Raw genomic sequence first — 57,671 nt, forward strand, 5'->3', positions numbered from 1 at the left:
TTCACTATAGTTTGGTATTGGGATTCGGTGTGGTTTGTGTAGGATAGGTGGAAGACTGGGAAGCCCTGACGCTAGTTGGGGTGGAGTCGATCGGTGAAATACCACTCTGACCATAGTGGATTCCTTAACTTCGGACCCTGATCGGGTTCAGGGACAGTGCCTGATGGGTAGTTTAACTGGGGCGGTTGCCTCCTAAAGAGTAACGGAGGCGCCCAAAGGTTCCCTCAGCCTGGTTGGCAATCAGGTGTCGAGTGTAAGTGCACAAGGGAGCTTGACTGTGAGACGGACGTGTCGAGCAGGAGCGAAAGCTGGGACTAGTGACCCGGCCATGGCTTGTGGAAGCGTGGTCGCTCAACGGATAAAAGGTACCTCGGGGATAACAGGCTGATCTTGCCCAAGAGTCCATATCGACGGCATGGTTTGGCACCTCGATGTCGGCTCGTCGCATCCTGGGGCTGGAGTCGGTCCCAAGGGTTGGGCTGTTCGCCCATTAAAGCGGTACGCGAGCTGGGTTTAGAACGTCGTGAGACAGTTCGGTCCCTATCCGCTGCGTGCGTAGGAAATTTGTGGAGGTCTGTCCTTAGTACGAGAGGACCGGGACGGACGAACCTCTGGTGTGCCAGTTGTTCCGCCAGGAGCATGGCTGGTTGGCTACGTTCGGGATGGATAACCGCTGAAAGCATCTAAGCGGGAAGCCGGCTCCGAGATGAGATTTCCAACTGACCTTGAGTCAGGGAGGTGTCCTATAGATGATGGGGTTGATAGGCCGGGTATGGAAGCACTGTGAGGTGTGGAGTTGACTGGTACTAATACACCGATCACTCATCAACCATTCCAATGTGGGGTTGGTGTGTGTGAGATTGTTTCGTCTTTTCTGGGATGGCTTGAAGAGTTCACACTTTCGGGTGTGCATGTTGTATAAGTTTTTGGTGTTCGCGTTCGCTGTGCGGTTCTTGGACCACTACCACCCAAACATGGGTTTGGGTGAGCGTGGTTTGTTGGTTTTGCGGTGGTGATAGTGGTGGGGAAACGCCCGGTTAACCGTTCCGATCCCGGTAGCTAAGCCCATTCGCGCTGATGGTACTGCAACTTGGTGGTTGTGGGAGAGTAAGTGACTGCCGCAATATTTTTTAGTGGTGATGGCCTCGTTCAATCCTTTGGGTTGGGCGGGGCCATCACTGTATTCACCGGTTATTGCTACCTGACGGGGCGCAGCTACCTGGCGCCAGGTTGCTGGGCCCCCGTCAGGTAGTAAATGGTCTCGTGCGACTCTCAGTGGGAGTCGTACGAGGCCATTCGTGTATTCTCCGGCTTGTCGCCGGCAACTGAGAGTGGTGTTCTCGCAGACGTGCGGAGATCTTGTGGAGTCCTTCCGGACAGCAGCCGGCCACCGATCCGTCCGAAATCGTCTTTGCCAGTTGAGCTAATGGCGCGTATTCTAGTCGTTAACTGGTCGTACGGTGTTTATTGTACTCATAAGGAGTGGAAATGAGCGTCACTCGCCAAGTGGACCGCCGTCTCACCGAGATCGGATCCTCGATTCGTCGGTGGCGACTCATGCAGTCGCTCAAGGCTGTCGAAGTCGCGGAGCGGGCCGGCATCTCTCGATCGACGCTCCAGAAAGTCGAACGGGGTGATGCAGGGGTATCAATCGGCGCAGTGATGTCGGTTATGCAGGCACTGGGGCAGCTCGACCACGTGTCCGCCTCATTCGATCCTTTGAGCACCGATGTCGGAAGACTGCGTTCTGCTGAAACGCTTCCGGATAGGGTTCGTCGATGAGTGAGCAGATCCGGGTTGAATTGGACCATGGCGGAACGGCGGTATTCGTCGGTACTGCGTATTTCCACATCGCACGGGGGCATATCTCGACGACGTTCAAATACTCCGACGAGTATGTGGGAGCTCGATGGGCCTATTCCGTCGACCCAGAGCTCCCACTGTCGACGGTCCCGTTCAGCGTACCCGGTCTACCGGGAGCATTCGCCGACTGTTCTCCTGACCGATGGGGTCGTAATCTCGTGGCGAAGGAGCATCGGCGGCAGGTCGCCGACGGCTTCGTCCGTGACCGCCGCCTGACGGACATCGACTTCCTGCTCGGAGTCAGTGATCGCACTCGACAGGGAGCTCTGCGGTTTCGTCGTGCTGCCGACGAAGACTTCCTCAGCCCTTCGAGTCGCGTACCGAAGCTCCTTTCGCTGCCCGAACTGCAACGGGCTGCTGATGGGGCCGCAGAAGGGTCGGGCGCAGCTGTGAAGCGCCTTCTTGACGCTGGGACAGGGTCTCTGGGAGGGGCGCGGCCCAAGGCATCTGTGGCGGACGATGAGGGACGGCTGTCAATTGCGAAGTTCTCCCGACCTGGCGACGATCGAGACGTCATCGCGTGGGAGGGCCTGGCACTCGAACTCGCCCGTAGGGCCGGAATCGACACCACTGAATCTCGGTTGCTGAGTATCGACGAGAGATCTGTGCTCCTTCTGCAGAGATTCGATCGCGCGGTTGACCGTCGGATCGGATATATGAGTGCGATGACAGCAACCGGGCATCGAGACGGAGAAGCCGGTGACTATCTCGATATCGTCGAAGCTATCGAAGACCACAGCCGGCGCTGGCGCAGCGACTGTGCGGAACTGTTTCGCCGAGTGGCATTCTCAGTTGCACTGCACAATACGGATGATCATTTGCGTAACCATGGCTTCATACGGGCGGACGCGGGATGGCAGCTGAGCCCGGCGTTCGACATCAACCCGGAACCGGAACCCGCGGTCGAACGGCAGACAGCGATCAATGGCGTCGTGTCCGCGGAGACCGAAGCCGAGGCGCTGCTCGAATTCGCCTCTCTCTGCCATCTGGCGAAGCCGACCGCAGTGTCGGTGCTCAATGAGGTCGTGAGCGCAGTCGAGGGGTGGAGGTCGCGGGCTGTGGAACGGGGGATCCGGCAGACAGAGATCACCGAGGTGGGTGCCGTCATCGACGAGCAGCTAGCACGCCTGCGCAAAGCTGTCCGCCCGGGCAGCTGAATCGCGCGGCATTTGGGCTCGGTTGGTGCAAGGGCTGGGGTGCGGCCGGCCTCTCTGCAAGGGGACATCGTTGAGCACTGCAGGCTGTGTGGTGGGTGTCACGTGGAGAAACTCGGTTTTGGATTTGCACGTCGCCTCTGGAGTGGTCTAGAGTTATATCTCGTTGCCCCGCCGGAAACGAGGTTCTCGTAACACCGTTTCCACCGGGTCTGACCAGGACAAACACGGTTTGATCCACGGGTTCAGACGATCGGGTGGGTGACACAAAATGAAACTGATACCCCCAGTGAACACACTGTTTTTGTGGTGTGGTGATGGGTGTGTGTTTGTGGTTTGAGAATCCAATAGCGTGTTTGTTTGAACAAGTTGTGATGCCAGAACATTTTATTTTCTGGTAAGACAATCATCTGATCGAACATGGTGTCGCCTCGTGTGGGTGGTTCTTCGCCGAACCTCCCGCATCACATGGGTGGCCTTCGTGTTTGGTCAGTGTTTTTTTGGTCAACCTTCTCACCCCGTGAGGGGTTGGCTGTCTTGCTGGGATTCATTCGTAACATAATTTTTTTATGGAGAGTTTGATCCTGGCTCAGGACGAACGCTGGCTGCGTGCTTAACACATGCAAGTCGAACGCTGAAGCCAGAAGCTTGCTTCTGGTGGATGAGTGGCGAACGGGTGAGTAACACGTGAGTAACCTGCCCCTGATTTCGGGATAAGCCTGGGAAACCGGGTCTAATACCGGATACGACCAACCCTCGCATGAGGGTTGGTGGAAAGTTTTTCGATCAGGGATGGGCTCGCGGCCTATCAGCTTGTTGGTGGGGTAATGGCCCACCAAGGCGACGACGGGTAGCCGGCCTGAGAGGGCGACCGGCCACACTGGGACTGAGACACGGCCCAGACTCCTACGGGAGGCAGCAGTGGGGAATATTGCACAATGGGGGAAACCCTGATGCAGCGACGCAGCGTGCGGGATGACGGCCTTCGGGTTGTAAACCGCTTTCAGCAGGGAAGAAGCGAAAGTGACGGTACCTGCAGAAGAAGTACCGGCTAACTACGTGCCAGCAGCCGCGGTAATACGTAGGGTACGAGCGTTGTCCGGAATTATTGGGCGTAAAGAGCTCGTAGGTGGTTGGTCACGTCTGCTGTGGAAACGCAACGCTTAACGTTGCGCGTGCAGTGGGTACGGGCTGACTAGAGTGCAGTAGGGGAGTCTGGAATTCCTGGTGTAGCGGTGAAATGCGCAGATATCAGGAGGAACACCGGTGGCGAAGGCGGGACTCTGGGCTGTAACTGACACTGAGGAGCGAAAGCATGGGGAGCGAACAGGATTAGATACCCTGGTAGTCCATGCCGTAAACGTTGGGCACTAGGTGTGGGGGACATTCCACGTTCTCCGCGCCGTAGCTAACGCATTAAGTGCCCCGCCTGGGGAGTACGGTCGCAAGGCTAAAACTCAAAGGAATTGACGGGGGCCCGCACAAGCGGCGGAGCATGCGGATTAATTCGATGCAACGCGAAGAACCTTACCAAGGCTTGACATACACTGGACCGTTCTGGAAACAGTTCTTCTCTTTGGAGCTGGTGTACAGGTGGTGCATGGTTGTCGTCAGCTCGTGTCGTGAGATGTTGGGTTAAGTCCCGCAACGAGCGCAACCCTCGTTCTATGTTGCCAGCACGTGATGGTGGGAACTCATAGGAGACTGCCGGGGTCAACTCGGAGGAAGGTGGGGATGACGTCAAATCATCATGCCCTTTATGTCTTGGGCTTCACGCATGCTACAATGGCTGGTACAGAGAGAGGCGAACCCGTGAGGGTAAGCGAATCCCTTAAAGCCAGTCTCAGTTCGGATCGTAGTCTGCAATTCGACTACGTGAAGTCGGAGTCGCTAGTAATCGCAGATCAGCAACGCTGCGGTGAATACGTTCCCGGGCCTTGTACACACCGCCCGTCAAGTCACGAAAGTCGGTAACACCCGAAGCCGGTGTCCCAACCCTTGTGGAGGGGGCCGTCTAAGGTGGGACTGGTGATTGGGACTAAGTCGTAACAAGGTAGCCGTACCGGAAGGTGCGGCTGGATCACCTCCTTTCTAAGGAGCACACATAAGAACCCCAACGCAGTGATCGAATGCGTCATCTGGTTGGGAGCTCAAGGGTGGAACATCACAACACTCGCTCGCTCACACAGCCTGGCTGGGGTCAATGCCCCGGGTGCGGATGTGGTTTTTGGGTGGGCTAGGACGAACACGTTATTGGGTCCTGGAATCACAAACCCCAACGGTTGTTGGGTGTGGTTTCAACCAACAGGACCAACCCGGCCACCAAGCAGCAGAGATTTCTGGTGTGTGGTGGTGGGTGTTTGGTAGTGGTTTGAGAATCGTATAGTGGACGCGAGCATCAAACACCGCGAGTAAGTGGTGTTTATGTAATGTGATTTTTCTTGTCATCATCTAGTTAAGGTGAATGAAACAATTTTTCGCACACACGAAGCCGGTCCCTTTGGGGGTTGGGTGAGTGTGTAAGAGCGCATGGTGGATGCCTTGGCATCAGGAGCCGATGAAGGACGTGGAAATCTGCGATAAGCCTCGGGGAGCCGATAAACAGGCGTTGATCCGAGGGTCTCCGAATGGGGAAACCCCGCCACTCGTGAGGGTGGTGACCCGTGTCTGAATATATAGGGCATGTGGAGGGAACGCGGGGAAGTGAAACATCTCAGTACCCGCAGGAAGAGAAAATAACAATGATTCCGGGAGTAGTGGCGAGCGAAACTGGATGAGCCTAAACCTGTGCAGTGTCAAGCGTGCTGGTGTTGCTGCAGGGGTGTTGTGGGGTGTACGTGGTCCGGTCCAGCATGGCCGGTCTGTGAGTGTTGTTGGTGTAGTCGAACCTGGTGGGAAACAGGACCGGAGTGGGTGAGAGTCCCGTAGACGAAACATTGACTGTTCGCAGTGTGTGCATGCCCGAGTAGCACGGAACTCGTGGAATTTCGTGTGAATCTGCCAGGACCACCTGGTAAGGCTAAATACTTCCTGATGACCGATAGCGGATAAGTACCGTGAGGGAATGGTGAAAAGTACCCCGGGAGGGGAGTGAAAGAGTACCTGAAACCATGTGCTTACAATCCGTCAGAGCAGTATCTTGATGACTGTGATGGCGTGCCTTTTGAAGAATGAGCCTGCGAGTTAGCGGTGCGTGGCGAGGTTAACCCGTGTGGGGTAGCCGTAGCGAAAGCGAGTCCGAATAGGGCGAGTCAGTCGCGTGTCCTAGACCCGAAGCGGAGTGATCTAGCCATGGGCAGGGTGAAGCGTGTGTAAGAGCGCGTGGAGGCCCGCACCCACTTCAGTTGAAAATGGAGGGGATGACCTGTGGTTAGGGGTGAAAGGCCAATCAAACTCTGTGATAGCTGGTTCTCCCCGAAATGCATTTAGGTGCAGCGTTGCGTGGTTCTTGCTGGAGGTAGAGCTACTGGATGGCTGATGGGCCCTACCGGGTTACTGACGTCAACTAAACTCCGAATGCCAGTCAAGGTTCAGCGTGGCAGTGAGACAGTGGGGGATAAGCTTCATTGTCGAGAGGGAAACAGCCCAGACCATCAACTAAGGCCCCTAAGCGTGTGCTCAGTGGGAAAGGATGTTCAGTTGCGAAGACAACCAGGAGGTTGGCTTAGAAGCAGCCACCCTTGAAAGAGTGCGTAATAGCTCACTGGTCAAGTGATTGAGCGCCGATAATGTAGCGGGGCTAAGTACACCGCCGAAGTTGTGGCAGCACCACAGTTAAGCCGTAATGGTGTGGTGTTGGGTAGGGGAGCGTCGAGTTGCCGGAGAAGCTGCCGTGTGAACGAGTGGTGGAGGCGATTCGAGTGAGAATGCAGGCATGAGTAGCGAAAGACGGGTGAGAAACCCGTCCACCGGATGACCAAGGGTTCCAGGGCTAGGCTAATCCGCCCTGGGTAAGTCGGGACCTAAGGCGAGGCCGACAGGCGTAGTCGATGGACAACCAGTTGATATTCTGGTACCGACACACAACCGACAGTACCAAAACACACGATACTAACCCCGTGATGATCCCGTCAGGCCTTCGGGCCTGTGGTTGGGTTTGAGTGGGGGACCTGAGTGTGGAGTCGGTAAGCGTGAGGTGTGACGCAGAAAGGTAGCCAGGCCGTGCGATGGTAGTCACGGTCTAAGGTTGTAGCACGTGGGGGTAGGTAAATCCGTCCCCGCATAGAGTGTGAGAGCTGATGGGCGCCCCACATTGGTGGGGTGATCTGGTGATCCTCTGCTGCCGAGAAAAGCATCGACGTGAGGGTGTGTGTTGCCCGTACCCTATAACCGACACAGGTGGTCGAGTAGAGAATACTAAGGTGATCGAGAGAATCGTGGTTAAGGAACTCGGCAAAATGCCCCCGTAACTTCGGGAGAAGGGGGACCATCCCGGTGAACCACACTTGCTGTGGGATGTGCTGGTGGTGGTCGCAGAGGCCAGAGAGAAGCGACTGTTTATTAAAAACACAGGTCCGTGCGAAGATGTAAGTCGATGTATACGGACTGACGCCTGCCCGGTGCTGGAAGGTTAAGAGGACCTGTTAACCCGTAAGGGTGAAGCGGAGAATTTAAGCCCCAGTAAACGGCGGTGGTAACTATAACCATCCTAAGGTAGCGAAATTCCTTGTCGGGTAAGTTCCGACCTGCACGAATGGCGTAACGACTTCTCTGCTGTCTCAACCACGAACTCGGCGAAATTGCATTACGAGTAAAGATGCTCGTTACGCGCAGCAGGACGGAAAGACCCCGAGACCTTCACTATAGTTTGGTATTGGGATTCGGTGTGGTTTGTGTAGGATAGGTGGAAGACTGGGAAGCCCTGACGCTAGTTGGGGTGGAGTCGATCGGTGAAATACCACTCTGACCATAGTGGATTCCTTAACTTCGGACCCTGATCGGGTTCAGGGACAGTGCCTGATGGGTAGTTTAACTGGGGCGGTTGCCTCCTAAAGAGTAACGGAGGCGCCCAAAGGTTCCCTCAGCCTGGTTGGCAATCAGGTGTCGAGTGTAAGTGCACAAGGGAGCTTGACTGTGAGACGGACGTGTCGAGCAGGAGCGAAAGCTGGGACTAGTGACCCGGCCATGGCTTGTGGAAGCGTGGTCGCTCAACGGATAAAAGGTACCTCGGGGATAACAGGCTGATCTTGCCCAAGAGTCCATATCGACGGCATGGTTTGGCACCTCGATGTCGGCTCGTCGCATCCTGGGGCTGGAGTCGGTCCCAAGGGTTGGGCTGTTCGCCCATTAAAGCGGTACGCGAGCTGGGTTTAGAACGTCGTGAGACAGTTCGGTCCCTATCCGCTGCGTGCGTAGGAAATTTGTGGAGGTCTGTCCTTAGTACGAGAGGACCGGGACGGACGAACCTCTGGTGTGCCAGTTGTTCCGCCAGGAGCATGGCTGGTTGGCTACGTTCGGGATGGATAACCGCTGAAAGCATCTAAGCGGGAAGCCGGCTCCGAGATGAGATTTCCAACTGACCTTGAGTCAGGGGAGGTGTCCTATAGATGATGGGGTTGATAGGCCGGGTATGGAAGCACTGTGAGGTGTGGAGTTGACTGGTACTAATACACCGATCACTCATCAACCATTCCAATGTGGGGTTGGTGTGTGTGAGAGATTGTTTCGTCTTTTCTGGGATGGCTTGAAGAGTTCACACTTTCGGGTGTGCATGTTGTATAAGTTTTTGGTGTTCGCGTTCGCTGTGCGGTTCTTGGACCACTACCACCCAAACATGGGTTTGGGTGAGCGTGGTTTGTTGGTTTTGCGGTGGTGATAGTGGTGGGGAAACGCCCGGTTAACCGTTCCGATCCCGGTAGCTAAGCCCATTCGCGCTGATGGTACTGCAACTTGGTGGTTGTGGGAGAGTAAGTGACTGCCGCAATATTTTTTAGTGGTGATGGCCTCGTTCAATCCTTTGGGTTGGGCGGGGCCATCACTGTATTCACCGGTTATTGCTACCTGACGGGGGCGCAGCTACCTGGCGCCAGGTTGCTGGGCCCCCGTCAGGTAGTAAATGGTCTCGTGCGACTCTCAGTGGGAGTCGTACGAGGCCATTCGTGTATTCTCCGGCTTGTCGCCGGCAGCTGAGAGTGGTGTTCTCGCAGACGTGCGGAGATCTTGCAGACATCACTCAGATCGCTTTCGGGCAGATAGGCTCAGGCAAGGGCATGTGAATGAGTGTGCGGTATTCCGACGGAGACTTCCAGGACGGTGTCTACAGCGTCGAAGGCCAGTCGATCACAGCGAAGCTCTATCCCGTCCGCAACGGCGCTCAGACGCTTATTCGCGATCCCTCCGGCACGGTTGAGTTCCGGTACTCGAAGGTCGGAGAGGGGAGTTCTCTCTTCAAGCAGCGGACTCGGAACTGACGCTGCGCAATGATGATGAACGAAGGTTCCTCTTCGATCGAGGCTCTCGCTGGGGACCCGAGACGCCCGTCAACCGCTGAAAGCCGATGAAACATTTGGGGCCGCCGATCGGCGCCCCAAGCATCCGTCAGGGATCCAACAGCTCAGAGGCGCATCAGCGTCCGAACAGCTTGGAGAACAGGCCCTTCTTCTTCGGCTTGGCCTCCTTGCTCGGCCCTTCCTCGATCGGAGTCTCCGTCTCGGCGGGTCCGACAGATCCGTCTCCGAGCGGCCGCTCGGCCTCCGGCCGCCGCTGCCCGCGTACGGCGTCCGAAGCCTCCGCCGCAGGCTCTGCAGCTTCCTCGGCCTGAGCCTCGGCCGCCGGGGCCGCTTCCGCTGCCGGCTTCTCGTCTGGCACGGACTCCATGGGCGCGGCTTCCTCTGTCTCAGCAGGCGTCGGTGTCGCTGGGGTCGAAGCAGGTGGTGCGGCAACATCCTTCGCGGCGGGAGCGGAAGTCGAATCGGTCGCGCGAGAGGCGGCGGCTCCCTCGGCGGGGCTGCCTGTGGGTTCCGCGGCGGCGTACTGCTCGGCGGCCTTGCCCTCCAGTGGTGCATTCAGGTCGCAGTTGGAGATGCGACGCTGATCGTCGAAAGACAGGTCGGCCGAGCCGTCGGCGAACAGCATCCGCAGGCCACCCTCGGGGAGCTCTGCCGTCGGAATGCCGCGTTTGGCGACGTACGCTTCGATGGCCGCGCGGTGGTCGGTCACCGTCGTCTGCGTCAGTCCCTGCATGAGCGCCCTCACAGAGACCTTGACCTGCGGTGCGGGCAGGGCGATCTCGGCGGCATCGACGAGGAGCCAGACAGTGGTCCCGGCGCCGGCGGCGGCAGGATAGTGGGCCCACTTGTCGGTGGCCTCCTTCGATGCCAGGGTCAGCCGCAGTGCGAGCTCCTCATCGAGGGAGAGCTCAGGTGTCGTGAGCTCGCTGACGTCCTCAGCGGCCCCGAACTTGCGCACCTCGTGGGAGAGCCCGACGACGGCATCGGGGAAGTCATTGACGTTCTCCCAACCCCACAGCCACGTCTTCTCCCTGCCTGACTCCGATCCGAGCAGATGCGGTCGGGTGCGCAGGACGGCGCCCTCGGCCGACGTGAACGTCAGGTGCGGGTCGGAGCTGAAGTCGACTTCCCACTCGGCGTCGGCGATGAGCGCACCGAAATGCGTCTGCACCTCCGTCGAATAGAAGACGGCACGATTGACCAGGTCCTGCAGAGTTGAGCTCATGCTTTCAAGCGTATGCGGGAGCGCCCGAGAAGCGAGGAGGCACGCGGTGCGAAGGCCGTGTCAGTGCCTCATGGCGAAGTGGAGGTCGTGGCAGAACGCCCCGATCTGCCGCCGGCTCGTCTATCTCTGAGAGGAGAATCAATGTAAGCTAGTCTGTTGCGCTTCGCAACTCTCACGACTCCATCATCAGCCGCTCTTCTCTCAGGACGTTCAACGTGGCATTACTCCGCCTGTCCCTGAAATACGCCAAAAACTACTGGCCGTTCATCATTCTGGTCGTCATCCTGCAGCTGGCTTCGACCATCGCAGCACTGTACCTGCCCAGCCTCAACGCCCGGATCATCGACGAGGGAGTCGCCAAGGGCGATACCGACTTCATCTGGTCGACGGGCATGACGATGCTGCTCGTCTGCCTCGTGCAGGTCGTCACCGCGATCACCGCGATCTACTTCGGCGCCCGCACGGGAATGGGCGTCGGCCGCGACCTCCGCAGAGCCATCTACCGGCAGGTCGACGACCTGTCGATGCTCGAAGTCGGAAAATTCGGATCCGCCACCCTCATCACCCGCAACACCAACGACGTCCAACAGGTTCAGATGCTCGTGCTCATGACCCTGAACTTCATGGTCTCGACACCGATCATGTGCATCGGCGGCATCATCATGGCCCTGCGGGAAGACGCCGGGCTGTCCTGGCTGGTGTGGGTGTCCGTGCCCGTCCTGTTCATCGTCGTCGCCATCCTCGTCTACCTCCTCATGCCGCTGTTCCGCCGTATGCAGGACCAGGTCGACGACATCAACGGAGTTCTGCGCGAACAGATCACCGGCATCCGTGTCATCCGTGCCTTCGTCCGCGAGCCCTTCGAAACCGACCGCTACGCCGATGCCAACCGTGCCCTGACCGAAACCTCGGTCAAGGTCGGCAACCTGTTCGTGCTCATGTTCCCTGCCATCATGATGATCCTCCATCTCGCGACTGCCGCCGTCCTGTGGTTCGGCGGCCACCGCGTCGACGCCGGACAGATGGAAGTGGGATCGCTGACCGCGTTCCTGCAGTACCTGCTGCAGATCCTCGTGGCCGTGATGATGGGCGTATTCATGATGATGATGATTCCGCGCGCCGTCGTCTGCGCCGAACGCATCGCAGAGATCCTCGACACCCGCAGCACGATGACCATCCCGGCCGGTGTCACGGAGCTGCCGGGTCGCGGTGAGCTCGAATTCCGCAATGTCACCTTCGGATATCCCGGCGCCGAGGTGCCTGTGCTCGAGGGACTGAACTTCACAGCCCAGCCCGGAACGACGACCGCGATCATCGGATCGACCGGTTCCGGCAAGTCGACGATCGTCAACCTCATCCCCAGACTCATCGACCCGCAGGTCGGCGAGATCCTCATCGACGGCACCCCCGTCACCGAGTTCAACCGCCACCAGCTGGCCCAACTCATCGGTCTGGTGCCGCAGAAGCCGTACCTGTTCTCCGGCACAATCGCCTCGAACCTGCGCTTCGGCAATGAGGACGCCACCGATGAAGAGCTGTGGGAGGCCCTGCGCATCGCCCAGGCCGACGACTTCGTGGCCGAGAAAGAAGACAAGCTCTCAGAACGCGTCGCCCAGGGAGGCACGAACTATTCCGGCGGTCAGCGGCAGCGTCTGTGCATCGCCAGAGCCCTGACGGTGAAGCCGCAGATCTACGTCTTCGACGATTCGTTCTCCGCCCTCGACGTCGCCACCGACGCCCGCCTGCGGGCCGCCCTCGACGAATCGACGGGGGAGGCCACCGTCATCGTCGTCGCCCAGCGCGTATCGACGATCCGGGACGCCGACCAGATCATCGTCCTCGAAGCCGGGAAGATCGTCGGCCGCGGCACCCATGAGGAACTCGCCGAGGCGAATCCGACCTACCGCGAGATCATCGAGTCCCAGCTGACCACGGAAGAGGTGAACTGACATGGCCGACAACAACTCAACCGAAACTGTGGTGGCTGGGGAAGACGAATACATCCCCAGCGGCGAGGAACTGGAGATGAGCGGAGGCACGCCTCCGCGCAAGGCCAAGCACTTCTGGCCGTCGGTCAAGCGTCTGTTCGGACTCATGGCCACGGAGAAGAAGGGCATGTTCTACGTCGTCGCCCTCGTCGTGGGCTCCGTCGTGCTCACCGTCATCGCGCCCAAGGTCCTCGGCAAGGCGATGGACGTCGTCTACTCCGGAGTCATCGGCGCTCAGCTGCCCGCTGGTGCGAACATCGACGACATCATCGCCGGGGCCCGCGCCGAGGGCCGAGACGACTTCGCCGATATGCTCTCCACCGCCGAGGTGGTGCCCGGGCAGGGGATCGACTTCACGGCGCTCGGTCAGATCATCATCGCCGTCCTGCTCATGTACCTCGTGGCCTCGATGCTCATGTGGGCGCAGGGGTATATCCTCAACGCCCTGGTCATGCGCGTGGTCTACCGTCTGCGTGAGGACATCGAACGCAAGATCAACCGACTGCCGCTGCGCTACTTCGACACCCGTCAGCGCGGCGATGTGATGTCGCGAGTGACCAACGACGTCGACAACATCCAGCAGGCCCTGCAGCAGGCGTTCTCTCAGCTCGTGCAGTCTGCGCTGACGATCATAGGCATCGGCGTGATGATGTTCATCGTGTCCTGGCAGCTCGCACTGCTGGCTCTCATCGCTCTGCCGCTGTCGGCGATCATCGCCGGCGTCATCGGCACCCGTTCGCAGAAGCTGTTCAAGGCGCAGTGGAAGCACACCGGTGAGGTCAACGGGCACGTGGAAGAGTCATTCTCCGGTCTTGACATCGTCAGGGCCTTCGGTCGTGACGAGGTCATGCTCGAGGAGTTCGACCGTCGCAACGAATCGCTGTACAAGGCTTCGGCAGGAGCACAGTTCGTCTCCGGCATGATCATGCCCTCAATGCAGTTCGTGTCCTACCTCAGCTATGTCCTCATCGCCGTCGCCGGCGGACTCAAGGTGGCGACGGGACAGATGACGCTCGGTGATGCGACCGCGTTCATCCAGTACTCACGCGAGTTCTCGCAGCCGATCTCCGAAATGGCCGGTGTCGCGAATATGCTCCAGTCCGGTGTCGCCTCGGCGGAGCGGACTTTCGAACTGCTCGACGCCGAGGAGGAGGACCCCGACGAGGTGCAGCAAGAACTGCCCCCGCGCACTCCGGGCAAGGTCGAATTCTCCGAAGTGAGCTTCCGGTATGCTCCGGAGACGCCTCTCATCGAGAAGGTGTCCTTCACCGCCGAACCGGGACATACGGTGGCGATCGTCGGCCCGACCGGTGCCGGCAAGACCACCTTGGTCAACCTCGTGATGCGCTTCTACGAGATCACGGGCGGAACCATTTACCTCGACGGCATCGACACCCGCGACCTCAGCCGGGCCGACCTCCGATCACATGTGGGCATGGTGCTCCAGGATGCGTGGCTGTTCGAAGGCACCATCGCCGACAACATCCGCTACGGCCGGTTGGGCGCCACCGATGAGGAAGTCGTCGCAGCCGCGAAGGCGACGATGGTTGATCGGTTCGTGCGCCAGCTGGCCGACGGCTATGACACCGTCATCGATTCCGACGGCGGCAGCGTCTCGGCCGGCGAACGGCAGCTCATCACCATCGCTCGAGCGTTCCTCGCCGACCCCTCACTGCTCATCCTCGACGAGGCGACCTCATCGGTCGACACCCGCACCGAGGTGCTGGTGCAGCAGGCGATGGCAGCGTTGCGAACCGATCGGACGTCGTTCGTCATCGCCCACCGGCTGTCGACGATCCGTGACGCTCACACCATCCTCGTGATGGAAGACGGAGCGATCGTCGAACATGGCAACCACGAGCAGCTGCTCGCGGCAGAAGGCGCCTACCACCGGCTGTACATGTCGCAGTTCCGCGGAGAGGACGCCGAGGAGCAGTTCACCGCCGAGGTGCTCGCCGCAGCCGAGGCCGGTGCGCCGGTCGAGGAAGCTGCGGTCTCCGCCAGCGACAGCGCGGACGGGCCGGATGCCGAAGGCGAAAGCTCCGAGGCGCCGGCAGAGGAAGGCCGCTCTCCGCAAGCCTGATCGTTCCGAGCAGTGGCAGGGTCCCCGAGCTTGAGCTCGGGGACCCTGCATCGCATTCACCGCAGAAATCAGATGGTGAACGGAGAATCCGACATAACGTTTTTCAGGGCGTGAATGCCGAAATCGATCCAAATGTGACACTGCTCTGACCGCTCTGCCGTGCGGCTCACCAGCCCCAAATAGAAGTTGCTGTGCAGGTGAGAGCACAGCCTGGGGGACGAACACGTGGAGCACTATAATCAGGCCGCACGACCAGTATTGCGAAGTGATAAACATTCGGCAAAACACCTCTATCACTTCTGTCATGATCTAAACGACCTAAAGTCGTGCGCTCTTCATTGCCTGCGTATGGTCCAAGCCATAACTGAAGACGGCAACCGACCAGAACTCTGGAAGGAACATCATGAAACGGTTGGCAATGGCGGCAACGTTCGCTCTGGCACTCTCCCTCGGAGGATGGGGTCAGGCAGCCGCACAAGCAGATGAGAGCACAACTGCGCAGGCGGCCGACGTCCAAGCCGCGGGAGAAGCAGGAGACGGCAACGCAGAATCCCCGGGAACAGAGGACCCGCCCACGGACCCTGGTGACGACGCCGCTGATCCCGGCACACCCACCGAACCCGGTGACGGGGAGGAATCGACTGATCCGGGAGGCGACGAGAACGCAACCGATCCCGGCGACGGTGATGAGGCAGCCGACCCTGGCGAAGGTTCGGACGAACCGCCCGAGGACTCGACCCCGATCGATGCCTCGTTCTCCCTCGACCAGTCGTCGATGCCCGTCGACGAGGCAGCCGAGGCCATCCCGTACACCATCACCGGGCTGAAGGCCGGAGACACCGTCACCGCCGAACCCGGAGAGAGCGGCTCCATCACCGTCGACAGTGACGGAACGTTCAACGGAGAGCTCCGCGGCAACACCGAGCTCAAGGTCGGCGACGTCGTCGATGTCACCGTGACCGTCGCCCGCGACGGCGAAGAGTCGGAGACATTCAGCGGCAGCGTGGAGATCACCGACAGCCAAGATGACTCGGATGCGGCCGTCAGCGTCGACCCGCAGAGCCAAGGGATCGACTCGTATCTCGACGATGGTGTCGACATCACCGTGAGCAATTGCGAGGCGGGCGAAGAAGTGACCGTCACCATCGTCCGCAAGGGCGAGAATACGAGCATCTGGGAAGAGACGAAGACCGCCGGCGGTGACGGTTCGGCCTCCGCGTCCTTCATGCCTGGAACCGGCGGCGATGGATGGATCGGTGACTTCGTGGTCAGCGCAGAATGCGGTGACATGACCGCGGAGACGACGTATTCCGTCACTGAGAACGGCGACGGCTCCGATTCGGATCTCAGCGTCACCCCGGAGGGCCAGAAGCTGGCCGACTTCCTCGAGAACGGTGTCAACATCACCCTCGTCGACTGCCACGTCGACTCCGAGGTGAAGTTCCAGGTGAGCTCCGCGAAAGACCCCGACACCGTGATCTGGGACGAGACCCAGGAAGCCGGTGAGGATGCAGCGGGATCCGTCCAGTTCCTCCCTGACGGTGACGGCGGCAAGGGCTGGGTCGGTGACTTCATCGTCATGGCCTCCTGCGGCGACAAGAGCGCAGAGACCACGTTCACTGTCACCGATGACGGCAGCGTCGTCGACCCCGAGCTCTCGATCAACCCCGAAAAGATTCCGGGAGAGGACTTCATCGACCGGGACCAAGGTGTGCAGCTGATGGTCAACGAATGCGTTCCAGATGCCGAAGTCCACTTCGAGGTCTACTCCGGGGACGAGGGCGAGAAACTCTACGAACAGACCGCGACGGCCAATGAAGAAGGAACGGCCGGAATCCACGTCTACGGACTCGGGGATGATCCCGCATACTACGTCGGGACCTACCAGGTCTTCGCCGAATGCATGGACGTCAGCAGGTCAGGAGAGTTCGAAGTCACCGGCGGTGAGTCCGGTGGCGGCAACGGAGGAGACTCCGGTGAAGCCGGCGGATCCGGGGGCGGCTCGTCGATGCCTCGCACCGGTGCCGAACTCACCGGGCTGGCTGCAGGCGCCCTGCTCATCCTCGGCGGTGGAGCGGCCATCGGTCTGGCACGCCGGAAGAACAAGAGCTGGCAGTGACCGGTGACCCGTCGGGTTGGTGACTCCACCCGGCCCGACGGCGAGAAGCGGTCCTGGCGGAAGCGATCGGCCCCGGTTCCTCGACTCCTGGTCGAAGAACCGGGGCCGATCTGTGCTGTCCTCACAGGCAGTGCCGAGCAGTTCGCGTGCACGCCCGTTGAGTCACGTCCGGGTCTTGCCGGTGCAGGAACAGCGGGCCTAGCTTGGTCGTCGTGGAGGCAAGGAAGCTTCCACGAAACCGATGAACGAGGAGCACAATCATGTCCAGTCCAGGTCAGCCCGATATCAAACGCGGCGACAAGGGCACCGCGGTCCTGCGCGCCCAGCGAGCTCTGCGGAGAATTCCCGATCTCAGCGTCGCAGTCGACGGTGATTTCGGACCGGACTCCGAAGCGGGGGTCAAACGGTTTCAGGAGAGTGCCGGACTGACGGTTGATGGCATCGTCGGAAAGGACACCTGGGAAGCACTTCCGAACGGTGGTCCGATGCCTCTGCTGAAGACCGGGTCGAAAGGCGACGTCGTTCGCGACCTGCAGAAGTTACTCATCTCTGGTGCAGGCAGCGGTGATTGGCCGTCGCCGGGCGAAGCCGACGGAGAATTCGGGGCCGGCACGAAGGAGTCTGTGGAGGGCTTTCAGAAGCGGGGTGGCGTCGACTCAGACGGCATCGTCGGGGACAGAACCTGGGCTGTCCCACTGCACGCCACGAACAGCACTCTCGAGACCGCCGTCGGACTCGACTGGGCCGAAGACTGAGTCCGGCCAAGGTGCTGCTGACAGTTCTGGTCCCCTGCTTCCGGAGTCGCGAGCAGGGGACCGCGGCCTGGAATCTCCGAAATCGGCGATAACAATTCAGCCTGCCGAATTCTGCGGAGTGATGACGATGTGATCGACAGTCTGATCGCGGCCTGTGCGCCCGGATCAGCCTGCCTCAACCGGAGCAGCCAGCTCCGACCCAACCTCGCTGGAACAATGGGGATGACCAGGAACGACAGCGCCGCCTCGGCGAGAGTGCCGCTGTGGGCGGTGCGTGATTCTGAAAGACGGCTCGGCGTTCGAATCGGCAGGTCACATTGACGTCTCGAAACCGTTCGGAACGCTGTTTCGAAGTTGTCATGACCACAATGATCAGAACTCCACAGAACTCTTTCGTCCTGCCTACGGTCGCACCACAACCGAATACGGCAGATCAACCCGACAACGCTTTCAGAACATCACTGGCAAGGACGAAAGAAGGATGATCACAATGAAGAAGCTCGCACTCGCCGCAACCGTCGGTTTCAGCCTATCCATGCTCGCAGCCGGACCGGCGACGGCTCTGAGTCTCGACGCCGCACCTTCGGGCTCTGTTCCAACCGACGGAAGTCACTCGAGCGAATCCGGGGCAGCAGAGGAAGAAGGCTCGGAGGGCGACCCCAAGTCTCACAATGAAGATCTGGCGCTGAGGTTCGCGACGATGACACTGTACGAGGTCGCGCACGGCAAGGGAATCGAATACACCGTCGACGGGCTCAAAGCAGGGGACATCGTCACCACCAGTCTCAACGACAAGAAGTCCGTTGTGAAGAAGGACGGGCCGTTCGACGGCTCGGTTGTCGTGGATGAGGAACCGGACGTCCCGACAGCCCTTCCGTTCATGGTCTATGTTGAACGCGACGGCGAGAGAGTAAGGGAGATGTCCACCAGTGTCGACCTCATGGCGGAGGGCGATCGAAGTGAATACGAAGATGGCACTCTGTTGATGAACCCAGAGGAGGACACGAACGACACGGCTCTCGGCACCGACGGAGTCAATTTCACAATGGTCAACTGCTCGGCCGAAGACGAGGTCGTGTTCCGCGTGTTCAAGAAGAGCACGGACGGTCAGACGAAGGTCTGGGAAAAGCGCCAACTCGCCGGTGAAGATGAGTCCGCATCGGTCCGATACACAGCGGATTCAAGCAAGGACCTGTGGGGCAGATACGTCATCACTGCAGAATGCGGCGACCTCGAAGACTCGGCGCCGCTGCAGGTGTACATCGACGAATAGAGGTCCGTGATCACTCAACCCGCAACTAGAATGCAAACGACGCCAGGCCCTCGACTCAGAACAGTGCTTCTGAGTTTCGGGATCTGGCGTCGTTCGTCTGTCGGTGTCTCAGGGACCGCCGGCCGGCTCAGCCCTTGGCGACGAGGGTGCGCACGGCCGAGGAGAAGAACCCCTGACCGTCGATTCCGCCGCCGGACTCGGGGCCGAAGCCGGCCTCGACGGCGTGTTCGGGGTGCGGCATGAGGCCGACGACGTTGCCTGCTTCGTTCGTGATTCCGGCGATGTCGCGCAGAGACCCGTTCGGGTTGAAGCCCTGGTAGCGGAAGACCACGCGTCCGGTGGACTCGAGCTCGTCGAGCACCTCGTCGGTGGCGACGAACCCGCCCTCACCGTTCTTCAGCGGAATGCGGATCGTCTGACCCTGCTCGTAGTCGCTCGTCCACGCGGTGTTCGCGTTCTCCACGACCAGGTCCTGGTCACGGCAGATGAAATGCTGGTGATCGTTGCGGATGAGCGCACCGGGCAGCAGCCGGGACTCGCAGAGGATCTGGAAGCCGTTGCAGATGCCGAGCACCGGCATACCGGCATTCGCCGCAGCCACGACGGACTCCATGATCGGAGCGAATCCGGCGATCGCACCGCAGCGCAGGTAGTCACCATAGGAGAACCCGCCGGGTAGGATGACGGCATCGACTCCGGACAGCGTCGAATCCGCATGCCACAGGTTCACCGGGTTCGCACCGGCCAGACGAACGGCGCGAGCGGCGTCACGGTCATCGAGAGTTCCGGGAAACGTGACGACTCCGACGGAGACACCGGACTCAGGCGTCGCCTCGGCGGTGGGATCAGCCGCGACAGCGGTCACGATGCGTCCTCGGCCACGCGGACAGCCACAACGTTTTCGATCACGGGGTTCGACAGAAGCTTCTCTGCGGCTTCGCGTGCCTGGGCGAGGACCTCCTCGGTGGCTTCGCCGTCTACCTCGAGTTCGAACCTCTTGCCCTGACGAACCTCACCGAACCCGGTGAAGCCCAGACGGGTCAGTCCGCCGGAGATCGCCTTGCCCTGGGGGTCAAGGATCTCGGGTTTGGGCATCACCTCAACGACGACACGTGCCATGCGTGTACTGCTCCTTTGTGAAAGTGTTCGGGAGTTCCTCCCGCGCTCACCCAGAGTCTACCAACCACGACCGAATTCCCCGCCCGCGGTCCGGTCGTCGGACAGGCCGGAGCCCTCAGGAATCGAAGCCCATGCCCACTGCATCGAGGACCTTGAGCAGAGGTCCGCGACGGCCTTCGTTCTCATCGGCCTTGATCAGCGCATTCGTCGTCATCTTGATGCCCAGCCACGCCACCGGCTCTGGCGGGAACGGCAGGGGGAGCTTGCGCACCATCTCGAGCTCGGTCAGCTCGGTGTCCTCGCCGGAGAGCAGATCGAGCATGACCGTTCCAGCGAACCGAGACGCACCCACTCCGAGCCCGGTGAACCCCGCAGCCATGGCGACCTTCTTCCCATAGGCGCTGGTGAAGAACGAGAAGAACCGCGAGCAGGTGTCGATCGGTCCGCCCCACTTGTGAGTGAACTTCAGCCCGGCCAGCTGCGGGAAGGTCTCGAAGAAGTGCTCGGCGAGGGTCTCGAAGGTCTCGGGTCGCTGATCGTATCTCCACGACAGCTGCCGCCCGAAGTGGTAGACGGCGTCCCAACCGCCGAAGAGGATCCGGTTGTCAGCGCTCAGCCGGTAGTAGTGGAATCTGTTCGCACAGTCGCCGATGCCCTGACGGCCCTCCCATCCGATCGCAGCCATCTGCTCGTCGTTCAGCGGCTCGGTCATCAGCGCATAGTCGTAGACGGGAACCGTATGCAGACTCACCCGTCTCAGCAGCGAGGGGAACACATTCGTCGCCAACGCCACCCGCTTCGCCGTGACCTGGCTGCACGGAGCTGACGCACAGTCCTCGAGCGTCTCCGCGGTCACGCGGGTCTGGACTCGCACGCTCGTCTTCGCGTCGCTGACATCGGTGACCTTCGTGCCCTCATAGACCTCGACCCCGAGTTCGCGGATGACCCGCAGCAGCTCCCAGCACAGCTTCGCCGGATGGACCAGCGCGACCTCGCGGGAATCCCACAGCGCACCCTTGTACGTCGGCGACTTGACGATCCCCGCGAGCTCCTGCTGGTCGAGGAAGATGAAACCGGAATCGGGATCGTGGGCCTCACGCAGCTCGGCGACCTGGTAGTCCTCGGTGGCGACGTCGAGTTCGCCCGTGCGCTCGAACTCGACGTCCATCCCGTACTTCGCCACCGCTGCTTCGATGGCGTCGAGGTTCTCCCGGCCCAGCTGCGCGAGCCGATCGTTCTCCTCCGGCAGGTGGGCTTCCCCGTTGTCATAGCCGTGAGTGAGGCTGGCCGCGCAGAATCCGCCATTGCGCCCCGAGGCGGCCCACCCGATCGAGTTCGCTTCGACGAGCACGACCCGACGGTTCGGGTCCCGCTCCTTGGCCTGCAGAGCAGTCCACAGACCCGTGAACCCGCCGCCGACGACGAGGAGGTCGGTCTCGCGGTTCTCCTGCAGCGGCGGCAGCGGCTCCGGACGCAGGTCGGTGTCGAGCCAGAACGGAATGGTCGAGGCGTCGGACAATGAGGCATTGACGTCCATGTCACTTCACTTTCTTCGCTGTGCGGTCGGTGGGCACTCTGCCGGACAGGCAGGTGCGGGGTGGTGCGGAACGGCGGGCCGGCACGAGCCGGCGAACTTCGGGGCCGCCTCGGTGATGGGGCTCCTCATGCGGCCATCGTCTTGATGATCTCCGTGGCGTTGCCGCCAGCCTTGCGCAGGACGAAGCCGACGAAACCGAGCGCTAAGAGGGTGAGCACGAACATCACCGTCGACATCGCCGCGACCTCGGGGCGCAGAGCCACGCGGACGGCGGAGAAGATGTAGACCGGCCACGGGGTGTAGCCCGGCTGCTGGACGAAGCTCGAGAGGATCGTGTTGTCGAGGCTGACGGTGAACGACATCAGAGCTCCGGCGAGGATGCCGGGAGCCGCGATCGGCAGGGTGTTGTCCTTGAACCGGTTCCACGGGGTGGCTCCGAGATCGGCGGCGGCATCCTCGAGCTGGGTGTCCATTCCGGCGAGTCGGGCCCGGACGATGAACGTCACGATCGCCATGGAGAACATCGCGTGCGAGATGATGAGCCTGACCAGGCCGTTGTTGAGCGGTGTGATGCCCCAGTCGACGCCGACCGTGACGAACCACGGCAGGAACGAGATGCCGTCGACGATCTCGGGGGTGACCAGGGTCAGTCCGAGGATCGCGGTCAGTCCGAGTGCCCACCATGCGCCCCTTCTGGCCCTGGCCAGAGCGACTCCGCCGAGGGTGCCGAAGATCGTCGAGACGATCGCTGTGCCCACAGCGGCCTGCAGGCTGGTGACGATGGAGGAGACGATGATGTCGTTGTTGATGCCGCTGATGTAGGCGTGCAGGCCGAAGCCGCGGAAGTTCGCGAGCACCTTGCCGTTGTTGAACGAATAGGCGATGATCACCGCGATCGGCACGAACAGGTAGACGAAGACGAGGATGCCCCAGACGTGCAGGGCGATATCGGTCGGCGTCCGACGTGCGAACGTGTTCTTCTTCGGCATCTCAGGCCCTCCCGTCATGCAGCGGAACACTGTTGAGCTTGGCCGTGATCGCCTGCCCGAGCTTGAGCAGTGCGAAGCCGACCCCGACGACGGCCAAGGTGGAGATGATGAGGATCATCGCCATGGCCGCTCCGACCGCCCAGTTCTGTGCGGTGTTGAACTGATTGGCGATGAGCTGACCGACCATGGAGCCGCTCGCCCCACCGAGGACGGTCGCGGTGACGTAGTCGCCGTTGAGCGGGATGAACACGAGCAGGCAGCCGGAGACGACTCCGGGCATCGCCATCGGCAGCGTGACCCGCATGAAGGTCTTCACCTTCCCCGCGCCGAGGTCATAGCTGGCCTCGCGCAGCTTCTTGCCCGAGGCGTCTATGGCGACGAACAGCGGCAGGATCATCAGCGGCAGATAGTTGTAGACGACGCCGATCTGCACGGCCATCCGCGTGTAGAGGATGTCCAGGGGTCCGTCGAGCAGCCCAAGCCCCTGCAGCCAATTCGACAGGAACCCGTCGGGGGAGAGCATGATCTGCCAGCCGAGGGTGCGGACGAGGAAGTTCGTCCAGAACGGAACCATCACCAGGGCCAGAGCCAGTGACCTGCGGGCGGGTGCAACCTTGATCGCCAGCCAGTACGCGAACGGCAGGGCGATGATCAGGCACAGCAGGGTGCCGAGCAGCGAGATGCGCAAGGTCGCTGCGAAGGTCGAGACGAAGCTTGCGCTCATCGCCTCCGGGTACCGGCCGAACGACAGTCGATCGGTGGCGATGGCCGTGAACTGGTCGGGCTTGTACCCGAAGCTGTAGAAGACGATGAGGGCGAGGGGGATGATGAAGAAGAACAGCGCATAGGCCCATGTCGGAAACGACATGGCCGCCGGGCCGAAGAGCTTCGCCGCCGGCTTCTTCGGTCGTGGCTGCTGCGGTCGGGTCTGTGTGCTCATGCTCCGCTCCCGGCCTGGGCGTCGGTGAGGATCTTCGTCCGGATCTGATCGGCCGGAGTCTGCTTGCTCGGTTCGAGACGGTCGAGGACCTTCTGGGCGGGGAAGATGAGGTCCTGCTGGTCGAGGTCGGCCTGCTTCGCCTGCTCGGCCAGGCCCTTCGTTCCGATCGGGTAGCCGATGTAGTCGAGCTGGTCGACCGCGGTGTCCGGCGAGAGCATGTGGTTGATGAAGGCGTGCGCCGCATCCGGGTGCGGGGCGCCGGTGGCGATCGCCCAGCAGTCCATCCACAGATTCGCCGAGGGGGTCGGAAAGACGAACTTCCAGTTCTCCGGGTCCTTGACCTCGGTCAGACCCTGCCTGGCGTCGCCGTTGAAGGCGTGCAGAAGAGTGAAGCTGCCCTGGATCATGCTCGTGGCGGCGTTGCCGACATAGGCCTTCACATTCGGGGCCAGATCGTCGACGATGATCTTCCGAGCCTTGTCGAGCTCTCCTTCGTCCTGGGTGTTGAGGCTGAAACCCTGTGCAGCCAGGGCGATCGCCGAGACCTCCCATGGGTCCTCGAGCAGGGCGGTCGTGCCGGCCGCTTCCTTCTGCGCGGCATCGAGGAAGTCCTGCCAGCTCGACATCTCCCGGCCGATCCTCTTCGTGTTGTAGACGAACCCGGTTGTGCCCCACGCCTTGCAGATCGAGTACGTGTTGTCCGGGTCGAAGTACTGATGAGTGAAGTTCGGGTCCATGTGCTCGAAGTTCGGGATCAGGCTGAGGTCGAGCTCCTGGAGCAGATCATGTTCGAGCATCTGCGGAATGTTCGACCCCGTCGGCACGACCACGTCATAGCCGGATGTCCCGCGCGAAGTCGAGAGCTTCGCCACGAGCTCCTCGTTCGACCCGTAGGCGTCGACCTGGACAAGGATGTCGTTCTGGGACTTGAAGGCGTCGAGAAGTTCCGGGTTGTCGTAGTCGCCCCACGAGTAGAGGTTGAGCTTCGATTCGAGCTTTCCGTCGGTCGGCGGCGATGCCGCCATCTTCGTGGTCTTCCCGCACGCGCTCAGTGCTCCGAGTCCGACGACGCCGAAACCGGCCAGCAGCGCTCGTCGGCTCAACCTCGCCGAGGCGGCCCGCGGCGCCAGGAACGTCACATCGGGTCTCTGCCGGACCATCTCAGGCACCGCCTTCGAGGAGGGACGTGACTGCGCTCGGCTCACGGTCGTACACGGCCACGGCGTCGGCATTCCAGCTCAGCTCCACCTCGGTGCCGGCGCTGATCGGCTCCCGCCCGGCGGCGGGGACTCGAGCGAGGATCTCGTCGTTGTCACCGACGACGATCATGTACTGGATGACATCGCCGAGGAACGAATACGAGATCACGGAACCGCGCGCCGTGTTCGCTTCTCCGGAGCCCTTGCCTGCAGGGGCGACGTGCATCCGTTCAGGACGGATGGCTGCGCGCACTCGGTCTCCGACCTCGAGATCACGTGGCTCACCGGCGGCGGTGGCCGGTCTGAGAGTCAGCGTCGGGGCCGTGAGCACGGCGTTGGCCGTACGCAGGGTCACGGTCGTCGTATCGGTGGACGCCACCTCGGCGGGGATGAAGTTCTGTTTGCCGATGAAGCCGGCGACGAAGCCGTTGTGCGGGTTCGCGTAGATGTCCTCACCGGACCCGATCTGCTGGATGACGCCGTCGTACATGACGACGATGCGATCGCTCATCGCCAGTGCCTCATCCTGATCGTGGGTGACGAAGACGAAGGTCGTGTCGAGCTTCGTGTGGAGGCGTTTGAGCTCGAGCTGCATCTCCTCACGCAGCTTCCTGTCGAGCGCCGACATCGGCTCGTCGAGGAGGAGGACCTGCGGGCGGTTGACCAGCGCCCGGGCCAGAGCGATGCGCTGCTGCTGACCGCCGGAGAGCTGCTCGGGCTTGCGTCCGGCGAAGTCCTCCATCTGCACAAGGGCGAGGGCGTCGCGGACCCGCTGCGCGATCTCCGGCTTCGGGACCTTCGCCTGCTTGAGTCCGTAGGCGATGTTATCGGCGATGTTCATATGCGGGAACAGCAGGTAGGACTGGAACACCGTATTGACCGGACGGCGGTGCGGCGGCAGGGACACGATGTCCTTGCCGGCGAGCAGGATCGCACCGTCGGTGGGGGTCTCGAAGCCGGCGATCATCCGCAGCAGGGTGGTCTTTCCGCAGCCGGAGGGGCCGAGCAGGGACAGGAATTCGCCCTTGCGGACGCTCAGATCGAGGCGTTCGATGGCGGTGTTGTCGCCGAAGACCTTCTTCACTCCCTGGATCTCGAGATGGTCGAGTCCGGTCTCCGCGGAGGGCACCGAGGTGGCTGTACTGGTCATGATGGCCTTTCGTGTTCAGCTGGCTGAGCCGGTGGTGGTCGAGGCGGACGGCGTGGTCGGTGCCGGAGTGTGAAGCGGCAGGGCGTCGTGGACGATGCGCCCGTCGCAGATGGTCAGTTCGTTCGTGATCCCCGCGATATCGGTCGGCGGCAGCGTGAAGGGATTCTCGCTGGACAAGGCGAGGTTGGCCGGCTGACCGGTGCGGATGTGGCCGTTGTCGGCCGAGCGCAGCAGGTGTGCCGAACCTGCGGTGTAGGCGCGCAGCGCCGTCGTGAGGTCGATGGCCTCGTCGGGCAGCAACGGCGACTCATCCGCGGCAGTCGGGTGCGAGCGGTTGAGTGCGACATGGATCGCCTCCCATGGGTTCGCCGTCGACACCGGCCAGTCCGAGCCCATCGCCAGATGGGCGCCGGTGCGATTGAGAGACCCGAAGGGATAGAGCCAGCCGCTGCGCTCGGCGCCGAGGAAGGGCAGGTTGAGGTCGATCATCTGCTCGTCGTGGCAGGCCCACAGCGCCTGCAGGTTCGCGGTGACGCCGAGTTCGGCGAAGCGCGGGACATCGGCGGGATCCACGACCTGGACGTGGGCGATATGGTGACGGCGTTCGCCGGGCTCGGCTGCGCCGGTCGTCCCGGTGCCGGCCGTACCCTGGCTGCGGACGGCCTCGAAAGCGTCGAGGGCGGCCTTGACCGCGGCATCGCCGATCGCATGGCAGTGGATGTCGAAGCCGGCCGCATCGAGGGCGGCGAACGAGGCCTCGAGGTGGGCGCGAGTGAAATAGCTCGTTCCGAAGCCGCCGCAGGTGCAGGTGTATTCGTTGGTCATGGCCGCGGTCCGAGACTCGACGATCCCGTCGAGCATGAACTTCACCGAGGTGGCGCGGAAGCGGCCGTCGGTGCGGGCGAGATCGGTCAGTCGGGCCACCTCGGTGTCGATGTCCTCGACTCCGCGCGGCCACCACAGACTGCCGACGACCTCGGAATGGAGATCACCCGATTCCGCTGCCCCGATGTAGGTGCCATAGGGATCGCGGTGGCCGCCGTAGTCGCCGACGATGGCGTCCATCCACGCGGTCACGCCGAGGGAGTTGAGGTAGCGCTGACCTTCGTGCAGACCGGCCAGGACCTCCTCCTCGGAGGCGGCGGGAACGTGGGCTGAGACGAGGTCGATGGCCGATTCGTGCAGGCACCCGGTGGGGCGGCTCGCGGAATCGGCGACGATGACGCCGCCGGCAGGTGCCGTGGACGTCTCGTCGAGTCCGGCCGCAGCCATCGCCTGCGTGTTCACCCATGCCGAATGGTGGTCGGCGCTGAGCAGGATCGCGGGCCTGTCGGGGCAGGCCTCGTCGAGGATGTCGGCGGTCGGGTCTCCTCCGGGAAAGTGGGCCATCGACCAGCCGCCGCCGATGACCCAGTCGTTCGCAGGGTCGGTCGCGCCGTCATCACGGTTCGTGTCGGCGGCATAGTCGCGGACCATCTGCAGCGCGGCCTCGAGGCTGTCCGCTCCGCTGATATCGCAGGCCAGGGCCTCCTGACCGCCGAAGGTCGTGTGCGCATGCGCATCGACGAAGCCGGGAGTGAGCAGCTTCCCGTCGGCGTTGATCGTGCGCGACGCGGGCACAGCTGCGGGTCCGGTGCCGATCTCGGTGATGATCCCGTCGCGGATGCTCACACGATTCTCGGCGCGCAGAGCCTCACCGTCGAAGATCGCGACGTCGAGGATATCGAGGTCCAAGGCTGCCTCCCGACTGCAGTGTCTTGGCAGAGGCGGATTGCCGAGCCCGCTCTCTGAGTGTGTTGTGGATCACTGTGAAGTCACCTTAGCGGAACATCCCCCGTGATTCCACTGATTCCGTTGCAGAAATATGCGTCAAGTGAGGGAAACTGCAACACGGATTGTCAGTAGCGCTGATTCAGCGTCTCACACTGCGATATTCGCACAGGAGTCGTTGGCGGCAATGGTGAAGCCGCGGGGCACCGACTTGTCGTCGATGCCCCGCGGCTTCTGTGGGGTTGAGAACTGAGCGCTTCAGCCGGGGAAGGTCTCTCCGGTGAGCTTCTCGAAAGCCTCGATATAGCGGGCACGGGTCTTCTCGACCACCTCGGCGGGCAGCGCCGGGGGAGGAGTGTCCGATGCCTTGTCCCAGCCGGATTCTTCGGTCAGCCAATCGCGGACGAACTGCTTGTCGAAGCTCGACTGAGCCTTGCCTGCCTCATAGCCCTCGGCGTCCCAGAAGCGGGAGGAGTCCGGGGTGAGCACTTCGTCGCCGAGGACAATCGTGCCGTCGGCCAGGGTCCCGAACTCGAACTTCGTGTCGGCGAGGATGATCCCGCGTTCCCGGGCGATCTGCTCGGCACGCTGGTAGATCTCCACGGTCAGGTCGCGCAGCCTCTCTGCGGTCTCGGTCCCGACGGTCTCGGCGACGGCCTCGAAGCTGACGTTCTCATCGTGTTCGCCGAGCTCGGCTTTCGTTGCCGGAGTGAAGATCGGAGGCTCGAGGCGATCGGCCTCGACGAGTCCGGCCGGCAGCTGGATGCCGCAGACCGATCCGGTGGCCCGGTAGTCCGACATTCCCGATCCGGTGAGGTAGCCGCGGGCCACGCACTCGACGGGGAACATGGAGAGGTTCTGCACGATGAGGCCGCGGCCGGCCACGGCCTCGGGCACGTCTGAGCTGATGACATGGTTGCCGATGACATCGGCGAGCTGATCGAACCACCACAGGCTCAGTCCGGTGAGCACCTTGCCCTTGTCCGGGATCTCCGAGTCGAGTACCCAGTCATAGGCGGAGATGCGGTCCGAGGCGACCATGAGCAGCTGCTGCGCACTCGCGGCATCGGCGGCGTCGGCGGGAATGTAGAGGTCGCGGACCTTCCCCGAATACACGTGCTTCCAGCCCGGCAGCACCGGGGCGACCGGTGCGGGGGCGGCGTATCCGGAGGCGAGCTCGATACGTCCGGCGGCGGCCGTCTCGGCGATATCGGTGCGGTGCTGCTCACCGTCCCACTTGATCTGGTCGACCGCGGCATAGGCCTTCGCCCGCGCATCGTCCAGGTCGTCACCGAGCGAGACGACGGAGAGCACGCGGCCGCCGGAGGTGACGATGTCTCCGGTCTCGGCGATGTCCTTCGTGATCACGGCGTCTTCGGGGGCGAATCCGCCGCTGGGACCGGTCGCGAGTTTCGTGCCCGCGTGCAGGACGCTGATGTCTGGCAGGGTCGCGGCGGTGTCGAGTCCGCGGATGATGTCTCCGGTGCTCGGCGTCCCCGGGTAGTTCTCGGCGGCCATGACCACGGTCACCGAGGAGCGCGGATCCCATTCGAGGGGCGCGGTCTCGTGCAGGCGGCCTTCGGCAGCGGCGAGCAGCGTCTGGCCCAGGGGGCTGGACAGGCGGGCGAGCACCGACTGGGTCTCCGGATCGCCGAAGCGGACGTTGAACTCGATGACGCGCAGACCCTTGCGTGTCAGCGCGAGTCCGCAGTAGAGGAGTCCGGTGAACGGAGTGCCGCGGCGGGCCATCTCATCGACGACGGGCTGGGCGACGGTGTCGATGATCTCGTCAACGGTGCCGGCAGGCAGCCATGGCAACGGCGAATACGCGCCCATTCCGCCCGTGTTCGGGCCGGTGTCACCGTCTCCGATGCGTTTGAAGTCCTGCGCCGGGGCCAGGGGGACGGTGGTCTTTCCGTCGCAGAGGACGAACAGGGAGACCTCGGGTCCGTCGAGGTAGTCCTCGATGACGACCCGGTCGGAGACCTCGAGGCAGGAGCTCGCATGCGTCAGCGCGGCGTCGAAGTCATCGGTGACGACGACCCCCTTGCCGGCGGCCAGGCCATCGGCCTTCACCACATGCGGGGCGCCGAATTCGCGCAGCGCGGCCGCCGCCTCGTCGGTCGAATAGGCGACGACGGTGCGTGCAGTCGGCACGTTCGCGGACTCCATGACCTCCTTCGCGAACGCCTTCGAGCCTTCGAGGTGGGCGGCTTCCGCGCTGGGGCCGAAGACGGGGAAGGAGGCTTCGCGCAGAGCATCCGCAACTCCGGCGACCAGCGGAGCTTCGGGCCCGATGACGACGAGATCGACGTCGAGGGTCTCAGCCAGCGCGGTCACGGCGGCGGCATCCGAGGCATCGACCGCCTCGGTGTGGGCGATCTGCGCGATACCGGGATTGCCGGGAGCAGCGATGACGGCGTCGACCTGCGGGTCGCGCGAGAGAGCGAGGACGAGGGCGTGTTCGCGGCGCCGAACCGATGACAAGAACCTTCACGCCACCAGCCTAAAGGGTCGTAGGCTTGAGTGCGTGACCTACTCGACTTTCACTCCCGGCCAAGCCGCCGAGCTCGCCGTCGTCGAGCGCTCCGGCTTCATCGAATCCCGCCACATCGGGTCCGCCGTCGTCCTCGACCCGGAGGGATCACCGCTGATCAGTCTGGGTTCCCCCGACGCTTCAGTGTTCACACGCTCTAGTCTCAAACCGCTGCAGGCGATCGCGGCGATGAGCCTCGGGGCGCAGCTCGAGGGACCGTCCGCTGCCCTGGCCGCCGCCTCGCACAAGTCCGAAGCCGGGCACGTCGAGGTCGTGTCCGCGATGCTCGAAGCCGCCGGTCTGGACGTGTCCGACCTGCAGTGCCCGTCGGCACACCCCGCCGATGGGGCCTTCCGTCGTCAGTTGCAGGAGGAGGCCCGGGCCGCCGGGGAGGACAGCACCGACCCGCGTTCGCGCCTGTACTTCAACTGCTCCGGCAAGCACGCGGCGTTCCTCGCCGCCGCCCGCGCCATCGGCGCCGACACCGCCACCTATCTGTCCCCGGACCATCCCGTGCAGCAGAAGGTCGCCGAGGTGGTCGCCGCCTTCGCGTCCGAAGCGCCGTCGGCGATCGGCATCGACGGCTGCGGTGCTCCCGTCTTCGCGCTCAGCCTCACCGGGCTGGCGCGAGCGATCGGCCGGGTTGTCCGGATGGGCTGCTCCGACGTCGCGGTCGAGGAGACGGCCGGAGCATGGACTGCCTATGAGCCTGAGGCCCGCACCCTCACCGAGGCGGTCTTCGCCGACCCGTGGACGATCGAGGGCCACGGCCGACCGAATTCGACCGTCATTGACCGGCTCGGCGTCTTCGCCAAGGGCGGGGCCGAGGGCGTCATCGTCATGGCCACCCGGACCGGGTACGCCGTCGCCGTGAAATGCCTCGACGGAAGTTCCCGGGCCACGGGACTTGTCGCCCTCACCCTGCTCCAGCGGGCGGGAGCGTTCGACGCCGAGCCGGGAGCCGCCTCGGCGCCGGGGAGCGAGACGGTGGACGCTGTGATCGCTGAGATCACGGACCCGGTCACCGGGGGCACGGATTCCGAGGGGCGGACGAACGTTGTCGGACGCCTGGAGCTCGGGGAAGATATTGCCGATATCGGTGAGAGAAAGAGGGACTGATGGCGATTCGCAGAAGGATCGACTCCGATCAGGGACGCAGCGCACTCGAGATGTGGCTGACGCAGGCGAGGCTCGACGCGGCCCCGGCCGACCGATCAACCACCGCCACCGCCGTGCGCTTCACTCTCGAAGAGCTCGCCGCCCGCGCCGAAGGCAACAGCGTCGAAGTCCGGGTCCCGCCGTTCGGCGTCACCCAGTGCATCGCCGGTCCCCGGCACACCCGCGGCACCCCGCCGAACGTCGTCGAAACCTCCGCCGAGGTGTGGCTGAGCCTGGTCACCGGACGCACCGACTTCGCAACCGCGCTCGCCGCAGGAGACATCGACGCCTCGGGTACCCGAGCCGACCTCGGCGACTTCCTGCCCCTCTTCACCCCTGCAGAACTCGAGGCCTGAGCATGAGCGCACAGATCACGCAGACGACGTCGTTCATCGGCGGGCGGCATGTGCCGTCCCTGCTCACCTACGCCAATATCGACCCGGCCACCGGAGGCCAGCTCGGCGATATCGCCCGCGCCGGGGCCGATGAAGTCGATCGGGCGGTGCAGGCTGCGGCGAAGGCACAGCAGGAATGGAAGCGCTCGAGCCCCGAACAGCGCTCCCGCCTGCTCATCGCCACCGCGGCCGTCATCACCGCCAACCGCGACGATCTGGCCCGCATCGAATCCGAGGACACGGGCAAGCCGATCACCCAGGCCTATGCCGACGTCGACGTGTGCGCCCGCTACTTCGAGTTCTACGGCCACACCATCGAGTCCTACTACGGCCACGCGATCCCGCTGGCCGAGGACATGCACGTCTACACGCGGCGAGAGCCCTTCGGCGTCACCGGGCACATCGTGGCTTGGAACTATCCGCTCCAGCTCATCGGCCGCGCCGCCGCCACCTCGCTGGCCACCGGCAACTGCGCTGTCGCCAAACCCGCGGACGAGACCCCGCGGTCGACCGTGCGACTGGCCGAACTCATCCACTCCGTCGGCTTCCCCGCCGGAGCCTTCAACGTCGTCACCGGCCTCGGCTCCGAGGCGGGAGCGGCACTGAGCGCCCACCCGGGAGTCGCACATCTGGGCTTCGTCGGATCGACGCAGACCGGCTCGGCCATCGCCCACGCCGCTGCCGATAGGGTCGTGCCCACGGTCCTCGAACTCGGTGGGAAGTCCGCGAACATCGTCTTCCCCGACGCCGATATCGATGCGGCGATCCCGTCGCTGGTGCGCTCCATCATCCAGAACGCCGGGCAGACCTGCTCGGCCGGGTCCCGGCTCATCGTCCACCGTGACATCCACTCCGAGGTCGTCGAGAAGATGGCCGCCGCCATGGCGCAGGTGACCATCGGCTACGGCCTCGACGACCCGATGCTCGGGCCCCTGATCTCGGCCAAGCAGCACGACCGGGTGGACGGGTTCCTCTCCGAGGTCGATTCCGGGCAGATCGCCACCGGCGGCACCCGACCCGACGGTCTGGCCGACGACCTCGCCGCTGGGGCGTTCATCACCCCCACCATCGTCGACTCCGTCGACCCTAAGTCCCGGATCGCCCAGGAGGAGGTCTTCGGTCCCGTCGTCGCGACCCTGCCGTTCGCCGACGACGATGAAGCCGTGGCCCTGGCCAACGGCACCGACTACGGCCTCGTCAGCGCACTGTGGACGCAGAACATCTCCCGCGCCCACCGATTGGCTGCCGAGGTCGATGCCGGCCAGATCTTCGTCAACACCTACGGTGCCGGCGGGGGAGTCGAACTGCCCTTCGGCGGGTTCAAGAAGTCCGGCTACGGTCGCGAGAAGTCCATCGAAGCCCTCGACGAATACACGCAGACGAAGACCGTCGCCATCAAGCTGTGACGGTGAGGAAGGGGCCGGTGCGGCGATGACCTTCCCGGTGCTCGGGCTCGTCCTCATCGCCGCCGTCGCCCACGCCGTCTGGAACCTCGCCGCGAAGTCCGTCACCGGCAGAGGCTATGCCTTCGTGCTCGCCTACCACGGGCTCTCGGCGCTCCTGCTCGCCCCGGTCGCGGCCGTCATCATCGCCACCGGCGCGCAGCCGCTGAACTGGGCACTGGTCGGCGCGGCGGCGCTGAGCGCGGTCTTCCACATCGTCTACTCCGTGGCCCTGCAGTCCGGTTACGACCACGCCCCGCTGGGCGTCGTCTACCCGACGGCGCGCGGCATCGGGCCGGTCGTGACGATCATCATCGCCGTGGCCTTCCTCGGTGAGCGTCCCACCCTCGCCGAGGCGGTCGGAGCCTTCACCGTCATCGCCGGCATCGCCGTCGTCACGATCCGTCCCCGCGGCGGCGGGGACGGCCCCACGAGCAGCGACGGTCTGCGACGGGGGCTCGCCTGGGGCGGGCTGATCGGGGCGTTCATCGCCTCGTACACACTCTGGGACGACTTCGCCGTGAACCATGTCAGCGATTCCCCGCTGCTCTACTTCGCCGTCTCCGAAGCCTGCGTCGGGCTCATCATGACCGTCGGAATGGTCGCGCTTCCCGGCGGCCGGGAGAAGCGCGCGGACTTCCGCGAGATCCTTTTGAGCCACAAGCGCGCGCTCGTGACCGTGGCGATCCTCTCACCGCTGGCCTATGTGCTCGTCCTCTACGCGATGCAGAAGGCGCCGGTGGCGCTCGTGGCCCCCGTGCGGGAGACCTCGATCATCGTCGGCACTCTGCTGGCGTGGTGGTTCTTCGGGGAGAGGAACGTGCTGCTCAAACTCGCCGGTGCCCTGGTCGTGGTCGCGGGCATCGGGCTCATCGCGCTCGGATGAGGGCGTCCCGCCTCAGCGGCGGCGGCCGGGCTGGCGGCGGTTGACCCGCACCACCCGCACCGGGCACACGGCATGCGAGAGCACACCCTGTGACGTCGACCCGAGGATGGTGGAGACGAATCCGCCGCGGCCACGGGAGCCGATCACCAGGAGGTCGGCGGTGTAGGTGGCCGACACGAGCACCTCGGTGGCAGGAGCATCGAAGATCGAGAACCGGACCTCGAGATCGGGGAAGTCTCCCTTCAGCGAGTCGGCAGAGGCGGTGAAGGCCTGCGCCGCCTCGTCGTACATCCGGATGAGATGTTCTTCGCTGGGCATCCACTCGGGCGAGAGGATGTGCGTGGCGGTGACTCCGACGAGGCGCAGCGGAACACCGTAGATCGCGGCCTGCGCGGCTGCGGCACGCAGCACCGGGGTGTCGGTCTCGAAGGGATCGACGGCGGCGACGACCTCACCGGAGAAGTCGGGACGCGACCGTCCGTCCGCCTCGGCGGGGGGATCATCGGTTGTGCGGACGGGATCATCGATGGGCAGGGGAGTCGTCGGCATGATCCGGGTCGGCCACGTGCTCGGGACGACGACGGTGGGGCACTGCGAATGCGCGGGCATGGCCAGTGCCACGGATCCGAGGAGGCGACCGGCGAACCCGCCGCGACCGCGCGCGCCGACGACAGCGAGGGCGGCGTTCTTCGAATGCTCGACCATCACTCCGGAGGCGTCACCGGGCACGATCGTCGTCGACACGGGAACGCCGGCCTTGGTGACGGTGCCGGCGGCCGCCTCGGCGATGTCTTCGACGGTCTTCTTCACGGCGTCGTCGAAATCGGCGGGGTAGACGATATCGGCCTGGCTCATGTTGACGCCGGGGACGGTGTAGGCGGAGACGATGCGGATCTCTGCGGAGGTCTTCTGTGCGTGCGTGATCGCCCACTGCAGGGCGCATTCGGCGTTGTCGGAACCGTCGATGCCGACGATGATCGTGTGGGACATATCGCAAACCTCTGTCTTCAGTGACCGTCAACCTGGGTGAGTCCAGGTTAGTTGTGTCCAGTTTATGGGAAGTGGCGTGAGACTGCCTGGGAAGAACCTCAGGCTGACTCGACTAGACTGTTCGGGACCTGTTGTTCCGGGGCATTCCCGGCGATCCATCGGCCCCATCCGGCCACGTGTCCAAGGAGATCATGAAGGACCAGATCGACGTCTCCGTCCGTCGCAGCCCCAAGTACTCGGTGTTCATGGGCATCGGTGCGGTGCTCGGCATCGCGATCGCTGGAATCCTCGCGATCTTCGTCGACCCGGCCGATATGCCGATGGGCTATACGGTGGCCAAGGGGATGGGCCTGCTGCTGCTCGTCCTCGGGATCGGCGGACTGTTCCTCGGCGGACTCGTCGCCCTCATCCTCGACTGGAGGGGACGGAAGAAGGCGAGGGAATTCCGGGTCGATGCGCAGATCGATATGGTCGACGATCCGAAGGAGATCGCACGCCGCCGCATCGCCGAAGCCCGCGGGGAGGACCCGGATTCCGACGCTGCCGACGACGAGGACGACGCGGAAACCGGACGGGATTCGGCCCCCGGTTCCACAGTCTGAGCACCGGGTCAGGGCGCCGTTGCGGGTATGAGACAATTTCACTCGTGGCAAGAGGAGACGGGCAGCTGACGCACGAAATCGACCCCCAGGACCGCGGACCGCAGGACGAATGCGGTGTGTTCGGAGTCTGGGCCCCCGGCGAGGAAACCGCCAAACTCACATACTTCGGGCTCTACGCCCTGCAGCACCGCGGACAGGAGTCCGCGGGAATCGCTGCCAGCAACGGCAAGCAGATCCTCATCTACCGCGACATGGGCCTGGTCTCCCAGGTGTTCCACGAACGCGATCTCGAGCTCCTGCAGGGCCATATCGCCGTCGGCCACACCCGGTATTCGACGACCGGATCACCGTCGTTCGAGAACGCTCAGCCCACCCTGGGGCCGACCCCATTCGGCACCGTGGCGCTGGCCCACAACGGAAATCTGACGAACTTCGAAGCTCTCGAAGCCATGGCCGATGCCCGCCGCGACCACGCGACGAAAGTCGTCGAGAAGGCCACGAAGAAGTCGGCCCGCACCCGGCCCTTCCGTGATTCCTCGAATGACACCTCCCTGGTCACCGAGCTCTTCGCGACCGAAGACGGAGAGAACCTCACCGAGGCGGCGCTGAGTCTGCTGCCGCATGTCGAAGGCGCGTTCTCGCTGGTCTACATGGACGAGCACACCCTCTACGCCGCGCGTGACCGGCACGGGGTCCGACCCCTGTCGCTGGGCCGGCTGGAGAACGGCTGGGTCGTGGCCTCGGAGACCGCGGCACTCGACATCGTCGGTGCTAAGTTCGTCCGCGACATCGAACCTGGTGAGCTCATCGCCATCGACGAAGACGGTCTGCGTTCGCACCGCTTCGCCGAACCGAGCCAAGCTCGCTGCGTCTTCGAATACGTCTACCTCGCGCGTCCCGACAGCAAGCTCAACGGCAAGAACGTCCACGCCGCACGGACCCAGATGGGCCGACAGCTGGCCGAGGAGTACCCGGTCGACGCCGACCTCGTCATCGCCACCCCGGAATCGGGCACCCCGGCGGCCGTCGGCTATGCCGAGGCCTCGGGCATCCCGTTCGGCCAGGGGCTGATGAAGAACGCCTATGTCGGACGCACGTTCATCCAGCCGTCACAGACTCTGCGGCAGCTGGGCATCCGCCTCAAGCTCAATCCGATCCGGGAGAACATCGAAGGCCGACGCCTCGTCGTCGTCGACGATTCGATCGTGCGCGGAAACACCCAGCGGGCGCTGGTGCGCATGCTGCGGGAGGCCGGAGCGGCAGAGGTCCATGTGCGCATCTCCTCCCCGCCGGTGAAGTGGCCGTGCTTCTACGGAATCGACTTCGCCACCCGGGCCGAGCTCATCGCCAACGGCCTGACCACGAACGAGATCTGCGGGAACCTCGGCGCGGATTCTCTGGGCTATATCTCTCTGGACGGCATGATCGCCGCCACCGAGCAGGAGCGCAGCCAGCTGTGCACCGCCTGCTTCTCGGGCGAATACCCGATTCCCGTCAACAACACCCCCGCCGACAAAGGATGCTGAGTTGAGTTCCGACGTGAGCCCGAAGTCCACCACCTATGCCGCCGCAGGCGTCGACGTCGAGGCCGGAGACCGCGCCGTCGAACTCATGAAGGCCGCGGTCTCGGCCACTCACAACTCCTCGGTCGTCGGTGGAATGGGCGGATTCGCCGGACTCTTCGACGTCTCCGTGCTCAAGGACTTCGAGCGTCCGCTGCTCGCCTCGTCGACCGATGGAGTGGGCACGAAGGTCGCCATCGCTCAGGCCATGGATAAGCACGACACCATCGGCTACGACCTCGTCGGCATGGTCGTCGACGACATCATCGTCTGCGGTGCCCGCCCCCTATTCATGACCGACTACATCGCCTGCGGCAAGGTCGTGGCCGAACGCATCGCCGATATCGTGCGCGGAATCGCAGACGCCTGCGCCTCGGCCGGTGTCGCACTGGTCGGTGGGGAGACCGCCGAACATCCGGGTCTGCTCGGTGCCGCTGAGTACGATGTCGCCGGCGCCGCCACCGGCGTCGTCGAGGCCTCGAAGCTGCTCGGACCGGAGAAGGTCAAGGCCGGCGACGTGCTCATCGGTCTGCCGTCCTCGGGCATCCACTCCAACGGATACTCGCTGGTCCGCCACATCATCGCCGAGGCGGGATGGGGCCTGGATACGCATGTGTCGGAATTCGGGCGCACCCTCGGTGAGGAGCTGCTCGTTCCCACTCATGTCTACACCGGCGAGCTCGCCGCTCTCTTCGACGCACTGCCCGACGCGGTGCATTCGGTCTCGCACGTCACCGGCGGGGGGCTCTCGGCCAATGTGGCCAGGGTTCTTCCGCAGGGTTTGGTCGCGAAGATGTCGCGTGCCTCGTGGGAGATCCCGGCGGTGTTCTCCGTGCTCGGCGACCTCGGCGGAGTGCCGCAGGACGACCGGGAACGCACCTGGAACCTCGGCGTCGGCATGGTCCTCGTCGTCGACGCAGCCTCCGTTGACGGTGTGCTCAAGGCGAGCCCCGGAGCCTGGGTGCTCGGCGAAGTCGCCGCCGATGACGGTTCTCTGGCGACCGATTCCTACTATGTGCAGGGTGCCAAGGGCGTCGACGGCGGCGCCGCGATCCTGCAGTAGCTCTCGAGCGGCTCTGCGTTTCGCTGCGGAGCATCCCTCACCCGTACTCTCACACCCTCGTGCTCCTGCACGGGGGTGTGGTGCTTCCGGTGGGTGATGGCCACGGGACGGGAGGAACTGCACGGAACGGTGGGGGATGCGCGCGAGGGCACAGCCGCCTCGGCGAGGGGATGTCCCGGCGTAGTGGACCATATGCGGGAACGGCAGAGGGCGGGGACCGAAGTCCCCGCCCTCTGTGCGTGTCAGATCAGCCGTGTGCGGCTGGACTCATCCCAGTTCAGCGCTCGTACTCGTCGTCATCGTCGACGTTGTACTTGTCGGCGTAATCCGAGTAGTCGGGTTCATCGTCGTACGGATCGGACGGACCGGACTTGCTCGCGTCGGCGCCCAGCTCCTGCTGGAGTCTATTAAGGTCGGTATCCGGGCTGTAGTACTTCAGCTTCCGAGCTACCTTGATCTGTTTTGCCTTTGCGCGGCCGCGACCCACTGGCGTGACCCCCTCCGTCGTCAATGGGGCCGATTGCCCCGGACTAGATCTCTGCTATGCGCTTAAATCCTACCTGTTCATACTGGGAAGTTCCATTTTGTGAGTGGACCTTGGATAGGCTGAACCCATGGCCTACCGTCGCGATTATGTCGTCACCCTGCGGATCTTCGAACCTCTTGTGGTGCATTCCGAATTGCAAGACAGGCAGGTGGAGGACAACCGGTCACGCATCGAGGAGCAGATCTCCCACGACGCTGACAAGCGCTTGATCTCCCTGCCGCCTTCGCCCGTGGCTGATTCCTTTCGGCGCACTCCGATCTACCTTCCAGCGTCTCAGACCGCGGACGGGGTGGACCGTTTCTGTCCTGCTCAGGAAGACATTCGTGGATGGGAGGCGCTCGATTCGCTGGCCGAGCACACCTCGAAGGCGACCTTGGACATCGTCGCTCCGAAGTCCGCTCGCCGACGTGCCGCCAGCCGTCGTGCGGAGTGGCTGCAGGACGCCAAGGACACGCGGATCTTCACCCGCGTCTCTGCCTGGGACGTGCCCCCGTCGTGGTGGCTGTTCTTCTCTCTGACCGAGGATCAGATCATCACCGAGGAGACCGACGAGGGCCTCCGGGTGCTCATACGTACGGATATCCTGGCCGCCTCGGCGCGCATGGAATGGGCCTCGGAGACGATCGCGGACACCTCGAAGGTCGTCGATATGGTCGAGCAGACCTCGGTTCTGGCCGAGTGGATCGACACCTTCGACATGAACTCGGTCCTCGAACTCGACCTCGGCGGGATGTCCGATGTGCTGTGGCCGAGCGAAGCCGCGGAACTCGTCGACTCGTGGGTCACGGCGCTGAGCAACAACGATTCCGAGTCAGCGGTCGCCGCCTTCCAGAAGTATGCGGCCGGCTGGGAGCAGCTCAACCTCTACGCCCGCAGCTCCTGACCCTAATTGCTACCTGACGGGGGCTGAGCAACCTGGCGCCAGGTTGCTCAGCCCCCGTCAGGTAGCAATTAGGGCGGATAGGATTGTCTGCGAACGAGCCGCACCCGAGAGGACGAGTCCCGCAAGCGTATGGAAGAGAAGAAGCGCCGTCTCCTGACGAGCCAGGACCCCGCTGCTCAGGGGCCTGACCCCGCCGGTGCGTCCGATGGCCCCGGCGCCGGTGAGTCCGCGACCGACTTCGCCAGGTCCGCTGGTACCCCGAAACCCGCGACCCGGGTGAAGCCGCTGTCGAAGGTCTCCATCGGCTGGCGCATCGTCGTTCCCGCCATCGCCTTCGTCATCCTCACCTGCGGACAGTTCCTCAACACGAACGACTTCTTCCCGCTCGGATCGCTCACCCAGTACGCCACCGCCAAAGACCTCAACGGCACCGTGAACTCCACGTGCATCGAAGCACAGTTCCCCGGCGAGGACGAACCGCGGCGCCTCGGGTTCAACGCCGCCACTGTCGGCATCGAACGCGGTGACGTCGAATCCCAGCTCGACCGGGTCATCGCCCACCCCGAACTCCTGCAGTCGGTGGCCGATTCGTACATCCGGCTGCACCCGGACGAACCGAAGCCCGAAACGATGATCCTCTGCCGCACCACCACACAGCTGAAGAACGGCCTGGCCGTCGGCGAACCCGAACAGACGACGCTGGCGAAGTGGGAGGTCCGATGAGCAGCATCCCGACCCTGAGGACCAGCCACACCGAGGCGGCCCCCACGAATCCGTTCCTCCGCTGGTTCATGCCCGAGGTCCCCCTAGCTCGGGTGGCCGTGTTCCGCGTGTTCATCTACCTCTTCATCATCATCGATGTGCTCACGATCTCCGGTGACGTCATCGCCCACGGCTGGACGCCCGAGTTCTACCAGCCACTGTGGCTGGCCCGATTCCTCCATATCCCGGCCGTCAGCGTCCTCGGCGCGCAGATCCTGCTCACCCTCATCATCGTCTTCTCTCTGCTCGCCGCCGCCGGAATCCTCCAGCGCCTCAGCGGCTGGGCCGTCGCGCTCAGCTTCGGCGCGTGGATGTTCTACACGCAGGGCTACGGTTACGTCGCCCATGATCATATGGCGCTCGTCATCGCCGCCTTCGTCCTGCCGACGATCGGAACTGCGCGCTTCCGGGACGTCGGCACCGCCTCGGCGCGGGCCGGCTGGGCGCTGCGGATGGTGCAGATCTCCGTCGTCCTCACCTACTTCTACTCGGTGCTCATGAAGTGGATCGCCTCAGGCAACATCACCCACTGGGCCAACGGTGCGGTCATCATCTGGGCGCTCATCCGCCGCGGCGCCGAATGGTCGAAACCGTTCCTCGAGATGCCCGGCCTCCTCATCGCGGCGCAGTGGGCGACACTCGTCTTCGAGTTCCTTTCGCCGGTTGTGCTGTTCCTCAAGCGCAAGTGGCTGTACGGGGCCGTGGCCTTCTTCTTCCTCTTCCACCTCATGACCTACCTGACGCTGGGCATCCACTTCCTGCCGACCGTCATCTGCTGGGCGGCGTTCCTGCCCCTGGAGAAGCTCGTGCCGAAGCGCTTCACCAGCACGGGCACCGACTAATCCGCGGCGTCGTCGACCCGGCTGAGCGCGCTGATCACAGCACGCACCGCGACACGTTCGGCCGTGTCCGGACGCATCACGGCTACGATCCAGCGTGTCGTCGTCACCCCCGTCAGCGGCACCAGCGACAGTCCCGCATCGCGCGGCGTCGTGAACCGGGGAAGGAGCGCGACCTGGTCCGAGGAGGCGACGATCGCTTCGATGAGCCGGTTGTCCCGGATGCGTTGGACGACGTCGAGGTCGCGACCGGTGAGATGCTCGATCGAGGTGAGGATCGTGTCGAAGGGGTATCCGCGGGGCACTCCCACCCAGCGACAATCGACGACATCGTCCGGGGTCAGCTCGGCGCGATCGGCAAGCCGATGGCCGATGGCGAGGGCCACGTCGATCGGTTCGCGGGCGAGCGGGACGACGGTGAGTCCGTCGGTACCCAGGGGGCGTTCGGCGACGAGGCTGTGTGCGACGACGATATCGACATCTCGGGTCAGCCCCGCGAATTCGTGCTCGGCGAGGTCGACATCGTCCATGCGCAGATCGATGTGCGGGTGGTCCTCCCGCAGCCTGCGCAGCGCATCGGGGAGAAGGTGGGTGAGCGCGCTCGGCAGCCCGGCCAGGGCGATCTCTCCGGCAGCTTCGCCGAGGTGGCCCTCCCATCGGGCCTGCACCCGGGCAAGCGTGCGGGCCACGTCCCGACCACCGTCGGCAAGCAGTCGTCCCGCGGCTGTGAGCGTGAGTCCGCGACCGGCGGGTTCGACGAGAGCGTGGCCGATCTCGCTCCCGGCCTGCCTCAGCTGCTGAGAGACGGCCGACGGGGAGCGATGGGTGACATCGGCGACGGCGGTGACGCTGCCGTATTCGTCGAACAGGCGCAGCAGCTCGAGATGCTTCGGATCGATGACCATGAAGCCATGCTACAGAGTCGATGAAGCACTCTGCGATTGTGCTTCATTGTTCTCGAAGTTGAGAATGGGGCCATGTCATTCAAGCACTGCCTTCTCGCCGCCTCGGTGGCGGTCATGTGGGGACTGAATTTCCTTGCCATCGATCTCTCTCTGGCGCAGTTTCCGCCCTTCTTCCTCGTCGCTCTGCGCTTCGCCCTGCTCGCGGTCCCCGCGCTGCTCTTCGTCCCGAAGCCCGACGTCAAAGCGCGGTGGATCGTCGGCTACGGACTCGGCTTCGGACTGCTGCAGTTCCTCTTCCTCTACTGGGCGATGGCCGCCGGCATGCCCGCGGGCCTCGCGTCCCTCGTCCTCCAAGCCTCGGGCCCCTTCACAGTGCTGCTGGGCATGACATTCCTGCGCGAAATGGTCCGCGGCTCGCAGATGCTCTTCCTCCTCATCGCGATGGCCGGCCTCGCGGTCGTCGGCTGGCAGCGCTTCGACTCGCACGCGAGCTTCCTGCCCTTCCTCCTCACCCTCGCCGGCGCCTTCGGCTGGGCGATCGGCAATATCTGTAACCGGCAGGCCCACACCACTGAGCCGATCAAGCTGACGATGTGGATGTCGCTCGTCCCGCCCGTGCCGATGCTCGCCCTCTCCCTTGCGGTCGAAGGACCCGACCGGGTCGGGGCGTCGTTTTCGGGACTGACCACACCGACAGGGCTGCTCGCGATCGCGGGACTGCTCTACACCGTGGTCATCGCGACGATCCTCGGTTCGGGCATCTGGTCGTGGCTGATGTCGCGCAACCCCGCCGGAGTCGTCGCCCCCTTCTCGATGCTCGTGCCCGTCGTCGGAATGAGCGCGGCGTTCGTCTTCATCGGCGAGCGGGTCACCGTCGGCGAGCTGTGCGGGGCCGTCCTCGTCATCATCGGGGTCCTCGGCGCGGGTCTCAAAGCTGCGAAAGGTGCGAAGATCCTCGCCGCCGCCGAGGCGGTCGTGCCCGTGAGTGCGCAAACGGAAGAATTCGACGCGGACGATTCCATCAGGGCCAGTTGACAGGTGTTCGAACCGCAACCCGGAGACGTCACTGCCCAGGACGTCGCGGCAACCCTGCGACGCGTCACACCGCTGAGGCCGACTCAAATTGACCTGGAGAACGAGATGGCCGAAGTCATCTCCGGCGCCATGTACTGGCAGCGTCCTCACGGTGCCGATCAGATCGCTGCTGACCCAGAGGTGCGTGACGCTCTGCGCCCCTTCGCGGAGATGCTCATATCCACTGGCCTGCTCGATGTCTGGACCGCGCCTCTGCACCCGGGCAATCAATGGGCTCTGGCTTGGGACGACGCAGATCATCGCAGTGGGCTGCCTGCAGTATTCGACCGGCCCCTAGGCCCTGTTGATTCGACAGCGGCGCCTGCGATCACGCTGACCGATCTCTATCCGCCTCTCGAAGGAGACGGGGCGAGTCTCTCGTGGGGATTGGACGAGTGGCTTGCAGATGTCCTCACCACGGAAACCCGTTACCGTCACGATTTCGCCAAGAACCCGTATATGGAGCTCAGCGGCGAATGGTGGTCGACTCCGCCAGACGGGCTCTGGTCGTCGACGGGGACCTGGCCGGACGGAACCCTGATCGGCGTCGAACTCGTCGAGGACGATTTCGGTCTCGAGCGTGCCCGAGCCTGCCGTCTGCGACTGCGCACGGACGCTCGCATCGCCGAGATCCGGACATCCGAGGATTGGGCCGATCTGTGCCGCCGCTACCCGCTCGACGTCACCGCCCAGCGCCGCTATGTCTGGTCCGAGACCACCGGGCGCAAGGGCCGCTGGGTCATCCCCGACTGGTCACGGGTGGCCGAGGAATTCGACGGTGTCCACGTCGGTCTGGCCGGCTATCTGCGCACGGCCGGTGCGGTCATCGACTTGGCGGAGGGCCGCCTCGGCGAGGAAGCGGAGACCGTCCCCACGGCAGGTAACACGGACGACCGGACGGCGAGTCTCGTGGCGGGCTGGCACCCGGATACGACGTACTGGCTGAACAACGTCATCGAGGCCGTCACCGAGGTGGCCGAATGGCACTATGACAGCGACGCTGATCGGTGGGTGCAGGACTGAGTGAGCTGAATGAAAGTCAGTCGCCCGGGGCCAGGCTCGGGGCCTCCGTGATCCCGAACCGGGACTTGAGAGCCCGGCGGGCGGCGAACCAGCCGTTCATTCCGTGCACGCCAGGTGCCGGCGGGGTCGCTGCCGAGCACAGGTAGGCACCGGGCACGCCGAGGCTGTAGTTGTCCCAGCTGGTGCGCGGGCGGGCCATCATCCGGTAGAAGGAGACGATGCCGGTGGCGATGTCCCCGCCGATGTAGTTCTGGTTGTGGCCGGCCATCTCGGAGGCGGGGATCGCGTTGTGCGCGACGATGCGGTCGCGGAAGCCCGGGGCGAAGCGTTCGAGCTGGCGGGTGATGTACTCGGTCGGGTCGAGCGGGCAGTCGAAGGGCACGTGCGCATACGTCCACAGCGGTCGCAGGCCGTTCACCTCGCGGGATGGGTCGAAGACGGTCGGATCCGAGACGAGGCACACGGGATCGGCGGGCATGCGACCGGACATCACCTGTGCCTCGGCGGCGGCCATCTGCGCCCGGGATCCGCCGATGTGGATAGTGCCGGCACGTCCGACCGCGGGATCGGACCAGGGGGCCGGGCCGTCGAGGACGAAGTCGACCTTGGCAGCGGCGTTGCCGTGTTTGAAGCTGCGCAGAGCTTTGTCGACGTGGCTCGGGATGAGGCCGGAGAAGATCTGCGCGGCGTTCAGCGCCGAGGTGTCGAGCAGGTAGGCGCGGGCAGCGGGCATGTCCGATACGTGGTCGATGCGCGCATCCGTGTGCACGGTTCCGCCGTGGGCTTCGAGGTCGGCGACGAGGTAGTCGATGATCGACTGCGATCCGCCGATGGGGGAGGGCCAGCCGCCCGCGTGGGCGACGGTCGAGAGCATCGTGGCCGTGGCCGCGGTGCCCATGGCCGGCAATCCGCCGATCGCGTGCGCGGCGACTCCGGTGAACAGGGCCTGGGACGATTCGTGGGAGAGCGGAATGTTCCATGCGGGGCTGGCCTGGGACAGGAGTCGCAGGCCGAACTTGACGACGTTCGCGATGCCGGGGAGATCGCGCAGGGTCTCCGGTACGGAACGTTTGTCCCCGAGGGAGAGCCAGATCGCGTCATCGACCCGATCGAGCAGCGGGGCGAAGAATCGCCGCCATTCCGGTCCGGCCGCGCCGAGGTGGTCGACCGTCTTCTCGAGATCGTGGAAGGCCAGCGCGGCGGGCTTGCCGTCGAGGGGCTGGGCGTAGGAGACCTCGGGGGTGGTGAACTCGAGGCCGCGGGCGCGCAGATCGAAGTCGACGAAGAAGGGGCTGGCGATGGCCAGTGGGTGGACGGCCGAGCAGATGTCATGAGTGACGCCGGGGGCCAGACCGAGGTCGAGGGTGCGGGCGCCGCCGCCGATCGTCGGCTGAGCCTCGTAAACTTCGACGCTCAGCCCGGCACGGGCCATGGTGACGGCGGCGGCCATGCCGTTCGGGCCGGATCCGACGACGACTGCATCTACACCTGTGCTCATGGGGCCAGTCTAGGTCAGTGAGGTGTGCGGCTGCGGTGTGCGTTCCCTGGCGGCTCAGTTGTCGTACACGTTGTCGAAGAAAGCGCATTCGAGGTCGACGGCGTGCCGCCACACGCGGGTCAGGGACTCGGCGGCTTCGGCGTCGCCGGAGGGAAATACGCGCTCGAGCTCGTCGACGAGGAACTGCACCCACCCGTGAAAGGCCTCGCCTCGGTGGAGGTCGATCCAGCCTCGGTGAATATGTCGCGGCGGCATGTCCATCCGGGACTCGGCCCAGTCGAGATAGAGCCATTCGGCGACAACGAGGACGACGAGCAGCTGCGGATACGACGCCGAAGCGACTGACGAGTCCATGAGATCGCGGAACCCAACCGTCGGGGCGGTCAGTTCCGGGTGGAGATAATCGGCTGTATCGACTCCCAATTCGGCGAAGGAGTCGACGAAGTAGGTGTCCTCATCGGCGACGAGCATTCCCAGCTGTCGGGCGAACCGCAGCTTCGCCTCGAGTTCATCGGCGTGGGCCACGCACGCGCCGAGCATCGACAGAAACGACTCGAAGAACTGATAGTCCTGCACCAGATAGTCGCGCATTACCGTGTCGTCGATGCGGCCGGCGAAGAGCTCCCGGACGAACCGGTGTTCGACGGCTCCCGTCCACTGCCAGCTGGTCGAACTCACCAGTGCTGATACCGCTCCGTAGGCGTCCACGGTGATCGATGTGTCGAAATCTGTGGTGGTCATTGCTTGTCCACTCCCTCCGCCGGTGTTCACCGGATCAGGTTCAAAGGGTCTGCATGCGCACTCTCAGCGCCGGTCCTTTCGGCGCTCCCCTGTAGCACTTCGACACTATCACCACGCTGCGGGCCCGGCGGGGGATACCGACTGTGGGGCCGCCTCGGCGAGGGCATCGGCGATGAAATCGGCGATACGGTCCGCGGCAGGCTGACGACCTGCCGACTGCTCGGCGGACTCGACGGATGGGTTGTAGTTCGTGTTCGTGTTGATGTCGTAGACGACCTGACGGCCGTCGGCGGTCTCGATGAACTCGATGCCGGCGATCTCGATGCCGAGGTCGGCCAACAGCGTCTCGAGCCCGGCGATGAGCGGTGTTCCGGCCGTGATCTCCTCACGGCGGGCGAACTGGGGGACCGCCTCGACGTCGGGATCGGGCCCGGCACCCGGAATCGTGCAGGCATCGGCCGGGCACAGCTCGAATGACCCACCTGAGACGTCGACGCGCACCGCATAGTGGAAGCGTCCGCCGATGAATTCGGCACGGGTGATAAACGGCTGGGCAGGCTGCACATACTCCTGGATGAGGGTGATGCCGTCGATCGGCGCATTCGCTCCACCGGGCGCGAACTCATCGGCGACCGCCTCGAGTTCGGCACGGGAGTCGAAGCGACGCACACCGAGGCCCTTGCCGCCCTGATTGTGCTTCGTGATGAACGGGGGAGTGAAGCCGGCCGCGGCCTCGACGAGCGCCCGCGGTCCGAACGCGGCCGCGGTGCGCGGCACGTCGAAGCCCCGGCCAGCCAGCTCGCGATGCTGACGGATCTTGCTGACCTCGAGCTCATAGACGTCGCGACCGTTGATGACTCGGCGGCCGGCGGCGGCGAGCCAGTCGAGGACCGCACGTCCGTACTCCTTCACATACGGATCGGTCCGGGTGTGCGCCGACGCCGACAGCCGCGACCAGAACAGCCCGGCAGGGGGTTCCGCGGCAAGATCGATCGTGGTCTCGGGCAGCAGCCATTCGACATGGGCGACGCCGAGGCGGTCGAGCGCATCCGTGAACGGGGCGATCCATTCCGGATTGTCGTGGATGATGTGCACCGCGGCAGCATTGCCGACGGGCAGCATGTGAGAACTCATCGCGCACCTTTGCTCGGGGTGCCGGCGCGATCGCTCGCCCGGCGGATCTGCTCAACGATCTTACGCCACCCCGACCGTCGTTGGCCCCTTCGTCATGTCCGTGGTGCGGCGTAGACTCAGGTCATGGCTATCGCAAAGCAACCTGTGGTCGTACTCGATGCTCCCGACGCCGCCGAGCTCGCAGAGTTCTACGGCCAGCTCCTCGATTGGAAGGTCGCGGTCGAGGAGGACGGCACCTGGGCGGAAGTCACCTCCGATTCTTGGCCCCCGCTGTGCATTCAGCAGGTCGAGGACTACCACGCGCCCAGCTGGCCCGGTCAGGCCCACCCGCAGCAGATGCACCTCGACGTCATCGTCGACGACCTCGATGTTGCTGAGGAGTCCGTGCTCGAGATCGGTGCGGGCAAGGCCCCAGAGCAGCCGGGAGAGACGTTCCGCGTGTTCCTCGACCCGGCCGGTCACCCGTTCTGCCTGTGCAAAGGATGACCACACCATCACCGAGGCGGCCCCACCCGTCCGTGGTGTGCTGAGTCATGCGCGCGCTCGCCTCGTTTGCCGACCGTAATCCTGTCCTGTGGGCCAATGGTGCCGGTCAGACCACTGAGCTCGTCTCCCTGGCTGACTCCGCGCAGCTGACTCCGGGGCTGCGTCCTTGGCGGTTGAGCATCGCTCGACTCGAACGCGTGGGCCCGTTCTCAGCGCTGCCCGGAGTGGCGCGCACCTTCCTCCCCACCGCCGAGGTGGTCCTGGAGATCGACAGAATCGTGCACCCGGTGCCGGCGTTGCGCGCGGAACATTTCCTCGGAAGTCAGGACGTGAACCTCGTCGAACTGGCAGCGCCCTGTTTCGCCGTCAACCTCATGGTCGCCGACGACGGTATGGACGACTCCGCTCACGACACCGGCACGGGCGCGGGCAGCGAAACCGAATGTGCCTGCGGCGAGCTGCAGATGGGCATCGGCGAGCAGCTCCCGGCCAGCAGATTCCGGTTTGTGCTCACTCTCGAAGCGGGGTTGGATCTCCCGTGTTTTCAACTGCTGGAACTCGAGCCGGGTGAGGTTGCTCCAGAGGAGGTCTCGATGGCGTATCTTCACTCCGAAAGTGGCGACGCGCACATCTGAGAAATCGGTGAGAACCTACTGTAGTGGGCGTCACATTCCCGCGTATCGTCCCAGGTGACGGTGCCGTTTCCGGGCATTTTCATCAGGCCTTTCTCAGCTTCGGACGGGTAGTGTCAGGATCCCCGAACGTGCATGTTCGAGAATGGTTCTCCACCGGAAATTGGAGGAACTTTGACGGTCGGCGACAGCGGCAAGAACAGACAGCACGAGCGCAACGACGAAACTCGTCTGCCCGAGCATTCCCAAACCCTGCCGCTGATCACCGAAGAGATCGTCAGCTCCCACCCGGCCCCGGCAGCCGAACCCACCGAACACGTCGTCACCAAGGTGATGCCGCCCAACCCGATCCGCCACGACGGCCAGACCACCCAACAGCAGACGAGGACATTGCCGGACACAGCCGCGGACTCACCTACGACTGCTGCGGCCACAGCTGTCTCCCCGACCGCCGTCGCCGAAGCGGCAGAGACGGCCGAGGACAAGAAAGAGGGGAAATCCTCAGAGGGCCGGATCTCGGCCACTCAGCTGCTGGCGGGCGCCGGCGCAGCTGCGACCTCCTCGGTCATCGGCGGTCAGCTCGGCGTCGCGGGCACAGTCGTCGGTGCCGGAGTCGCCAGCATCGTCACCGGCCTGGCCGTCACTCTCTACGGTCGCAGCCTCGACAAAGGCAAGGAGAAGATCCAGGAAGTCGGGTCCAAACTCGCTCCGGCCGTGAAGGCGAAGATCGCGAAGAATCCCAATGGCAAGACTACTGCAGTCGATCCCTCACTCGCCGAAGATTCGGCCTTTGCTCCACCGGAACCCGGCGGCGGCAATGCGACCGCGGCAGCCACCTCGGCGGCGGACGACAGAACAGCCGAGGACGGCGACGGCAGTGAAACCGAGAGCGAGCCCCGCTCCTGGTGGCAGAAGCTGCGTCGCAAACGGGTCCTCTACCCGTTGACGATCGGCGTCGCAGCCTTCGGAATCGGGCTCGGCGCGGTCGTGATGGCCGAGAACTTCACCGAAGCCGATATCTCACCAGGCACCTCGCAGATCTCGCGATCGGTGACCGGGCAGTCGACGAACGACCAACCCGTCATCGACGACGGGACTTCGAACTCCGGGACCAGCGGAGACGAATCGTCGAGCGGATCCGGGTCGGGCGCCGACGGCGGTCAGAGCTCATCGAACAGCGGATCGGGCACGCAGAACGGTCAGTCCACCTCGGCGGGGGAGACCGGCGCCGAAGGTGCGGCAGAGGGGCAGGGCTCTCAGGGTACGGACACGACGACGGGCACGGGCGATTCCTCCGGCAGTTCGACGAGCACCGACGGCACGGGTGCGAGCAGCGGGTCCACCTCGACCGATGGCACCGGCAGCTCCGGGGACACCAGCGGTGGGACAAACAGCAGCACAGGCTCGGGATCCAGCTCGGACGGGTCGGACGCCTCGGGCAGCGGCTCGTCGGGTTCGGGCGGATCCGGAACCGGCGGTTCCGGCGGTTCGGGTGGTGGGTCGGCCGCCTCGGCGGAAGGGTGAGTCTGACACGTCGACGACGGGAATTTAAACAGCCCGCCCTTGGTTGTATCGAGCAGAGAACATCGCTAGGTTGAAACTAACTTTGTCAGTGTTCTGCCGAAGTCGGGATATCGAGACTGGGCGAACGGCACTGAGCCGACCGATCAGCTGCACCGGTGGGAACCGCATCTCACCGGTGGCCGTGATCGCGGGCTGAGTGACGCCGCCTGAAATCAAACGGTTGAAGGAGATGTTATGACGCAACATACAGATCATGAATATGCTGGCCACGACAGTACGAAGGCAACGACCACCGAGTCCGGTGCGCCGCGGGAATCCGATGCTCACTCGCTGAGTGTGGGCGCGAACGGGCCGCTGATGCTCCACGACGTGGCTCTGGTCGAGAAGCTTGCTCGCTTCGACCGTGAGCGAGTTCCCGAGCGCAGCCCCCACGCAAAGGGATCCGGCGCATTCGGCGAGCTCGAAGTCACCGAAGACGTCTCCAAGTACACGAAGGCCGACTTCCTGCAGCCGGGCAAGAAGACCCCGATGCTCGCCCGCTTCTCCACCGTCGCCGGTGAACTAGGCTCGCCCGACTCGTGGCGCGACGTGCGCGGATTCGCGCTGAAGTTCTACACCGAAGAGGGCAACTTCGACATGGTGGGCAACAACACCCCCGTGTTCTTCGTCCGTGATCCCATGAAGTTCCCCGACTTCATTCACTCGCAGAAGCGCCTGCCCGACTCCGGTCTGCGGAGCAACAATATGCAGTGGGACTTCTGGTCGCTCTCGCCTGAGTCGGCTCACCAGGTCTCCTACCTCATGGGACCCCGCGGCCTGCCCAAGAGCTGGCGCCACATGAACGGCTACTCCTCGCACACCTACATGTGGGTCAACGCCGAGGGCGAGAAGTTCTGGGTCCAGTACCATTTCCACACCGACCAGGGCGTGGAGAACATGAGCAACGAGGAAGCCGGTCGGATGGCGGGCGAGGATGCGGACATGCATCGCCGCGACCTGTTCGATGCCATCGAGCGCGGCGACTACCCGTCCTGGACCTTCAGCGTGCAGATCATGCCCTACGAAGACTCCAAGGACTACCGCTTCAACCCCTTCGACCTGACCAAGATCTGGTCGAAGAAGGACTACCCGCTCATCAAGGTCGGCAAGTTCACCCTCAACGAGAACCCCTCGAACCACTTCGCACAGATCGAGCAGGCTGCCTTCAGCCCCTCGAACACCGTGCCGGGAACCGGGCTCTCGCCGGACAAGATGCTGCTGGGCCGCGTGTTCTCCTACCCGGATGCACAGCGCAACCGCATCGGCACGAACTTTAACCAGCTGCCGGTCAACGCCCCTGTCACGAAGACGAATTCGTACGACAAGGAAGGCCAGATGGAGTACCACCACTCGGGTAATGCGCCCGTCTACGCCCCGAACTCGTACGGACGCTCCTACCAGGACGAGCAGGGCCCGGTCGACAACGGCTGGGAGGCCGACGGCGAGCTGGTGCGCAGCGCCTACAGCCTGCACGCCGAGGACGACGACTTCGGCCAGGCACACACCCTGGTCCGTGAGGTTTACACCGAGGAGGAGCGCCAGGGTCTCATCGAGACCGTCGCGGGCGGACTCTCCGACGGAGTCGAGGAGCCGGTGCTGTCGAATGCGATCCAGTACTGGAAGAACATCGACGCCGAGGTCGGCGCGGCTATCGAGGCCAAGGTCAAGGGCTGAAGCAGCCTGAGATCGTGAGCGCCTGACCGCTTGAGAGTTCGGCACGAGACGGCGGCCCGGAACCCCCACACCGCGGGAGTGTCCGGGCCGCCTTCTCTTTCCCAATTGCTACCTGACGGCGGCCCAGCAACTCGCGCGAGGTTGCTGGGCCGCCGTCAGGTAGTAGTTGTTAGTCGTCGATTTCTTCTAGGAGCTTCTTCTCGTCGATGGCCAACTGATCCTTGTCGAGGTGCTGCATGAAGTGCTTCTTCCCTCGGGCGTACCAGAGGATGACGGCGATGAGAGCCACCGCGAGAACCGCAACCGGGGAATAGTTGAACGTCGAGATGGTAATCGGCAGGCTCGGCGGGAGAACGAAGAGGATGCAGATGAAGATCACCCACACGACTGCGATCCAACCGATGACTCCGCTCCACTTACCGAGATTCCACGGTCCGTTCTGGAAGTCTTTGCCCTTGAGCCTGCGCAGCAGCACCGGAGCGACATAGGCGATATAGAGTCCGATCACCGCCACACTGGTCACCGCCAGGTACGCGGTCTCATTGAACAATGCCGGCAGCGTGAGCACGGTGGAGAGCACGATGCACAGCCAGATCGAGTTCGTCGGAGTGCCGGTGCGTGGGTTGACCTTCTTCCACCACCGGGAACCAGGAATCGCGTCATCGCGGGAGAACGCATAGCTCATCCGCGAGTTCGCCGTCACCGATGCCATACCGCAGAAGAACTGTGCGCCGCAGACGATGAAGAGCAGGAACTTCGCCATCGTCGGATTGTTGAGAGCGTCGAGGAACACCTGAGCCGGAGGCAGTCCGGTCTCGGTGGCGTTGAGCGCGGTCAAACCCGCCTCGGAGCCGTCTTGAATGGACGCGGTGATCGAATAGAGCAGGATCCACCCGCCGATGATCGAGATGAGCACGCTCATGACGATGCCCTTCGGAGCAGCGATCGCCGCGTTCTTCGTCTCCTCAGCCACGTGCGCCGAGGCATCGTAGCCGGTGTACGTGTACTGAGCCATGAGCAGGCCCATGAGGAACACGAACGGCATGAACGTGAATCCGGTTTCGTTGTGCCAGGCCGTCATCGTCCAGCTGAACGACTGGTGCTTCGTCGGCATGATCCACAGCGCACCGACGATGATGAGGACACCGACGATGTGCCACCAGGCCGAGACCCCTGAGAGCAGGTTGACGAGGTTGACTCCGAAGGTGTTGAGCAGGCCGTGGATGACGATGATGACGAGGAAGAGCCCGAAGGTATTGAGTGCCGTGGGCACGACACCGAAAGTCAGCGCCGCAAAAGCCATCATCGTGGTAGCCGCACCGTAGTCGATAGCTGCCGTGACAGCGACCTCGCCGAGGAAGTTGAACCACCCGACATACCAGGCCCAATGCCGTTTGTTGCGTTTGGCCAGGCGTCCGGCCCAAAAGTACAGACCTCCAGCCGTGGGGTATTTCGAACACACCTCGGCCATGGCCAATGCGACACAGAGGACGAAGATGCCGACCAACGGCCAACCGATGGTGATCGCCGACGGGCCGCCAGACCCTAAGGCGATGCTGTAGGAAGTGATGCAGCCCGCCAGGATCGAGATGATCGAGAAAGAGACTGCGAAGTTGCCGAACCCCGACATTCCGCGTTTGAGCTCTTGCTTGTAGCCGAGCTCAGCGAGCCCTGCTTCATCATCGCTGAGGCCCGCGGCTGCCGGAGACGAGCCCGCCCCGGGTATCGGCTTCTTCGCTGGATCTGCTGGAGGTGTGGCGTCATTGCTCATGGAGAACACCGTTCTGCTCGAAACGAATTTGTCTGTGCGCCCTCCGGCTCCGTCTGATCGGCGATGATCAGGCGGCCGGCGCTGTGTCTGACGCAAAATCCGAACGCGTGATTGGAGTCACAGCTGAGTTCTGTCGTTGAGCATGACACTCGATAAATGGTTTGTCAATGGTTGTTTTTACGCATCAGATGCCGTCGATGACTGGTGTTTTCGTCAAACTATTGCATGGAAAAGGATTGGTGTCATACCTTTAAGGGGGATGCCGACATTCCAGCGCACTCACCAACTGAGAGTTTCCGCGAGCGGTCGCAATGACGCGCCACAATCGAGAAGAGGAACTATGAGCACTGCCCCATCACCGTTGACCCTTGATCAGCTGCAGAACGACATTGCGTCCGGAGAGGTCGACACTGTCCTCGTCGCCGCGACAGATATGCAGGGACGACTCCAGGGCAAACGGATCACGGGACGATTCTTCATCGACGAAGTGATGGAAAACGGGACCGAAGGCTGCAGCTACCTGCTCGCTGCCGACGTCGAGATGAACACCGTCGACGGCTTCGCGCTGACCTCCTGGGAACACGGCTACGGTGACCTGATGTTCGTGCCCGACTTCTCGACTCTGCGTCGCGTCCCCTGGCATCCACGATCCGTGATGGTCCAATGCGACCTGGCGCGTACCGACGGAACTCCATTGGCGGTCTCCCCACGGCAGGTGCTCAAGGCTCAGCTCGAACGCCTCGAGAAGCTCGGATTTGCGCCGATCGGAGCCACCGAGCTCGAATTCGCCCTGTACAACACGAGCTACCGGGACGCCATGGCCAGCGACTACCGCAACCTCGAAGCGGCCAGCATCTACAACATCGACTATTCGCTCTTCGGCACAGGGCAGGTCGAAGACTATCTCCGCCGGCTGCGCAACGAGATGGACGGCGCCGGGCTCTACACGGAGAGTGCGAAAGGCGAGTGCAACCTCGGGCAGCTCGAGGTCGGATTCCGCTACACGGACATCCTCGCCACCTGCGATAACCACGTTGTGTACAAACTCGGTGCCAAGCAGATCGCAGACCAGCAGGGCCGCTCGGTGACCTTCATGGCCAAACCCAATGACCGTGAAGGCAGCTCATGCCATATCCACATGAGCCTCAACGACAATGATGGAAAACCCGTATTCGGAGTCGGTCACGGCTCGGAGATGTCGGAGACGATGAAGCATTTCGTGGCAGGGGTCGTCGCCACCCAATACGACTTCACCTACCTCTACGCGCCGAATATCAACTCGTACAAGCGCTTCGCCGAGGGGTCCTTTGCTCCAACCGCCGTGGGTTGGGGATGGGACAATCGCACCTGCGCCGTCCGCATCGTCGGCCACGGCCCTGCTCTGCGCTTCGAACAGCGAGTCCCCGGTGCCGATGCCAACCCGTACCTCGCCTGCGCGGCACTCGTCGCCGCTGGAATCCACGGATTGGAGAACAGGCTGGAACTGCCGGAGGCCCTGGCCGGCAATGCCTACACTCAAGACGTACCGCACATTCCGAGGCGCCTCCACGATGCGGTCTCCGCATTCGACTCATCATCGGCTGCACGCGCAGCGTTCGGCGACGAAGTCGTCGACCACTACGCTCACGCCGGTCGGGTCGAAATGGCTGCTTTCGACGCGGCCGTCACCGATTGGGAGGTCCGACGTGGCTTCGAACGGCTCTGACTCGTCCGGGTCCCGACGGCCGCTCATCGGTCTGCCGACCTACTACGGGAGAGGTCAATACGGAGTCTGGGACCGTGACGCCGCCTTCCTGCCCAGCGTCTACGTCACCGCGGTCACCCGCGCCGGTGGCCGTGTCGTGCTCCTTCCCCCGGAGGAACCGTGGTCGGCCGCCGAAGCGGCCGAACTCGACGGATTCGTGCTCACCGGCGGAGACGACGTCGACCCCCGGCTCTACGGCGCCGAACCGCATGAACGCACCCAGGAGCCCAACCTGCGCCGTGACCGGTTCGAAGTGAGCCTGTACGAACATGCACAAGCAGCCGATATCCCGGTGCTCGCGATCTGCCGCGGAGCTCAGATCGTCAACACCGTCCATGGCGGCACCCTCCACCAGCATGTGCCGGACCTCCCCGGTCTTGATCCGCACGAAGCGGAGATCAAAGACGAATTCGCCGAGGTGGCCGTGACCACCGTGCCCGAAACGACGACCGCCGCGATCATCGGTACCGGAGCCACGGTTCGGTGCCATCATCATCAATCGATCGACCGCCTCGGCGAGGAATTGGTTCTGTCTGCCCGGGCGCAGGACGGCACTGTCGAAGCTTTCGAAGACGATGAGGCGAGGATGGTGGCGGTGCAGTGGCATCCAGAAGAGACTCTCGACGACCTGAGGCTCTTCGCCGACCTCGTTGAGAGAGCCCGAAAACGTGTGCATACCCGAATGACGGAGACGAAAGAGGAGGCTCGACTATGACCGATGTGCTCAATCCTGCGACCGAAGAACGGATCACCGCGGTCGCAGGACATACCGTCGAATCGACACGCGACGCCATCGGCCGCGCGGCGGATGCATTTCAGCGGTGGCGGACAACCGCACCGGCAGAACGTGCGGAGCTGCTGAGGGCCTTCGCCCGGGCGGTCGACGCTGACATCGAAAACCTCGCCCAACTCGAAGTCGCAGAAGCCGGCCACACGATCGGCAACGCACGCGGGGAAGCGGGAAACGTCCGCGATGTGCTCAACTACTTCGCCGGGGGAGTGGAGCGCCACCTCGGCGATCAGATTCCGGTTGTCGGGGGAGTGGACATCACCTTCAACGAACCGCTCGGAGTCGTGGGCATCATCGTTCCTTGGAACTTCCCGATGCCGATTGCCGGGTGGGGGTTCGTCCCGGCCCTGGCAGCGGGAAACACCGTGGTTCTCAAACCTGCCGAACTCACCCCTCTGACGGCGATCCGCCTCGGAGAATTGGCCGTGGAGGCGGGGATTCCCGCTGACGTCTTCCAAGTTCTGCCCGGCCGGGGATCCGTCGTCGGCCAGACCTTCACCGATGATCCCCGGGTCGCGAAGATCGTGTTCACGGGATCGACCGAGGTGGGGCAGAAGATCCTTGCAGACTCGGCGACGACGATGAAGCGGACGACCCTGGAACTCGGCGGCAAATCCGCGAACATCGTCTTTGCCGATGCCGACCTCGAAAAGGCGGCAGCCACCGCACCTTACGGTGTCTTCGACAATGCCGGCCAGGACTGCTGTGCGCGGTCACGGATCCTCGTCGAAGACTCGGTGTTCGACCGTTTCCTCGAGCTTCTGGAACCGGCAGTCAAGGGTGTCAAGGTCGGTGACCCCGGTTCGGACGAGTCAGAGATGGGGCCGCTGATCTCTGCCGGGCATCTGGAAACGGTCACGTCATTCCTCGACGGCGTCGATATTGCGTTCACCGGCGATGCGCCGACCGGGACCGGCTATTGGCTGAAGCCCAGCGTCGTGCTGCCGAAGTCGCCGCAGGACCGCATCGTCACCGAAGAGGTCTTCGGACCTGTCGTCACTGTGCAGCGGTTCCGGGACGAGGCCGAAGCGATCGCGATGGCCAATGATTCCCATTACGGACTCTCCGGGTCGATCTGGACGCGCGACATCGGCCGCGGGCTGCGAGCTGCCCGCGGAGTCGACACCGGCGCGCTCTCGGTGAACTCGCATTCGGCAGTCCGCTACTCCACCCCATTCGGCGGATTCAAACGGTCGGGCATCGGACGGGAACTCGGGCCCCACGCGATGGACTCCTTCACCGAGACGAAGAACGTCTTCATCGCCACCGACTGAACAGCTCTCTCCATCGCCACTCCACAGGCCTACCACCTTCTCCCAGCAAAGGACACCAACGACATGAACGCACGACAGACTGCT

44 protein-coding genes, 5 rRNA genes, 1 pseudogene and 1 riboswitch (2 of these 51 only partly in view) are annotated in these 57,671 nt (G+C 63.6%); of the genes and pseudogenes, 33 read left to right on the forward strand and 17 right to left on the reverse strand.

Going from position 1 to position 57,671, the window contains the following annotated elements:
• The 8 genes from LJ362_RS02720 to LJ362_RS02755 all read left to right on the forward strand — a co-directional run.
• A 23S ribosomal RNA gene (locus LJ362_RS02720) occupies positions 1-830 on the forward strand (it extends 2,280 nt beyond the left edge of the window).
• A 175-nt stretch (positions 831-1,005) separates the two neighbouring features.
• Positions 1,006-1,124 (forward strand): 5S ribosomal RNA (gene rrf, locus LJ362_RS02725).
• 364 nt (positions 1,125-1,488) lie between these two features.
• Positions 1,489-1,782: a helix-turn-helix domain-containing protein gene (locus LJ362_RS02730; protein WP_264800642.1), complete on the forward strand. Its 294-nt coding sequence runs from the start codon at positions 1,489-1,491 to the stop codon at positions 1,780-1,782.
• Positions 1,779-3,020, forward strand: coding sequence for a type II toxin-antitoxin system HipA family toxin (locus LJ362_RS02735; protein ID WP_264800643.1), 1,242 nt, complete (start codon positions 1,779-1,781; stop codon positions 3,018-3,020). The genes LJ362_RS02730 and LJ362_RS02735 overlap by 4 nt, the downstream gene beginning before the upstream one ends.
• A gap of 563 nt (positions 3,021-3,583) precedes the next feature.
• Positions 3,584-5,108: ribosomal RNA gene (locus tag LJ362_RS02740) — 16S ribosomal RNA — on the forward strand.
• Between the two features lie 418 nt (positions 5,109-5,526).
• Positions 5,527-8,644 (forward strand): 23S ribosomal RNA (locus LJ362_RS02745).
• Between the two features lie 177 nt (positions 8,645-8,821).
• A 5S ribosomal RNA gene (rrf, locus tag LJ362_RS02750) occupies positions 8,822-8,940 on the forward strand.
• The 16S, 23S and 5S rRNA genes sit together here, the layout of an rRNA operon.
• Before the next feature lie 292 nt (positions 8,941-9,232).
• Positions 9,233-9,427 carry a hypothetical protein gene (locus LJ362_RS02755; protein WP_264800644.1) on the forward strand — a complete coding sequence of 65 codons (195 nt, stop codon included), beginning with the start codon at positions 9,233-9,235 and terminating at the stop codon, positions 9,425-9,427.
• Positions 9,428-9,581: 154 nt separating this feature from the next.
• Here the strand turns inward: LJ362_RS02755 and LJ362_RS02760 are convergent, their stop codons facing one another.
• Positions 9,582-10,691 (reverse strand): DUF6882 domain-containing protein, encoded by a 1,110-nt coding sequence (locus LJ362_RS02760; protein ID WP_264800645.1) that lies wholly within the window; start codon positions 10,689-10,691, stop codon positions 9,582-9,584.
• 215 nt (positions 10,692-10,906) lie between these two features.
• Here LJ362_RS02760 and LJ362_RS02765 point away from each other — a divergent pair, with 215 nt between their 5' ends.
• The 5 genes from LJ362_RS02765 (at position 10,907) to LJ362_RS02785 (ending at position 18,909) form a co-directional block, all read left to right on the forward strand.
• Entirely contained in the window at positions 10,907-12,640 is a 1,734-nt protein-coding gene (locus tag LJ362_RS02765; RefSeq protein WP_264800646.1) for an ABC transporter ATP-binding protein, read from the forward strand.
• Position 12,641: 1 nt separating this feature from the next.
• On the forward strand, positions 12,642-14,762 hold the full coding sequence (locus LJ362_RS02770) for an ABC transporter ATP-binding protein (RefSeq protein ID WP_264800647.1): 2,121 nt from the start codon (positions 12,642-12,644) through the stop codon (positions 14,760-14,762).
• Between the two features lie 403 nt (positions 14,763-15,165).
• Entirely contained in the window at positions 15,166-16,881 is a 1,716-nt protein-coding gene (locus tag LJ362_RS02775) for a hypothetical protein (RefSeq protein WP_264800648.1), read from the forward strand.
• A 260-nt stretch (positions 16,882-17,141) separates the two neighbouring features.
• Positions 17,142-17,636, forward strand: coding sequence for a peptidoglycan-binding domain-containing protein (locus tag LJ362_RS02780; RefSeq protein WP_264800649.1), 495 nt, complete (start codon positions 17,142-17,144; stop codon positions 17,634-17,636).
• Between the two features lie 490 nt (positions 17,637-18,126).
• Positions 18,127-18,909 (forward strand): hypothetical protein, encoded by a 783-nt coding sequence (locus tag LJ362_RS02785; RefSeq protein WP_264800650.1) that lies wholly within the window; start codon positions 18,127-18,129, stop codon positions 18,907-18,909.
• A 127-nt stretch (positions 18,910-19,036) separates the two neighbouring features.
• Here the strand turns inward: LJ362_RS02785 and purQ are convergent, their stop codons facing one another.
• The 9 genes from purQ to purD all read right to left on the reverse strand — a co-directional run bounded on the left by purQ (position 19,037) and on the right by purD (position 30,100).
• Entirely contained in the window at positions 19,037-19,774 is a 738-nt protein-coding gene (gene purQ, locus LJ362_RS02790; RefSeq protein WP_264800651.1) for a phosphoribosylformylglycinamidine synthase subunit PurQ, read from the reverse strand.
• On the reverse strand, positions 19,771-20,028 hold the full coding sequence (gene purS / locus LJ362_RS02795) for a phosphoribosylformylglycinamidine synthase subunit PurS (RefSeq protein ID WP_025780534.1): 258 nt from the start codon (positions 20,026-20,028) through the stop codon (positions 19,771-19,773). Before purS ends, purQ begins: the two co-directional genes overlap by 4 nt.
• Positions 20,029-20,143: 115 nt before the next feature.
• The gene (locus tag LJ362_RS02800) at positions 20,144-21,565 is read right to left on the reverse strand and encodes an NAD(P)/FAD-dependent oxidoreductase (RefSeq protein ID WP_264800652.1); all 1,422 of its coding nucleotides are present in this window, start codon (positions 21,563-21,565) and stop codon (positions 20,144-20,146) included.
• A gap of 125 nt (positions 21,566-21,690) precedes the next feature.
• A complete protein-coding gene (locus LJ362_RS02805; protein WP_264800653.1) occupies positions 21,691-22,554 on the reverse strand; it encodes an ABC transporter permease in 864 nt (287 codons plus the stop codon).
• A 1-nt stretch (position 22,555) separates the two neighbouring features.
• Positions 22,556-23,494, reverse strand: coding sequence for an ABC transporter permease (locus LJ362_RS02810; protein ID WP_264800654.1), 939 nt, complete (start codon positions 23,492-23,494; stop codon positions 22,556-22,558).
• Entirely contained in the window at positions 23,491-24,654 is a 1,164-nt protein-coding gene (locus tag LJ362_RS02815) for a spermidine/putrescine ABC transporter substrate-binding protein (protein WP_264800655.1), read from the reverse strand. The genes LJ362_RS02810 and LJ362_RS02815 overlap by 4 nt, the downstream gene beginning before the upstream one ends.
• A gap of 1 nt (position 24,655) precedes the next feature.
• The gene (locus tag LJ362_RS02820) at positions 24,656-25,843 is read right to left on the reverse strand and encodes an ABC transporter ATP-binding protein (protein WP_264800656.1); all 1,188 of its coding nucleotides are present in this window, start codon (positions 25,841-25,843) and stop codon (positions 24,656-24,658) included.
• A 15-nt stretch (positions 25,844-25,858) separates the two neighbouring features.
• Positions 25,859-27,577, reverse strand: a complete 1,719-nt coding sequence (locus tag LJ362_RS02825) for an amidohydrolase (RefSeq protein WP_264800657.1) — start codon at positions 27,575-27,577, stop codon at positions 25,859-25,861.
• A 294-nt stretch (positions 27,578-27,871) separates the two neighbouring features.
• Positions 27,872-30,100: a phosphoribosylamine--glycine ligase gene (gene purD, locus LJ362_RS02830; protein ID WP_264800658.1), complete on the reverse strand. Its 2,229-nt coding sequence runs from the start codon at positions 30,098-30,100 to the stop codon at positions 27,872-27,874.
• Positions 30,101-30,143: 43 nt separating this feature from the next.
• On the opposite strand from purD, the gene LJ362_RS02835 reads away from it, so the two are divergent.
• From LJ362_RS02835 to LJ362_RS02850, 4 genes are read left to right on the forward strand one after another with little or no spacing between them, the layout of a single operon-like run.
• A complete protein-coding gene (locus LJ362_RS02835; RefSeq protein WP_264800659.1) occupies positions 30,144-31,268 on the forward strand; it encodes an asparaginase in 1,125 nt (374 codons plus the stop codon).
• Entirely contained in the window at positions 31,268-31,663 is a 396-nt protein-coding gene (locus tag LJ362_RS02840; RefSeq protein WP_264800660.1) for a sterol carrier family protein, read from the forward strand. Before LJ362_RS02835 ends, LJ362_RS02840 begins: the two co-directional genes overlap by 1 nt.
• Positions 31,664-31,665: 2 nt before the next feature.
• Positions 31,666-33,108, forward strand: a complete 1,443-nt coding sequence (locus LJ362_RS02845; RefSeq protein WP_264800661.1) for an aldehyde dehydrogenase family protein — start codon at positions 31,666-31,668, stop codon at positions 33,106-33,108.
• Positions 33,109-33,133: 25 nt separating this feature from the next.
• A complete protein-coding gene (locus tag LJ362_RS02850) occupies positions 33,134-34,030 on the forward strand; it encodes a DMT family transporter (RefSeq protein WP_264800662.1) in 897 nt (298 codons plus the stop codon).
• A 12-nt stretch (positions 34,031-34,042) separates the two neighbouring features.
• Here the strand turns inward: LJ362_RS02850 and LJ362_RS02855 are convergent, their stop codons facing one another.
• The gene (locus LJ362_RS02855) at positions 34,043-35,020 is read right to left on the reverse strand and encodes a universal stress protein (protein WP_264800663.1); all 978 of its coding nucleotides are present in this window, start codon (positions 35,018-35,020) and stop codon (positions 34,043-34,045) included.
• 191 nt (positions 35,021-35,211) lie between these two features.
• On the opposite strand from LJ362_RS02855, the gene LJ362_RS02860 reads away from it, so the two are divergent.
• From LJ362_RS02860 to purM, 3 genes are read left to right on the forward strand one after another with little or no spacing between them, the layout of a single operon-like run.
• Positions 35,212-35,622 carry a hypothetical protein gene (locus LJ362_RS02860; protein WP_264800664.1) on the forward strand — a complete coding sequence of 137 codons (411 nt, stop codon included), beginning with the start codon at positions 35,212-35,214 and terminating at the stop codon, positions 35,620-35,622.
• A 44-nt stretch (positions 35,623-35,666) separates the two neighbouring features.
• The gene (gene purF, locus LJ362_RS02865; RefSeq protein WP_264800665.1) at positions 35,667-37,148 is read left to right on the forward strand and encodes an amidophosphoribosyltransferase; all 1,482 of its coding nucleotides are present in this window, start codon (positions 35,667-35,669) and stop codon (positions 37,146-37,148) included.
• Between the two features lies 1 nt (position 37,149).
• On the forward strand, positions 37,150-38,247 hold the full coding sequence (gene purM / locus LJ362_RS02870; protein WP_264800666.1) for a phosphoribosylformylglycinamidine cyclo-ligase: 1,098 nt from the start codon (positions 37,150-37,152) through the stop codon (positions 38,245-38,247).
• A 277-nt stretch (positions 38,248-38,524) separates the two neighbouring features.
• On the opposite strand, the gene LJ362_RS02875 is transcribed toward purM, so the two are convergent.
• A complete protein-coding gene (locus LJ362_RS02875) occupies positions 38,525-38,734 on the reverse strand; it encodes a DUF3073 domain-containing protein (RefSeq protein WP_264800667.1) in 210 nt (69 codons plus the stop codon).
• Positions 38,735-38,861: 127 nt separating this feature from the next.
• On the opposite strand from LJ362_RS02875, the gene LJ362_RS02880 reads away from it, so the two are divergent.
• From LJ362_RS02880 to LJ362_RS02890, 3 genes are all read left to right on the forward strand, one after another.
• Positions 38,862-39,677: a hypothetical protein gene (locus tag LJ362_RS02880; RefSeq protein WP_172175322.1), complete on the forward strand. Its 816-nt coding sequence runs from the start codon at positions 38,862-38,864 to the stop codon at positions 39,675-39,677.
• 129 nt (positions 39,678-39,806) lie between these two features.
• Entirely contained in the window at positions 39,807-40,400 is a 594-nt protein-coding gene (locus tag LJ362_RS02885; protein WP_264800668.1) for a hypothetical protein, read from the forward strand.
• On the forward strand, positions 40,397-41,281 hold the full coding sequence (locus LJ362_RS02890) for a hypothetical protein (RefSeq protein WP_264800670.1): 885 nt from the start codon (positions 40,397-40,399) through the stop codon (positions 41,279-41,281). Before LJ362_RS02885 ends, LJ362_RS02890 begins: the two co-directional genes overlap by 4 nt.
• Here LJ362_RS02890 and LJ362_RS02895 read toward each other — a convergent pair.
• Entirely contained in the window at positions 41,278-42,183 is a 906-nt protein-coding gene (locus LJ362_RS02895; protein ID WP_219922503.1) for a LysR family transcriptional regulator, read from the reverse strand. The two genes, LJ362_RS02890 and LJ362_RS02895, sit on opposite strands and share 4 nt — an antisense overlap.
• 72 nt (positions 42,184-42,255) lie before the next feature.
• Here LJ362_RS02895 and LJ362_RS02900 point away from each other — a divergent pair, with 72 nt between their 5' ends.
• Positions 42,256-43,218, forward strand: a complete 963-nt coding sequence (locus tag LJ362_RS02900) for an EamA family transporter (protein ID WP_264800673.1) — start codon at positions 42,256-42,258, stop codon at positions 43,216-43,218.
• A gap of 105 nt (positions 43,219-43,323) precedes the next feature.
• The gene (locus LJ362_RS02905; RefSeq protein WP_264800674.1) at positions 43,324-44,280 is read left to right on the forward strand and encodes a hypothetical protein; all 957 of its coding nucleotides are present in this window, start codon (positions 43,324-43,326) and stop codon (positions 44,278-44,280) included.
• 16 nt (positions 44,281-44,296) lie between these two features.
• Here the strand turns inward: LJ362_RS02905 and LJ362_RS02910 are convergent, their stop codons facing one another.
• From LJ362_RS02910 to LJ362_RS02920, 3 genes are all read right to left on the reverse strand, one after another.
• Positions 44,297-45,778, reverse strand: coding sequence for a phytoene desaturase family protein (locus LJ362_RS02910; RefSeq protein WP_264800675.1), 1,482 nt, complete (start codon positions 45,776-45,778; stop codon positions 44,297-44,299).
• Between the two features lie 54 nt (positions 45,779-45,832).
• Positions 45,833-46,519, reverse strand: a complete 687-nt coding sequence (locus LJ362_RS02915; RefSeq protein ID WP_264800676.1) for a TenA family protein — start codon at positions 46,517-46,519, stop codon at positions 45,833-45,835.
• Positions 46,514-46,620: riboswitch (TPP riboswitch) on the reverse strand. (Overlaps the previous gene by 6 nt.)
• A 7-nt stretch (positions 46,621-46,627) precedes the next feature.
• A complete protein-coding gene (locus tag LJ362_RS02920) occupies positions 46,628-47,653 on the reverse strand; it encodes an ATP-grasp domain-containing protein (RefSeq protein ID WP_264800677.1) in 1,026 nt (341 codons plus the stop codon).
• 123 nt (positions 47,654-47,776) lie between these two features.
• On the opposite strand from LJ362_RS02920, the gene LJ362_RS02925 reads away from it, so the two are divergent.
• The 4 genes from LJ362_RS02925 (at position 47,777) to LJ362_RS02940 (ending at position 52,008) form a co-directional block, all read left to right on the forward strand.
• On the forward strand, positions 47,777-48,139 hold the full coding sequence (locus LJ362_RS02925) for a VOC family protein (RefSeq protein WP_101546338.1): 363 nt from the start codon (positions 47,777-47,779) through the stop codon (positions 48,137-48,139).
• A 47-nt stretch (positions 48,140-48,186) separates the two neighbouring features.
• Positions 48,187-48,774 carry a HutD family protein gene (locus tag LJ362_RS02930; protein ID WP_264800678.1) on the forward strand — a complete coding sequence of 196 codons (588 nt, stop codon included), beginning with the start codon at positions 48,187-48,189 and terminating at the stop codon, positions 48,772-48,774.
• Positions 48,775-48,945: 171 nt separating this feature from the next.
• Positions 48,946-50,295: a hypothetical protein gene (locus LJ362_RS02935; protein WP_264800679.1), complete on the forward strand. Its 1,350-nt coding sequence runs from the start codon at positions 48,946-48,948 to the stop codon at positions 50,293-50,295.
• 234 nt (positions 50,296-50,529) lie between these two features.
• A complete protein-coding gene (locus LJ362_RS02940) occupies positions 50,530-52,008 on the forward strand; it encodes a catalase (RefSeq protein ID WP_264800680.1) in 1,479 nt (492 codons plus the stop codon).
• A gap of 169 nt (positions 52,009-52,177) precedes the next feature.
• On the opposite strand, the gene LJ362_RS02945 is transcribed toward LJ362_RS02940, so the two are convergent.
• Positions 52,178-53,779 carry an amino acid permease gene (locus LJ362_RS02945; RefSeq protein ID WP_264800681.1) on the reverse strand — a complete coding sequence of 534 codons (1,602 nt, stop codon included), beginning with the start codon at positions 53,777-53,779 and terminating at the stop codon, positions 52,178-52,180.
• A 340-nt stretch (positions 53,780-54,119) separates the two neighbouring features.
• On the opposite strand from LJ362_RS02945, the gene LJ362_RS02950 reads away from it, so the two are divergent.
• From LJ362_RS02950 to LJ362_RS02965, 4 genes and pseudogenes are all read left to right on the forward strand, one after another.
• Entirely contained in the window at positions 54,120-55,484 is a 1,365-nt protein-coding gene (locus LJ362_RS02950; protein WP_264800682.1) for a glutamine synthetase family protein, read from the forward strand.
• Complete coding sequence (locus LJ362_RS02955) at positions 55,465-56,238, forward strand: gamma-glutamyl-gamma-aminobutyrate hydrolase family protein (protein WP_264800683.1); 774 nt, start codon at positions 55,465-55,467, stop codon at positions 56,236-56,238. Before LJ362_RS02950 ends, LJ362_RS02955 begins: the two co-directional genes overlap by 20 nt.
• Positions 56,235-57,587, forward strand: coding sequence for an aldehyde dehydrogenase family protein (locus LJ362_RS02960; protein WP_264800684.1), 1,353 nt, complete (start codon positions 56,235-56,237; stop codon positions 57,585-57,587). Before LJ362_RS02955 ends, LJ362_RS02960 begins: the two co-directional genes overlap by 4 nt.
• A 63-nt stretch (positions 57,588-57,650) precedes the next feature.
• A pseudogene (locus LJ362_RS02965) lies at positions 57,651-57,671 on the forward strand (3-oxoacyl-ACP reductase); it runs 791 nt beyond the window's last position.

Origin of the sequence: Brevibacterium sp. JSBI002, assembly GCF_026013965.1 — a bacterium.
Taxonomy (GTDB): domain Bacteria; phylum Actinomycetota; class Actinomycetes; order Actinomycetales; family Brevibacteriaceae; genus Brevibacterium.

Excerpts from the sequence above, each read along its gene's own strand:
- LJ362_RS02730 (WP_264800642.1), top strand. The coding sequence starts at position 1,489 with ATGAGCGTCACTCGCCAAGTGGACCGCCGTCTCACCGAGATCGGATCC.
- LJ362_RS02735 (WP_264800643.1), top strand. The coding sequence starts at position 1,779 with ATGAGTGAGCAGATCCGGGTTGAATTGGACCATGGCGGAACGGCGGTA.
- LJ362_RS02755 (WP_264800644.1), top strand. The coding sequence starts at position 9,233 with ATGAGTGTGCGGTATTCCGACGGAGACTTCCAGGACGGTGTCTACAGC.
- LJ362_RS02760 (WP_264800645.1), bottom strand. The coding sequence starts at position 10,691 with ATGAGCTCAACTCTGCAGGACCTGGTCAATCGTGCCGTCTTCTATTCG.
- LJ362_RS02770 (WP_264800647.1), top strand. The coding sequence starts at position 12,642 with ATGGCCGACAACAACTCAACCGAAACTGTGGTGGCTGGGGAAGACGAA.
- LJ362_RS02775 (WP_264800648.1), top strand. The coding sequence starts at position 15,166 with ATGAAACGGTTGGCAATGGCGGCAACGTTCGCTCTGGCACTCTCCCTC.
- LJ362_RS02780 (WP_264800649.1), top strand. The coding sequence starts at position 17,142 with ATGTCCAGTCCAGGTCAGCCCGATATCAAACGCGGCGACAAGGGCACC.
- LJ362_RS02785 (WP_264800650.1), top strand. The coding sequence starts at position 18,127 with ATGAAGAAGCTCGCACTCGCCGCAACCGTCGGTTTCAGCCTATCCATG.
- purS (WP_025780534.1), bottom strand. The coding sequence starts at position 20,028 with ATGGCACGTGTCGTCGTTGAGGTGATGCCCAAACCCGAGATCCTTGAC.
- LJ362_RS02800 (WP_264800652.1), bottom strand. The coding sequence starts at position 21,565 with ATGGACGTCAATGCCTCATTGTCCGACGCCTCGACCATTCCGTTCTGG.
- LJ362_RS02805 (WP_264800653.1), bottom strand. The coding sequence starts at position 22,554 with ATGCCGAAGAAGAACACGTTCGCACGTCGGACGCCGACCGATATCGCC.
- LJ362_RS02810 (WP_264800654.1), bottom strand. The coding sequence starts at position 23,494 with ATGAGCACACAGACCCGACCGCAGCAGCCACGACCGAAGAAGCCGGCG.
- LJ362_RS02815 (WP_264800655.1), bottom strand. The coding sequence starts at position 24,654 with ATGGTCCGGCAGAGACCCGATGTGACGTTCCTGGCGCCGCGGGCCGCC.
- LJ362_RS02820 (WP_264800656.1), bottom strand. The coding sequence starts at position 25,843 with ATGACCAGTACAGCCACCTCGGTGCCCTCCGCGGAGACCGGACTCGAC.
- LJ362_RS02840 (WP_264800660.1), top strand. The coding sequence starts at position 31,268 with ATGGCGATTCGCAGAAGGATCGACTCCGATCAGGGACGCAGCGCACTC.
- LJ362_RS02845 (WP_264800661.1), top strand. The coding sequence starts at position 31,666 with ATGAGCGCACAGATCACGCAGACGACGTCGTTCATCGGCGGGCGGCAT.
- LJ362_RS02850 (WP_264800662.1), top strand. The coding sequence starts at position 33,134 with ATGACCTTCCCGGTGCTCGGGCTCGTCCTCATCGCCGCCGTCGCCCAC.
- LJ362_RS02855 (WP_264800663.1), bottom strand. The coding sequence starts at position 35,020 with ATGTCCCACACGATCATCGTCGGCATCGACGGTTCCGACAACGCCGAA.
- LJ362_RS02860 (WP_264800664.1), top strand. The coding sequence starts at position 35,212 with ATGAAGGACCAGATCGACGTCTCCGTCCGTCGCAGCCCCAAGTACTCG.
- LJ362_RS02880 (WP_172175322.1), top strand. The coding sequence starts at position 38,862 with ATGGCCTACCGTCGCGATTATGTCGTCACCCTGCGGATCTTCGAACCT.
- LJ362_RS02885 (WP_264800668.1), top strand. The coding sequence starts at position 39,807 with ATGGAAGAGAAGAAGCGCCGTCTCCTGACGAGCCAGGACCCCGCTGCT.
- LJ362_RS02890 (WP_264800670.1), top strand. The coding sequence starts at position 40,397 with ATGAGCAGCATCCCGACCCTGAGGACCAGCCACACCGAGGCGGCCCCC.
- LJ362_RS02895 (WP_219922503.1), bottom strand. The coding sequence starts at position 42,183 with ATGGTCATCGATCCGAAGCATCTCGAGCTGCTGCGCCTGTTCGACGAA.
- LJ362_RS02900 (WP_264800673.1), top strand. The coding sequence starts at position 42,256 with ATGTCATTCAAGCACTGCCTTCTCGCCGCCTCGGTGGCGGTCATGTGG.
- LJ362_RS02905 (WP_264800674.1), top strand. The coding sequence starts at position 43,324 with ATGGCCGAAGTCATCTCCGGCGCCATGTACTGGCAGCGTCCTCACGGT.
- LJ362_RS02910 (WP_264800675.1), bottom strand. The coding sequence starts at position 45,778 with ATGAGCACAGGTGTAGATGCAGTCGTCGTCGGATCCGGCCCGAACGGC.
- LJ362_RS02915 (WP_264800676.1), bottom strand. The coding sequence starts at position 46,519 with ATGACCACCACAGATTTCGACACATCGATCACCGTGGACGCCTACGGA.
- LJ362_RS02920 (WP_264800677.1), bottom strand. The coding sequence starts at position 47,653 with ATGAGTTCTCACATGCTGCCCGTCGGCAATGCTGCCGCGGTGCACATC.
- LJ362_RS02925 (WP_101546338.1), top strand. The coding sequence starts at position 47,777 with ATGGCTATCGCAAAGCAACCTGTGGTCGTACTCGATGCTCCCGACGCC.
- LJ362_RS02930 (WP_264800678.1), top strand. The coding sequence starts at position 48,187 with ATGCGCGCGCTCGCCTCGTTTGCCGACCGTAATCCTGTCCTGTGGGCC.
- LJ362_RS02940 (WP_264800680.1), top strand. The coding sequence starts at position 50,530 with ATGACGCAACATACAGATCATGAATATGCTGGCCACGACAGTACGAAG.
- LJ362_RS02945 (WP_264800681.1), bottom strand. The coding sequence starts at position 53,779 with ATGAGCAATGACGCCACACCTCCAGCAGATCCAGCGAAGAAGCCGATA.
- LJ362_RS02950 (WP_264800682.1), top strand. The coding sequence starts at position 54,120 with ATGAGCACTGCCCCATCACCGTTGACCCTTGATCAGCTGCAGAACGAC.
- LJ362_RS02960 (WP_264800684.1), top strand. The coding sequence starts at position 56,235 with ATGACCGATGTGCTCAATCCTGCGACCGAAGAACGGATCACCGCGGTC.